Origin of the sequence: Streptomyces sp. NPDC048417, from assembly GCF_040651615.1 — a bacterium.
GTDB lineage: Bacteria > Actinomycetota > Actinomycetes > Streptomycetales > Streptomycetaceae > Streptomyces.
This window is the reverse complement of the sequence record NZ_JBEZKI010000006.1, coordinates 1-57671: the sequence shown is the minus strand read 5'-3', so window position 1 is coordinate 57671 and position 57671 is coordinate 1. Positions and strand designations below refer to the sequence as shown.

The window sequence follows — 57671 nt, the reverse complement described above, 5'->3', positions numbered from 1 at the left end:
CACCGAGGTGCTGACGGTGCCCGCCATGCTGACGCCCGCCGAGGACGGCTCAGCAGTGCTGGACGCCCCGCTGCCGGTGCGCTCGCTTCAGAAGGGCGCCTGGCGGCTCGCCCTGTGCCTGATCGCGGACGCCACGGAGCCGCGCTTCTTCGCGCCGCCGCTCGTCGTCCGCGGCTCCGCCAGCGGCCTGAAGGTGGTCAGGAGGGCCCCGAACAAACCCCCGTTCGCGGCGCCCGGGACCGTTTACGAGCCGGAGCCGAGCGTCGGCCGTCAGCTGGCCCGCAGGCTTCCGGTGCCGGTGCGCCGGGCACTGAGCAGGGCTCTGGGCAGGGCGACGAGGCCCACACGACAGGAAGGCAAGTAGGAACCGTGCGACCGTTGGACATCGAAGGCGCCTGGGTCCAGGAGCCCAAGGTCTTCCCCGACGACCGGGGCAGCTTCCACGAGTGGTTCAGGGCCGCGGAGTTCCGCGAGGCCCTGGGCTACGACCTCGACCTCGCCCAGGCAAACTGCTCGGTCTCCCGGCGGGGCGTGCTGCGCGGCATCCACTTCGCCGACGTGCCGCCGAGCCAGTCCAAGTACGTCAAATGCGTGCGCGGGGCCGTGCTGGACGTCGTCGTGGACATCCGGGTCGGCTCCCCCACGTTCGGCCGCTGGGAGGCCGTGCGGCTGGACGAGGAGAACCGGCACGCGGTGTTCCTCGCGGAGGGCCTCGGCCACGCGTTCATGGCGCTGACCGACGACGCCACCGTGGTGTACCTGTGCTCGGCCGGGTACGCGCCGGGCCGCGAGCACGGCATCAACCCGCTCGATGCCGCGCTGGGCATCGGGTGGCCGGAGGGCCTCGAGCCGGTGCTGTCGGAGAAGGACGCCGATGCGCCGTCCCTGGCGGAGGCGGAGGCGTCCGGGCTGCTGCCGACGTACGCGGACTGCCAGGCGTACTACGAGCAGTTGCGGGCCTGAACACGCCACGAGGGGGACCGAGCCGTGACTCGGTCCCCCTCTGGTGAGCGGCGTCAGGACTTGGCGTAGCGCTGCTTCAGCGCGCTGCGCTTGTTGCTGCCCTCGGCATTCCTGCCTTTTTCGATGATCACCAGGTTGTGGTAGAAGTGCACGCCCACCACATTGAGGTCCGTGTACGTCGGCTGATAGTTCTCGACGACGAATTCCTCGTAATTCAGCCCGTCCACCAGCCGCTTCAGCATCCCCATACTGGTGTGCGCCGCGTCGAGATCCTCACTGCCCTGCCATTCGGGCCAGTACGACGACTGCGTGTCCTCGACGATGTAGATGCCACCGTCCTTGAGCCGGGGGAAGAGGGTGGCGAACGTCGTGAGTACATGCGGACTACGGTGACTGCCGTCGTCGATGATGACGTCCAGCTCACCGATCTTGTCGGCGACCGCGTTGAGGGACGACGGATCGGACTGGTCTCCGATGAACGTCGTGATGCGGTCCTCGTCGACAAATGACTTGTCCTGGATGTCCATTCCGAAAATCCGCGCCTTCGGGAAGAACTGCTTCCACATGCGCAGGGAGGCACCGCCCTGACCTGGCCTGTTGTAGCCACCGATGCCGATTTCCAGCAGGTTGAACGATTCGTTCTTCAGGTGCCCGAGATGGCGCTGGTAGTGCTGGGTGTAGCGGTGTATTCCCCACTTGTCCGTCTTGAAGTGCTGGGCGAGTTTGTTGAGATCCCCGGAGATCGCGTCCAGCCCCGTCGGCTTGGCCGGTTTGGCCGGCTGGGCGGACAAGCGCCGCTTCAGTCGTCGCAGGACCCGCACATTCTTCTCACCCAGTACGGACTTTACGGTCGCTCGCATCGACATCGCGGGACAAATCCTTTCCCTACCCGACCCACAAGACATTCAAAGCATCATCGTAGTGAACCGGGGCCATCCACAAGGGGCTAACGCGACGACCTGTGAAAAGGGCCCGGCGAAGCTCCGGCATTTCCGTACACCGCAGGGTGGCCGACAAGCTCGGTGAGCCGTCGGCCGCCCTGCGGCAGACAGGCGCGAAGTACCTTATGCGGACATCTCCTGGCGGATGTGCGGCAGCCCCTCCGCCAGGGCCCGACGCCAGTCCCGTGGCGGTTCCAGACCGACCTCGGCCCACCGGTCGTGCCCGAGGGCGCTGTACGCGGGGCGGGGTGCCGGGCGGACGAACGCCGCACTGGTGGTGGGGCGCACCCGTTCCGGGTCGGCGTCGAGGAGGCGGAACACCTCACGGGCCAGCTCGCACCAGGTGGCCGTGCCGGAGTTGGTGCCGTGGAAGACGCCGTGCGCGCGGTCGTCCCGCCCGAGGCGGGGGCCGAGGTCGGCGATCCGGGCCGCCAGGTCTGCGCTCCAGGTGGGCTGGCCGCGCTGGTCGTCGACGACGTCGAGGGTGTCCCGGCGGGACTCCAGCTCGATCATCGTGCGCACGAAGCTCTTTCCGTGCGCGCCGTACAGCCAGGCGGTGCGGACCACCGCGCTCGCGCCCGGGAGCTCCGCCAGGACGGCCCGCTCGCCGGCCAGCTTGGTGCGGCCGTAGGCGGTGCGCGGGTGCGCGGGGTGGTCCTCGGGGTACGGGCCGGCGCGGGCGTCACCGTCGAAGACGTAGTCCGTGGAGAGATGGACGAGGCGGGCGCCGTGCCGGGCGGCGGCGCGGGCCAGCAGCCGCGGGCCCTCGCCGTTGATCAGCAGGGCCCGCTCCTCGTCGGTCTCGGCGTCGTCGACGGCCGTGTACGCGGCGCAGTTCACCACCAGGTCGGGCCGGTGTCCGGCGACTGCCGACTCCACCGAGTCGGCGCTGGTGACGTCGAGGTCCGCGCGGCCCAGGGCCACCACCTCCGCACCCCGGCGGGTGAGTTCCCCGACCATGTCGTGGCCGAGCATCCCGCCCGCGCCGGCGACGAGCCACTTCATCGGTGCGTCTCCTGCTCCTTGCGGGATTCCAGGGCGGCGCGTTCCTTCAGCGGCTCCCACCAGTCGCGGTTGTCGCGGTACCAGGCGACGGTGGCGGCCAGGCCGGAGGTGAAGTCGTGCTTGGGGGTGTAGCCCAGCTCGTCGTGGATCTTGCTCCAGTCGACGGAGTAGCGCTGGTCGTGGCCCTTGCGGTCGGCGACGCGGTCGACGCGGTCCCAGTCGGCCCCGCAGGCTTCCAGGAGCAGGCCGGTGAGTTCCTTGTTGCTGAGCTCGGTGCCGCCGCCGATGTTGTAGACCTCGCCGGCCCGGCCGCCGGTGCGGACCAGCTCGATGCCCTGGCAGTGGTCCTCGACGTGCAGCCAGTCGCGGACGTTGCTGCCGTCGCCGTAGAGCGGCACGTTCCTGCCGTCGAGGAGGTTGCTCACGAAGAGCGGGATGACCTTCTCGGGGAACTGGTGCGGCCCGTAGTTGTTGGAGCAGCGGGTGACGCGGACGTCCAGGCCGTGGGTGCGGTGGAAGGCCAGCGCGAGCAGGTCCGAGGAGGCCTTGGAGGCGGAGTACGGCGAGTTCGGCTGGAGCGGGTGGGTCTCGGGCCAGGAGCCGGTCTCGATGGAGCCGTAGACCTCGTCGGTGGAGACGTGCACGAACGGGCCGACCCCGTGCCGCAGGGCCGCGTCGAGCAGGGTCTGGGTGCCGACCACGTTGGTGCGGACGAACGCGCCGGCCCCGTCGATGGAGCGGTCGACGTGCGACTCGGCCGCGAAGTGCACGACCTGATCGGCCTCGGCCATGAGCCTGTCGACCAGTGCGGCGTCGCCTATGTCGCCCTGGACGAAGGTCAGGCCGGGATGCGACTCGGGCAGGTTGGTGAGGGTGCCCGCGTAGGTGAGCTTGTCCAGCACGGTGATGTGCGGCGCGTCGGGGCCGCTGTCGGCGAGCAGGCCGCGCACGTACGTGGAGCCGATGAAGCCGGCGGCGCCGGTGACGAGGAGGTTCATGAACGGATCTGCACCTTGCTGTGGTCTCCGAGGACGAGGCGGTGGGCACTGGGGGTGCCGGCTGCGGGGGTCACCTCGACATGCCGGCCGATCAGCGAGGACTCGATCCGGCCCACCCCGTCGATGGAGGAGTCCCGCAGCACTATGGAGAACTCCAGCTCGCTCTCCGTGATCCGGCAGTTCTCGGCGATCGACGTGAAGGGGCCCACGTAGGAGTCGCCGACGACGGTCCCGGCGCCGATCACGGCCGGGCCGACGATCCGCGAGTTGGTGACGCGGGCGCCCGCCTCGACGACGACCCGGCCGACGATCTGGCTGGCGTCGTCGACCTCGCCGTCGATCCGCGGCTCCATGCCCTCCAGGACGGTCCGGTTGACCTCCAGCATGTCGACGACGTTGCCGGTGTCCTTCCAGTAGCCCTTGATCACCGTGGAGCGCACGTCGGCACGCTGGTCGATGAGGTGCTGGATGGCGTGGGTGATCTCCAGCTCGCCGCGCCAGGACGGCTCGATGGCGCGCACGGCGTCATGGATGACCGGCGTGAACAGATAGACACCGACCAGGGCGAGGTCGCTCTTGGGCTCCTGCGGCTTCTCCTCCAGGCCGACCACCTGGCCGTCGGCGTCGAGTTCGGCGACACCGAAGGCCCGCGGGTTGGGCACATGGGTGAGGAGGATCTGGGCGTCGGGGCGGGTCTCGCGGAACTCGTCGACCAGCGTGGTGATGCCGCCGACGATGAAGTTGTCGCCGAGGTACATGACGAAGTCGTCGTCGCCGAGGAACTCCCGGGCGATGAGCACCGCGTGGGCCAGGCCCAGCGGGCGCTCCTGGGGGATGTAGGTGACGTCGAGACCGAACTTGGACCCGTCGCCGACCGCTTCCTCGATCTCGGCGGCGGTGTCACCGACGATCATCCCGACCTGGGTGACGCCGGCGGCGGCAAGTGATTCGAGCCCGTAGAACAGCACGGGTTTGTTCGCCACCGGCACGAGCTGTTTCGCCGATGTGTGGGTGATGGGCCGCAGCCGCGTGCCGGCACCGCCGGAGAGCACCAGAGCCTTCATTCACTACACCTTATAGGTGAACATCTGATTGAGACGTTCTTCTGTTTTCCTGACGGGTTACGACAGTACGGCCTTGGTGCTGATGCCATGTGACCACGAGGTTCCTCGAAGCGGCATCTCATCTGTTTTTGCCATATTTTGGGCGCACGTTCCGGCGCGGCTCAGGAGTCCTCCGGCCAGGCAGCCGCGCGTTCCACCTCCGCCTCGACCTCGGACCGCACCCGGCCCTCGTCGCGGGCGTACTCGCTCACCGCGGTCAGTTCGTCGCGGGCGAGGTCACGCCAGGCGCGCAGAGCGGTCTCGTAGGTCTCGGACTGGGCGCCGCCCGGCTGCTGCAGGGCCGGCGGTCCGTAGGTGTCCCGCAGTTCCAGGACCTTGTCGTGCGCCGCGTCGGCCGCGCGGTGCTTCGCCACGAGTTCTTCGAAGGTGTGTGCCACATCAAGGACATTAAGGACGGTCGGTTCGCCCCGCCTCCCGAGACGGCCGGGTGCCCGCCCCCGTGGTCCTCAGCTCTCCAGTACGAGATCCGCCCACACCTGTTTGCCGCCGCTGACCGGCACGGTCCCCCAGACGGCCGACACCGCCTCGACGAGCAGGATCCCGCGCCCGCCGGTGGCCTCCCAGCCGATGTTCGCGGGCTTCACCGGGCTGCGCGGCGAGGCGTCGACGACGGCGATCCGCAGCCGGTGGTCGACCAGGGTCAGATCCAGCCGGACCGGGCCGTCGGTGTGGATCAGGGCGTTGGTGACCAGCTCGGAGACGACCAGCAGGCCCGTGTCCATGGCATCGTCGGTGACGCCCCAGGAGCGCAGGGTGCGGCGGCTGAAGCGGCGGGCGTGCCGGGCCGCCTCCGGGACCCGCCACACCGTCCAGGTCTCCCGCAGCGGGCGCACCGCCATGCCGTCGTAGCGCATCAGCAGCAGGGCGACGTCGTCGGTGCGGTGGGCGTTGCCGAGCAGGCCGTCGGCGACCAGCCCGAGGTGGCTGGGGTCGGAGACGCCGAGGTCGCGGGCGAAGCGCTCCATGCCGTCGTCGATGTCGGCGTCGGGGGACTCGACCAGGCCGTCGGTGGTGAGCGCGAGCAGGGTGCCGGGACGCAGGCTGAGCTGGGTCATGGGGAAGTCGGCCTGGTCCACCACGCCGAGCGGGGGACCGCCCTCGGTCCGGGCGATCTCGGTGGTGCCGTCCGGGTGACGCAGGACCGGCTGCAGATGCCCGGCGCGCACGCACCAGGCGGTGCCGGCCTCCATGTCGACGTCGACGTAGCAGCAGGTGGCGAAGAGGTCGCTCTCCATGTCCATGAGGAGCCGGTTGGTGTGCGAGACGACCACGTCGGGAGAGTGCCCCTCGGCCGCGTAGGCGCGCAGGGCGGTGCGCATCTGGCCCATCAGGGTGGCGGCCGCGGCGCTGTGGCCCTGGACGTCGCCGATGACGAGGGCGACGTGGTTGTCGGTCAGCGGGATCACGTCGTACCAGTCGCCGCCCACCTCCAGGCCCTCGGTGGTGGGCAGATAGCGGGCGACGGCGATCCCGCCGGGCAGCCGGGGCAGTCGGCGGGGCAGCAGGGCACGCTGGAGCATGCCGACCAGTTCGTGCTCGGCGTCGAAGGCGTGGGCGCGCATCAGGGCCTGCCCGGCGAGGCCGGCGGCGGCGGTGAGCAGGGCGCGTTCGTCGGGGCCGAACTCGTGCGGGCTGTCCCAGCCGATCAGACAGGCGCCGGCCATCCGGCCGCCGGCGGGCAGCGGGAGGACGGCGAGGCCGCCGGGGCCGACCTCGGCGAGGGCGGGTTCCAGGGCGATCGTGACGGGCCAGATCCGGGGGCGGCCCGCGCGCAGGGCGGCGGCCAGGGTGGGCATGGCGCGCACCGGCGCGTCCGGCCATTCGGTGCGCCATTCGCTGCGCCACAGCTCGGGCCAGGACTCGGCGTCGGGCGGGTCCAGGACGGTCACGACCAGGCGCTCGTTCTCCAGTTCGGCCAGGGCGATGCGGTCGGCCTTGAGCGGTCCGCGCAGGGCGGTGACGACGGCCCGGCTGACGTCCTTGACCGTGACGGCGGTGGCCAGTGCGGCGGCGAGCCGCTGCACCCGGGCCACGTCGGTGACGTCGGAGCGGAGCGTGGAGGCGTCGGCGACGGTGCCGGCCAGCCGGGCGGGGCGCCCCTCGGCGGCCGGCACCATACGGCCGCGCAGCCGCAGCCATTTGGGCGAGCCGGAGGGCTCCAGGATCCGGAACTCCAGCTCGCGGTCGCCGATGGACATGTGGTCGGCCTCGACCACGGACATCAGGGCGGGCACGTCCTCGGGCAGGGTACGGCCCAGCAGGGTCTCGACCTTGCCGTCGAACTCGTCCGGGCTCATGTCGAAGAGGCCGAGGATGCCGTCGCCGACCTCGATCCGGCCGGTGTCCATGGCGAGGCTGAACGCGTCGGCGGGCAGTTCGCCGGTGTCGGAGACGGTGGGGAGTGGGGCGGGCAGGGCGATCGCGTCGGCGATCAGTTCCAGGCAGGCGCGGTCCTCGGGGCCGAACCCGCCGTCCCGTTCGCCGACCGCGACCAGGAGTCCGGCGCGGCCGGGCACCGGCAGGACCGCCAGTGAGAACTCCTGGGACGGGGTCCGCCGGGCCTCCGGGAAGTCGGCCAGTTCCTGGGGTCCCAGCCAGACGGGCCGCCCGGTGCCGTGGGCCTCGGCGACCGGGGACCGCCCCACGGCCGGATAGGCGTCACGCAGTCCGAAGAAGGTGCGGGGCAGTCCGGCCGACTCGGCCAGCCGCAGCACGGTTCCGTCGTCGCCGGGCGCGTACACCCCGGCGAACGCCGCTCCGGCGAACACCAGCGCCTGTTCGAGGACACGCCGGAGCCGGTCGGGTGCGCCGGGATCGCCCGTGAGCGTTTCGAGGGCTATTTCGGCGCGCTCCGTTCTGATTCCGCGTACCGCAGCGCCCTCACTGACCACGCCGCCATTACAGCGCTTATGAGGCGTCTGCGCAGCCCCTGTGACCGTTACATGGAGGCCGGGGGTCCGTCGCGCTCGAAAGGCACCGAACAAGTCTTGACCCGTGCGTTCCGCACGGGGACCTCGTGACAGGCATGACTGTCCGCGACCGTGCCGCCCCTCCTTGTCGACGTAGCCGAGCGCCCCCGCTTCGGCGGCCCGTTTCAGCAATCCGGGTCTGTTCGCACCGGCAAGCACCACCAGTCGCGGCGGAGTGGTGCCGGGCTCCACCGGGCGCAGGTCGCCCAGCGGTGGCACGCCATGGGTGCCGGAGCTGTCGACGTCCGCAGCGCACACGTCCGGCCGTACAACCGGACCCGCCCCCGTGCGCTGTGCCACGGCGTGTCGTCCACGCGGAGCCCCGGTTCCCGGCGTAACCACTCCGCCAGGCCCGACCTCACCGGACACGCGTCGTGCACCAGAAGTACCCGGATCACCGCCGCCCCCTCAGCCGTACCTCGGCTCTTCGGTTCATGGCGTTGAACGCGTGCCCCATTCTTGGCGTCCGCGACCGTTCATGGGCGCGAAGATCCGGCCATCAAGGCGCGCGGGGGCGCACGCCCGGCGCCTGTACGCCGCCGCGCGCTTCGGCTGCGTGGGGAATGTGCCGGGACGAACGGGGTACGCGGAGGCCGCTCGGTGCGAGGGCCGGTGCCGCTCTCGCCGTGCGCCCGGCGCCGCCACGAGGGAGTCTTGACCCCGAGGACGCGACGCGCGGCCGGACGAGGAGGTGGTCGGGCGTGTCCGACAGGATGGGGGCCCCTCCCGCGTCGGCCACACCCGGCCTGGAGGAGACGGCGGCCGACGCGACCCGGTCCGGCCTGCCGCCGCTGCTGTCGTTCGCGCTGGCCTCGTTGATGGAGGAGGTCCAGGCGCATTCCGGCGCGATCTATCTGCTCGCCGCCGACGAGCCGGTCCTGGAGATGGCGGTGACGGCGGGGCTGCCCCGGGCCTTCGTGGCGCCCTGGGAGCGGGTCGGGCTGAGCACGCCGATCCCGGTGGCGGAGGCGGTGCGCGAGCGGCGCCTGGTGTGGGTCGGCGGCGAGGAGGACATGGCACGCCGGTATCCGCGGATCGCGGTGGTGCTGCCCTATCCGTTCGCGATCGCCGCGGCGCCCGTGGCGACGTCGGACACCGTGTACGGGGCGCTGTACGTGACCTGGCCCGGTTCGCATCCGACGGTGCTGTCCGACCGGGAACGGGCGAAGCTGACCTCGGCGGCCGGCCGGCTGGCGAAGCAGCTGGAGCGGGCCGGCCGGGAGCACCGTGCGCTGCGGGCCGAGCCGGATCTGCTGGCGGCGCCGGCGTCCGGGGTGGCGGGCACGCTGGGCACGGTGGAGGCGGCGCGGATGGTGGCGCGGCTGCCGTACGGGCTGCTCTCGCTCGATCTGCACGGGCGGGTCGCCTTCGCCAACGAGGCGGCGGCCGAGTTGCTCGGCGTCCAGGTCGGTGACCTGCTCGACGCCCAGCCGTGGGTGTCGGTGCCCTGGCTGAACGACCCGATGTACGAGGACCGCTACCGGGCGGCGCTGATCAGCCAGCATGTGACGTCGTTCGTGGCGCTGAAGCCGCCGGGCGACTGGCTGTCGTTCCGGATGTATCCGAGCACGACCGGGCTGACCACCCGGATCAGCCGGGCACGGGCGGTCGCGGAGATGGTGGGCGCGCTGCCGCGCGCCAACGCGGCGCCCGGTTCCCGGCTGGTCACCATCTCGCAGGTGCTGAGCCTGGCCGGGGCGCTGACGGAGGCCGTCGGTGTGCAGGACGTGGTGCAGCTGGTGGCCGACGAGGTGGCCCCGGCCGTCGGCAGCCAGGCGCTGGTCATCCTCGGGTCCCGGGGCGGACGCCTGCACGTCCTCGGGCAGCGCGGGTACGACGATCCACGGACCGTGGAGCGCTTCGACGGCCTGCCCCTGGCCCAGCGGACGCCCGGCACCCATGTCCTGAACACCGGTGTGCCCGCGTTCTTCGAGTCGAAGCAGCAGCTGGGGCGGTTGTATCCGGGCCGGAACGAGGCTCCGGACGGGTTCGCCGCCTGGGCGTATCTGCCGCTGATCGCGTCGGGCCGGCCGGTGGGCACCTGTGTCCTCGCCTACGCCGAGCCGCATGCCTTCCCCGCGGACGAGCGCGCGGTGCTGACCAGTCTCGGCGGGCTCGTCGCGCAGGCGCTGGAGCGGGCCATGCTCTACGACGCGAAGAACCAGCTGGCGCACGGTCTGCAGGCGGCCCTGCTGCCACACTCGCTGACCCCTCCGCCCGGCATCGAGGCGGCCGCGCGCTATCTGCCCGCCATGCACGGCATGGAGATCGGCGGCGACTTCTACGACCTGGTGCCGACCCGGCCGCTGGCGGCGGCGGTGATCGGGGACGTCCAGGGGCACAACGTGACGGCGGCCGGGCTGATGGGCCAGATCCGTACCGGGGTACGGGCCTTCACCACCGTCGGGCAGGCGCCGGAGGAGGTGATGCGGAGCACCAATCGGCTCCTCATCGACTTCGGGGCGGATCTGTTCGCGAGCTGTCTGTATCTGCGGCTGGATCCGGAGCGGGGGCGGGCGGTGATGGCCCGGGCCGGGCATCCGCCGCCGTTGCTGAGACGCCCGGACGGGCGGGTACGGGTACTCGACCTGGCCGGCGGCCCGCTGCTCGGCATCGACGCGGAGGCGACGTACCCGACCACCGAGGTGTCGCTGGCGCCGGGCTCGGTGCTCGCCCTCTACACCGACGGGCTGGTCGAGTCACCCGGTGTGGACATCGAGGACGCGCTGGTCGATCTGGGCGAACTGCTCGCGGAGAACGGGGACCAGCCGCTGGACAAGCTCGCCGACACGCTCGTGCGGCACAGTGCGGCGGCGCAGGAGCGTGTCGACGACGTTGCGGTGCTCTTGCTCAGAGCATGTCCCGTCAGCTGACGGCCGCGGGCTGCGATGCGGTCCGGCCCTCCCGCCGGAGGGCCGGACCGTCCACCACCGGCCAAAACCGCTGGCAGGGCGGGCGGTGGGTCAGTGGGACGACGAACCGTCGTTGGCCGAGGAGCCGTCGTTCACACCGGTGCCGGTGCCGGACTGCTCACCGGTGCCGGTCTCGTCGCCCGTCGCGTCGCCGGTGCCGGTCTCGTCGCCGGTGCCGCTCTGGTCGCCGGCCGTCGCGGACGGGTCGGCGGCGCCGCCGATCTGGTCGCCGCCGGCCTGGTCACCGGCACCGTTCTCGTCACCGGCCGTCGCGGACGGGTCGGCCGTGGCCCCGGCGTCACCGGCGCCCGCGCCCGCGCCCGCGTCGCCGAGGGTCGCGCCGGTCGCCTGGAGGGCGGCGGTCACCGGCTGGAAGAAGGTCTCGCCGCCGGAGGTGCAGTCGCCGCTGCCGCCGGAGGTCATACCGACCGCGCCGCCGTCCTGGGTGAACAGCGAGCCGCCGCTGTCGCCGGCCTCGGCACAGACGTTGGTCTGGATGAGGCCGGTGACGGTGTCGACGCCGTTGGGGTCGGTCTCGCTCTGGAAGTTGACGGTGGCGTCGAGGCCGGTGACCTGGCCGTCGTGCAGCCCGGTGGTGGAGCCCATCCGGAACACGGTCTCGCCGACGGTGGCGTCGACGGCCTGGTTGATGGCGACGGTCTGGCCGTTGCCGACGTTGACCTCGCTCGGCGCCTGGGTGGTGGCGTCGTTGTACTTGACGAGCGAGAAGTCGCCGTCGCCGGGGAAGGTGGCCTGGTCCACGGTGGCGATCGGCTCGCCGGTCTCGGAGTCGGACCAGTCCTTGGCGGCGACCCCGCAGTGCCCGGCCGTCAGGAAGGCGGGGCTGCCGTCCGAGGCGGTGACGTTGAAGCCGAGGGAGCAGCGGACGGTGCCGTCGGCGACCTGGGAGAAGATCGCGTCGCCGCCGGAGACCAGGGGCTTGAAGGTGCCCGCCGACTTCTTGAGGGTCGCCATGTTCGAGCCGAGGCCCTGCACCGTCGACTCCAGCGTGTCCCATTTGGTGCCGGTGACGGTGCTGTCGGCGGTGACCACGACCTTGTTGGTCTTCGGGTCGACGGCCCAGGCGGTGCCCGGGATGGTCGCCTTGGTCTTCAGGGTGCTGGCGACCGCCGCCAGCTCGGAGTTGCTGTTCTGCACCTGGCGGACGACCGCGCCGGCCTTCTCCGCCTGGACGACTGTGTTGCTGTCGCCGTTGATGACGTTGACGACGAGCTGCTGCTTGCCGCTGTCGTAGTACGACCCGGCGAAGGCCTGGCCGAGCAGGTTCTGAAGCTGCGCGGCCAGATCCGAGGCGTCGGTCGCCGACTTGAGCGTCTTGGGAGCGGTGGCAGTGGCGCCGGAGGCGTTGTCCTGAGACGCGTTGGCCATCGGCAGCAGAAAAGCCGCAGCTCCGAGCGCGGCGACACCACCCACCGCGATAGCGGCCTTGCGCTTCGGAATTCGCTTGTGACTCAAACTTCTCGACCTCCAAGGGACGGAGTGTCTGCCGTGTTCGGGCAGTCGTTCGTGAGCGGCGCCTGGATGGCCATAGGTACGGGCGGGTCACGTGGTGCGTTCAACTCCGGTTCTTAACTTCCTTTGGCCAAGGGCGAATCGGCCACGCCACACGGATCTCGGGACGGTGCTGGGTGCCGTGCCGCCGGTCCGGGAACAATCCCCCATATGCCGATGACCGCCGCCGAAGCCGACAAGATCGTCTCCGCCGACTTCGCCCTCCGGGTGCTCGATCCCGGGCTGTCCGTCAAGTCAGTGGGCGAGAACCGGGCGTTGCCGCGTCCACCCTGGTCAGACCGGTTGTCCCGGGAGGGCGGCGGGCTGTCGGGGCAGGCGCTGACGGCGGTGGCCGACACGGCGGCCTCGGCCGCGGTCTCGGCGGCCCGGGGTGGCTTCGTGCCGACGACGACGGTGCGGCGGTCGACGTCGTCCAGGCGCGCGGTGCGCGGTTCGGATGTCCTGATCGAAGCGGTACTGAGCGGACTCGGCCGCCGGACGGCGTTCGCCGACATCACGATGAGCGACGAGCGGTCGGGGGCGCTCGCGGCCCGGGCGGGCACGGTCCACGCATTCCTGGGATGAAAGTCCGCACCCCCGGACGGACACGGTCAGCAATCGTTCATCGACGGTCCGTCGCGATCACGTACCGGAATCCTTGCTTCAGGGAATCTGCACATCCACTACCCAAGCAGGTCACGCGGAGCGGCGGATCTGCACAACCGCACGCCCCCGGCCGTGGCTTTGGCGCGGAGTGCCGGATTCGCCACCGGAGGGCAAGCCGTGCGGCTGCGGCAAAGTCGTGCGGTGTGTGAAGGAGTCGCCGACAAGACGTGCCCACGCCTGCACGGATAAGCCCTCCTGAGGCTCAAGTTCCCAGGTGAGACGCTTGGTTGATTGGATGCCCGGACCGCGGGCGTGCTTTGATCCATCGCACCGCGGGGTCGTCAACGGCTCCCGGAGACGGGCGCCCGGCGCCTGCGGTCGCGGCCATCCGTACTGTCCCCAAAGGGCCGTTGGGGGGCCGCTCTCCCCCTTGTGAATATCCATATGAAGGGAAGTTCCACCATGAACTCCACCCCCCAGGTTGAGACCGTCGAGATCTCCGACGCCGAGCTCGACAACGTCTCCGGCGGCCTGTCCCTGAACGCCGTCGGCACCGTCACCGGCCTGGTGGACAGCGTTGCCCCGGTTTCCGGCCTGGTCAACACGGTTGTCGGCACCGTCGAGGGTGTCACCGGCCTGAACACCCAGCCGGTCACCAACCTGGTCGCCGGTCTCTGATCGCACCTCGTTGCCGCTGAGTCCCGGAGCCGTACCCCGGCCCCGGGGCTCTCGGGTGTTTTGGGCACCCCTCCGAGACACCCCTTTCACCAGCGTCTCTCCCACAGGTGAGGGAAAGTTCCGTGCAGTTCCGCCAACAGGCCCTCGCCAAGCTCCAGTCGCCGGAGGAGCTCGATCTTCCGGTGCGTTTCGCCCGCCCGCAGGGCTGGCTCGCGCTGTCCGTCTCGGTCGTCGTGATGGCGGCGGCCTCGGTGTGGGCGGTGACCGGTTCGGTCGCCTCCACCGTGAGCGCGCAGGCCATCCTCACCCACGGGCAGGGCAGTTACATCCTGCAGAGCCCGGTCGCGGGGCAGGTCACGGCCGTCCTCGCCGAGCAGGGCGAACGGCTGCCGGCCAACGCCCCCGTCCTGAAGGTGCGCACCAACCAGGGCGACTCGGTGGTGCGCACGGTCGCCGCGGGCCGGATCAGCGCGCTCGCCGCCACCATCGGGCAGATCATCCAGACCGGTGCGAACGTCGCCGCCGTGGAGAAGATCGCCCATGCCTCGGACCCGCTCTACGCCACGGTCTACGTCCCCGCCGAGAACGCCTCCGCCATCCCCGCCGACACCCCGGTCGACCTGACCGTGTCCTCGGTGTCGACACAGGAGTACGGAGTGCTGCGCGGCCATGTGAAGTCGGTGGACCGCGCCGCCCAGTCGGCCCAGTCGATCTCCGCGTTCCTCGGGGACAGCCAGCTCGGCGAGCAGTTCACCAGGAAGGGCCGCCCGGTGGCGGTCCTCGTCCGGCTGGACCCGTCGAGGAAGACGAAGAGCGGCTACAAGTGGTCCTCGGCGGACGGACCGCCGTTCAGCCTCGACTCCATGACCCTGGCCTCGGGCGCGATCCGGCTGGCCGACCAGCACCCCGTCGATTGGCTGCTCCCGTGACCACCGCCCAGGAGACCCGCGGCCGCCGTCGTGCCGCCCCGCCCAAGCGACCGGTGCCCAAGGGCCGCGGCGGCACGGTCCGCACCCCCAGCGTGCTCCAGATGGAGGCCGTCGAGTGCGGCGCCGCCTCCCTCGCCATGGTCCTCGGCCACTACGGCCGCCATGTCCCGCTGGAGGAGTTGCGCATCGCCTGCGGTGTCTCCCGCGACGGCTCGCGCGCCAGCAACCTGCTGAAAGCGGCCCGCAGTTACGGCCTCACCGCCAAGGGCATGCAGATGGACCTGGCCGCCCTCGCCGACGTGCAGGCCCCGGCAATCCTGTTCTGGGAGTTCAACCACTACGTCGTCTACGACGGCATGGGCCGTCGCTTCGGCCGCCGCGGCGTCTTCGTCAACGACCCCGCCAAGGGCCGCCGGTTCGTGCCCATGGAGGAGTTCGACGGCAGCTTCACCGGCGTCGTACTGATCCTCGAGCCGGGCGACGGCTTCGAGAGGGGCGGCCGCAAGCCCGGCGTCCTCGGCGCGATGCCGGCCCGGCTGCGCGGCACCGCGGGCACCATGCCGGCGGCGGTGCTGGCCAGCCTGCTGCTGGTGGTCGTGGGCGCGGCGGTACCCGCGCTCAGCCGCCAGTACATCGACATGTTCCTCATCGGCGGCCAGACCTCGCTGCTCACCGTGCTGTTCGCCGCGATGGGCACCTGCGTGCTGCTCACCCTCGCCCTGACCTGGCTGCAACAGGCGAACCTGCTGCACGGCCGGATCGTCTCCTCCACCCTGTCCAGCGCCCGCTTCCTGCGCCATCTGCTGCGACTGCCGGTGACCTTCTTCTCCCAGCGCAGCCCGGCCGACCTGGTCCAGCGCCTGCAGTCCAACGACCAGGTCGCCGAGACCCTGGCCCGCGACCTCGCGGCGGCCGGCGTGGACGCGGTGGTCGTGGTCCTCTACGCGGTGCTCCTCTACACCTACGACTCGCAGCTCACCTTCCTCGGCATCGGCGTGGCGCTGCTGAACATCGTGGCGATGCGGTTCGTCGTACGGCTGCGCGCGACCCGGACCGCCAAGCTGCGCGCGGACACCGCCCGGCTCACCAACACCTCCTACACCGGCCTCCAGCTGATCGAGACGATGAAGGCGACCGGCGGCGAGGACGGTTACTTCCGCAAGTGGGCCGGGCAGCACGCGAGCACGCTGGAGGAGCAGCAGCGGCTCGGGGTGCCCAGCGCCTGGCTCGGGGTGGTGGCACCGACGCTCGCCACCCTCAACAGCGCGCTGATCCTGTGGATCGGCGGGATGCGGGCGGTCGAGGGCGGTATCTCGGTCGGCCTCCTGGTCGCCTTCCAGTCCCTGGTCACCCGCTTCACCGCCCCGCTCACCCGGCTGAACGGCGTCGCGGGCCGGATCCAGGACTTCGCGGCCGACGTGGCCCGCCTCAAGGACGTGGAGAACTTCCAGGCCGACCCGATCTACGCCCGCCCCGGCTCCGGCGACTCCACCCGGCGACTGCACGGCCATGTCGAGCTGGAGAACATCACCTTCGGCTACAGCCCGCTCGACAAACCCCTGCTCACCGGCTTCGACCTGACCGTCGGCCCCGGCCGGCAGGTGGCCCTGGTGGGCGGCTCGGGCAGCGGCAAGTCGACGGTCTCCCGGCTGATCTCGGGCCTGTACGCCCCCTGGGAGGGCGTGATCCGCATCGACGGGCAGCGCCTGGAGGACATCCCGCGCGGCGCCCTGGCCGCCTCCGTCTCCTTCGTCGACCAGGACGTCTTCCTCTTCGAGGGCTCGGTACGCGACAACGTGGCGCTGTGGGACCCGTCGATCCCGGACGAGGCGGTGGTGGAGGCGCTGCGGGACGCGGCCCTGTACGACGTGGTGGCGCGCAGGCCCGGCGGCATCCACAGCAAGGTCGAGCAGGACGGCCGCAACTTCTCCGGCGGCCAGCGCCAACGTCTGGAGATCGCGCGGGCGCTGGTGCGCAGGCCGAGCATCCTCGTGCTCGACGAGGTGACCAGCGCGCTGGACGCCGAGACCGAGCTGACCGTCATGGACAACCTGCGCCGGCGCGGCTGCGCCTGCGTGGTGATCGCGCACCGGCTGAGCACGGTCCGCGACAGCGACGAGATCGTCGTGCTCCAGCACGGCACGATCGTGGAGCGCGGGCGGCACGACGCGTTGGTGGCACACGGCGGGGCGTACGCCGCGCTGGTCAGGGAGCGATGAGATGACGACCGCAGACGACGGCGACCTCGTTCTCGGCGCGCTCGGCTCACTGGGCGCCCGGATCGACTGCACCGGTTTCAACCGCCTGGACCTCGAAGGGCCGCAGGTGCTGTGGCTGGTGGTGTCCGGTGCCCTGGACCTGTTCGCGGTGGACGCCGAACAGCAGGGTCACTGGCACCACCTGGGCCGGCTGGAGGCCGGTGCTCTCCTGCTCGGCCCGGTCGCCGGACCCCAGCACACCCTGGTGGCCCGCCCGTTGCGGGACTGCGTGGTCCACCGCATCGGCCTGCGCGAGCTGTACCAGCCCGCCTCCACCCAGACCTGGTCCTACGACGAGTACGGCAACCCCCAGTACGTGCCGCCGACCACCAGCCCCCTGGAGTACGCGCTCGCACTCGGCGTCGGCCGTGGCCTGTCGGTCCTCTTCCAGGCCCCGATGGCCGCCAGTGAGCGGGCCGCGGCCCCCACCGACGACGACGTCTTCTGGATGCAGGTGCCGCCGGGCAGCGCGCAGTACGGCTCGCTGTACGGCGCCGAGGCGGCCGCCGACCTGCTGATGGACCCGGCGCTGTGGCAGAGCATGGTCGACCAGCAGTACCGGCTGCTCACCACGCTGGACCGGTGGATCGAGCAGCTGGAGCACACCCACGAGACCCGCACCGCGGCCGGTATCAAGGCCGGCGAGGCGGTCCGCGCCCAGGCCGACCGCACCCTGCTCGCCTCCATCGGCAAGGCGGCCAAGCGCACCACGGCCGCCGACGCCGACGCCTCCTACGCGGCCTGCCAACTGGTCGCCCAGGCGGCCGGCATCACCCTCGCCGACCCCGCGCAGAGCGGCACCGAGAGCGACCGCATCGATCCGGTCGAACGGGTGGCCCTGGCGTCCCGGGTGCGTATCCGGGCGGTACGCCTGGACGGCCGGTGGTGGCGGGACAACGTGGGACCGCTCGTCGGACACCGGGCCCTGTCCGGCGCTCCGGTCGCGCTGCTGTGGCGGCGCGGCGGATATGTCGCCGTCCATCCGGCGACCGGCCGGGAGACGCCGATCGAGAAGGCGAACGCCGAGGAGTTCGAGCCGCGCGCGGTGATGTTCTACCGCCCGCTGCCCGACAAGGCGCTCACCCCGCTCGGCCTGCTCCGGTTCAGTCTGCGCGGCACCCGCGGCGACCTCGGCAGTCTGCTCCTCGCCGGGCTGGTGACCGTCGCGATCGGCTCACTGGTGCCGATCGCGACCGGCAAGGTGCTGGGCGAGTACGTGCCGAAGGCCCAGACGAACCTGATCGTGCAGGTCTGCCTGGCGGTGATGATCAGCGCGGTGGTGTCGGCTGCGTTCACGCTCCTGGAGAACCTCACCATCCTCCGGCTGGAGGGCCGGATCGAGGCGACCCTCCAGCCGGCCGTCTGGGACCGGCTGCTGCGGCTGCCCACGAAGTTCTTCACCCAGCGCTCGACCGGTGAGCTGGCGAGCGCGGCCATGGGCATCAGCGCGATCCGCCGGCTGCTGGCGGGCGTCGGCCCGGTGGTCGCCCAGTCGGTGACCGTCGGGGCGATGAACCTGGGCCTGCTGTTCTGGTTCAGCGTCCCGATGGCGCTGGCCGCGCTGGGGATGCTCGTCGTCATCGGCGCTCTGTTCCTGGGGCTCGGGCTGTGGCAGGTGCGCTGGCAGCGCAAGCTCGTGGTGCTCGGCAACAAGCTGAACAACCAGGCCTTCCAGACCCTGCGGGGTCTGCCCAAGCTGCGGGTGGCGGCGGCCGAGAACTACGCGTACGCGGCCTGGGCGGGCGAGTTCGCGCGCAGCCGTGAACTCCAGCAGAAGGTGGGCCGGATCAAGAACCTCACCACCGTGCTGGGCTCGGTCTATCTCCCGGTCTGCACCCTGCTGATGTTCATGCTGCTGGCGGGCCCGGCGAAGGGCGCCATGGACGCGGCGGCCTTCCTCACCTTCAACACGTCGGTGACGATGCTGCTCACCTCGGTCACCCAGCTGACCGGTTCCTTCGTGTCGGCGGTGGCCGCGCTGCCGCTGTTCGAGGAGATCAGGCCGGTCCTGGAGGCCGCCCCTGAGGTGCGCACCGCCAGCACCCGGCCAGGCCCGCTGTCCGGCGGCATCGAGGCCCGCCGTCTCTCCTTCCGGTACGCGGACGACGGTCCCCTCGTCCTCGACGACGTCTCCTTCGAGGTGCGGCCGGGCGAGTTCGTGGCGATCGTCGGTCCCAGCGGCTGTGGCAAGTCGACGCTGCTGCGACTGCTGATCGGCTTCGACAAGCCGGTCTCGGGGAGCGTGCTGTACGACGGCCAGGACCTGGGCGCGCTCGACCAGTCCGCGGTGCGCCGGCAGTGCGGGGTGGTGCTCCAGCACGCGCAGCCGTTCACCGGCTCGATCCTGGACGTCATCTGCGGCACCGAGCCGTACACGCCCGAGGAGGCGATGGCGGCGGCCGAGATGGCGGGCCTCGCCGAGGACATCAAGCGGATGCCGATGGGACTGCACACGATCGTCGCCGGGAGCGGCGCCGTCTCGGGCGGCCAGCGGCAGCGGCTGATGATCGCCCAGGCGCTGATCCGGCGGCCCCGCATCCTGTTCTTCGACGAGGCCACCAGCGCCCTGGACAACGACACCCAGCGCACGGTCATCGAGAGCACCCGCAAGCTGAACGCCACCCGGATCGTCATCGCCCACCGGCTGTCGACGGTCATGGACGCCGACCGGGTGGTCGTGATGGAGGACGGCAAGGTCGCCCAGCAGGGCCCGCCGGCCCAGCTGCTCGCCGACACCGGCGGGCGCCTGCACGAGCTGGTGCGACGGCAGCTGGCGTGACCGGTCAGGCGTCCAGGCCGGGGACGGGGGCGCCGGAGGGGAACCCGGCGGCCAGACAGGCGTCGTAGAACTCACGCCAGTCGGCGGCGTCCTCGGAGTGCGGACCCGCGTGACCCTCGCCGCGGGCCAGGGCGTCCAGGGCGAGCAGGCAGACCTCCCAGCCGGCGGCGTTGCGGGCGGCCGCGTTCTCCTCGGCCAGCGCCTGGGTCAGGGTGAACCGGGTGCGCTTCGCGTCCAGCGCTTCGAGGCCGAAGTCCAGTTCGTCGCCGCCCCAGGTGAAGGACAGGTGCCGCGGTTCGTCGACGGCGAGCACCGTGCCGGTGGCGTTCGCCTGGCGGGGGTCGCCGCTGAACCGGACGGTGCCGCCGTCGCGCGGCTCGATGTCGAGACGCGACGGGAACCAGTGGGCCGACTCGTCCGGATCGGTCACGAACCGCCAGACGCGCTCGGCGGGGTGGTCGTAGGTACGGGTGAATCGGACGGCGGAGCGGCCGTCGTCGAGAGTGACATAGGTGCCGGTGAGTTCGGCGGCCATGGGGATCAGTCCTTCGAGGAGTGTGCGGTCGCTTCCCTATTCCCGCTCTGACCTGCGGGTAACATCCCCAGCCCGGACCGTGTACGGGCCCACGCCGCCCTGGCGTGGTGCGCCCTGCCTTGCCCGTGCCACGCGCCCGGCGCAGTCTGGTCCCATGGGCGCTCACGACGGCCCCACTCTCATCGCGTCCGTACAGCGGGCCCTGCGCCTGCTGGAGGCGGTGAGTGCGCACGAGAACGGCGCGCCGGCGAAACAGCTGGCACGCGAGACCGAGCTGCCCCTGGCCACCGCCTACCACCTGCTGCGCACGCTGGTGCACGACGGGTACGTGCGGAAACTGGGTGACGGCGGTTTCATCCTGGGCGACAAGGTGGAGTCGCTGTATTCGGCGGGCCACACACAGACGCTGCTGAGCCGTGTCCGTCCGGCGCTCGCCGCCCTGCGTGACGAGCTGTCCGCTGCCGCCTACCTCACGTTCTACGAGGACGGTGAGATCCGGGTCGCCGAGATCGTGGACGGCCCCCGTACTCCGCGGGTGGATCTGTGGGTGGGGTTCGAGGACGCCGGACATGCCACCGCCCTGGGCAAGTCCGTGCTGCGCGAGCTGGACACGGATGCCCGCCGGGACTATCTGTCCCGGCACCACCTCCCCGATCTCACACCGCGCACGATCACCAGTGTTCCGGAGCTGCTGCGCAGGATCGAGACGTCCCCTTCGGCGCCCGCCGTCACGGACCTCGAGGAGTACGCGCTGGGCACGGTCTGCGTCGCCGTGCCCGTCTACAGCGGGGACATACTGGGCTCGCTCGGAGTCTCGCTGCCGGTGGAACGGCTGGCCCAGTTGCAGGGGATCCCGGCGCGCCTGCTCCCGGTCGCGAGCCGTGTGACCAGAAGTCTCTCGCTCACTATCTGAAATTCCGCTCCTTGTGGCTGCCCACGCCCAAGCCGTTTGCTTGATGAAACGGACATTCCGGGTGTACATCTCCGTACAGGCGAGGACTGCGACACAAACATGAGCCAGGCCCCCCATCACAACGGCGACCACGCGTCGATGCGGCTGTTCGGCAACCGTACCGCCGGTGCCCGGGGAGCTGGCTGCAGGCGTGCCACCGGGCAGCCGACTCCGGGACTGTCCCTGCTGCCGGTTCTGGTCGTCGCCGTCGTCGTGCTCGTCGACAACACCGGTGGGGCGGGGACGATCTGGCTGCCCCTGCTGGCGGCGGGACCCGCGCTGGCCGCCGCCACCAGCGGGCCGCGTGGTGTGCTCTGCGTCGGATTCCTCGCCGCGACACTGGGCGCGACGCTGGGCACCGGCCAGGATGTTCCGGCAGGTGAGCTGGCGGCCGTACTGTCCGGTCTGCCGGCCGTCACCGCGGCGAGCACCCTGGCCAGCGGGCTGCGTCACCGTCGGGAGCGCGTACTCGCCGCCGTTCGCTCGGTCGCCGAAGCCGCCCAGCACGCAGTGCTCCAGCCCGTCCCGGAGACCGTCGGCCCGTTCCAGGTGGCCGTCCGTTACAGCGCCGCGGCGGCGGAGGCCCGGATCGGCGGGGACCTCTACGCCCTGGTGCCCACCCCGCACGGCATCAGGCTGATCGTCGGCGACGTCCGCGGCAAGGGGCTGCCCGCCGTGGGAACCGTCGCACTCGTGCTCGGGGTGTTCCGCGAGGCCGCTTACGACGAGCCCGACCTGCTGGCCGTCGTCAACAGGATCGAGCGCAGCCTGGCCCGCAATCTCGGCCCGGACGACTTCGTCACCGCCGTGGTCGCCGGATGCCCCCGGTCGGGCCCCTTGGAGGTCGTCAACTGCGGGCACGCCCCTCCGCTGCTGATATCCGCCTCGGGAGACGTCACGGCGGTGGAAGCCGCTCATCCCGCGCCGCCGCTCGGGCTGCGCGCCCTGTCGGGCCAGGCGCCCCGCCTCCAGCACCTGTCCTTCGCGGTGGGAGACCAGCTGCTGCTCTACACCGACGGGGTCACCGAGGCCCGCGATCACGATCGCGAGTTCTATCCGCTGGCCGAAGGCGTGGCCCGTCATGTGTCGGACGACCCGGCACACACGCTCACCGCGCTCCATGACGAGTTGCTGACCCACGTGGGCGGCCGGCTGCACGACGACGCCGCCCTGCTCCTGCTCCGCAAGCAGACAGCGGACGGGCAGGTATCCGTGCCGGCCCCGGCGGAGGCCGCGCTCTAGAGCTGCTGTCCCGGGACCAGATCGGCCCACCGGGTGACCCCGCCGAGGTGGACATGTATCCCATGACGGGTCGCCAGGGCGTGGACGATCGTCTCGCCGCGGCCGTGCTCGTCCGGGTCGATCCCGGCGGGGCACCACCCGGAAGAGAGCTCGGCCCCCGCGTCGGAGACCTCGATACGCAGGGTGGGAGCACCGTCACCGGGCACCCAGGACAGTCGCAGCACGGCCGGGGGACGGGCGTGGATGATCGCGTTGGTCACCAGCTCCGACACCACGAGCAGCGCGTCCTCGACGATCTCGGCAGACACGTTCCAGTCCCCGAGTACGGCCGCCGCACGTCGGCGCACGGCCGAGACGGCCCCGGCGACGGGCGGTACTGGACACACATGTTCGTATACCGGCCGAAGGAGCGTCTTGAGGTGTACCGCCATGGTCTCTCCCGGTGATCTGTGCTACCGGTACGGCGCCACGTGTCCACGCATTCCGGCCTCATTGCAAGTTATGGACTCAAATCAGGACGGTCAATGAACGTGGGTCGGCATTACCGAACGTGGATCTTCCCGATGCCTGCGCGGCGGCCTTCCGCACGTGAAGCGAAGCGTCCGTGGCGGTAATAGGCTCGCTTCATGACCGGCCCAGTCCAGTCGATCGAACGGGCGGCGGCGATTCTGCGCCTGCTCGCCGGTGGGCCCCGCCGACTGGGGCTCGGCGAGGTGGCGGCCTCGCTCGGACTGGCCAAGGGAACAGCGCACGGCATCCTGCGTACGCTCCAGCACGTGGACTTCGTCGAGCAGGACGCGGCGACCGGAAAATACCAGCTCGGAGCCGCCCTGCTGCACCTCGGCACCAGTTACCTGGACATCAACGAGCTGCGCTCCCGCTCCCTCAACTGGGCCGACGCCCTCGCCGCCCGCAGCGGGGAATCGGTTCGCCTGGGGACACCCCTGGAAGGCAGCGTGCTCGTCGTCCACCACGTGTTCCGGCCGGACGACACCTTCCAGACCCTGGATGTGGGCTCGCTGCTGCCCCTGCACGCCTCCTCGCTCGGCAAGGTACTGCTGGCCTACGGGACCGCGACGATCGACCCCGACCGGCAGCCGGGGCTGGAGACCTACACCCGGCACACCCTGGCCGACCGCGAGCAGCTCGCCCGCGCTCTCGCCGAGGTCCGGGAACTCGGCTGGGCCGCCGAGATCCAGGAGATGACCATGGGCGAGGCCGGGCTCGCCGCGCCGATCCGAGGGCACGGCGGCCTCGTGGTCGGCGCCATCGGGCTGTCCGGGCCGGTCGAGCGGATCTGCGACAGCCAGGGCCGGCCCCGGCAGAGTCTGATCACCCTGACCCGTGAGGCCGCGCGGGCGATCTCCAAAGATCTGGGAGCCGCCCGCTGGTAGGCCTGGCCGGCCGCCACATCGCCCCGTCGGAAGGCAGACCCGATCATGGCTGAACGGTATGTAATGTCCATCGATCAGGGCACCAACTCGACCCGATGCATCCTGTTCGACCACCGCGGCCGACTGGTCTCGGTCGCGCAGAAGGAGCATCAGCAGCACTTCCCCAGGCCCGGCTGGGTCGAGCACGACGCCGTCGAGATCTGGCAGAACCTGCGGCGCATCGGGCCCGAGGCGCTGCGCGGCGCGGGTGTCGACACGGGTCAGATCGCCGCCATCGGCCTGGCCAACCAGCGCGAGACGACCGTGCTCTGGGACCCGCGGACCGGGGCTCCGCTCGGCCGGGCGATCGTCTGGCAGGACACCCGCACGGCGCCCCTGGTCGAGGAGCTGAGGCAGCGCCCCGGCGAGGAGTTCTTCCTGGAACGGTGCGGTCTGCCGCCGTCGACCTACTTCTCCGCGCTGCGCATCCGCTGGCTGTTCGACCACGTCAAGGGTCTCCGGCAGCGCGCCACGGACGGCGAGGTGCTGTTCGGAACGATGGAGAGCTGGCTGATCTGGAACCTCACCGGAGGGGCCGACGGCGGCCTGCACATCACCGACGTCACCAATGCCAGCCGCACGATGCTGATGAACATCCGCACGCTCACCTGGGACGACGAGCTGCTGGCCTTCTTCGGGGTGCCCCGCTCGATGCTGCCCGAGATCAGGTCATCCGCCGAGACCTACGGCGACGCCCGCTCGCTCTTCCCGGGCGTCGCCATCACGGCCACGCTCGGCGACCAGCAGGCCGCGCTCTTCGGCCAGACCTGCTTCTCCCCGGGCGAGGCGAAGTGCACGTACGGCACGGGCAGCTTCCTGCTGCTCAACACCGGCGACGACATCGTGCGGTCCCGGCACGGACTCCTCACCACCGTCGCCTACAAGATCGACGGCCAGCGGCCGGCCTACGCCCTGGAAGGGTCGATCGCCGTCACCGGAGCCCTCGTCCAGTGGTTCCGTGACCGCCTGGGTCTGATCAGCAGCGCTCCGGAGATCGAGACTCTGGCACGGACGGTCGAGGACAACGGCGGCTGCTACATCGTCCCCGCCTTCTCAGGCCTGTTCGCACCGCACTGGCGCAGCGACGCACGCGGGGTCATCGTCGGACTCACCTCGTACATCACCAAGGGACACCTGGCGCGTGCCGTCCTGGAGGCCACCGGATGGCAGACCCGTGAGGTCGTCGACGCCATGAACGCCGACTTCCCGGTCGCCCTCCGGCAGCTCAAGGTGGACGGAGGCATGACCGCGGACAACCTGCTCATGCAGTTCGTGGCGGACGTGCTCGACGTGCCCGTGGTCAGGCCCATGGTCGCCGAGACGGTCTCCCTCGGCGCGGCCTACGCGGCGGGCCTCGCCGCGGGCTACTGGCCGGACCTGGAAGTGCTGCGCCACAACTGGCACCGGGCCGCGCAGTGGCTGCCCGACATGGACCCCGCACGGCGGGAGGCCGAGTACGCCGACTGGCTGCGGGCCGTCGAACGGTCCCTGGGCTGGGCCCACCCGCCGCGACCTGCCGACTCGGGTCCGCCGTGACCGCCGGCCCTGGGACTCTGCAGCGCCGCCGACGGTGACGTACGGGGCCACGGTGAGCGCGTCCGCGAGATTCTCGGCGGTCGCCGAGCAGTAGCCCGCGTCCCCGCCCGCGCTGATCATCAGCAGCGCCGGATCGGCGCCCCGTACCTCGCGGGAGAGCTCCGCGCCGTCCACCGCGAGCCTGTCGTCGCCCATGATCAATCCCCGCCCCCAGCGAAACGTTGCCGTTTCGCTGGAAGTGCTCTACCCTCCATGTGTACGAAACCGTTTCGTTCGCAGCCGGGCAAGGCCGTCGTACCGACGCGGTTTCTCGGTAAATCCCGAACGACTTCCCTGGAGTGGTTCCCCCATGTCTGAGAAGACCCTGACCGACGACGTCCGCGTCGGTGCCACGGAGGCACCGCCGGCCGCCGCCTCCTCCAAGCGGTGGTGGATCCTCGCGGTCATCGCCGTCGCCCAGCTGATGGTGGTGCTCGATGCCACCATCGTGAACATCGCCCTGCCGTCCGCCCAGGCGGACCTCGGATTCTCCGACGGCAACCGGCAGTGGATCGTCACCGCGTACGCCCTCTCCTTCGCCTCCCTGCTGCTGCTCGGCGGCCGGATCGCCGACCTGTTCGGCCGCAAGACCGCCTTCCTCATAGGAGTCGTCGGCTTCGCCGCCGTGTCGGCCCTCGGCGGTGCCGCGAACGGCTTCGGGATGCTGGTGACCGCGCGCGCCCTGCAGGGTGCCTTCGGCGCGCTGCTCGCCCCGACCGCGCTCTCGCTGCTCAACACCACGTTCACCGACGCCCGTGAGCGCGCCAGGGCGTTCAGCGTCTACGGCGCCATCGCCGGCGCCGGCGGCGCGGTGGGTCTGCTGCTCGGTGGTGTCCTGACCGACACGTTCGACTGGCGCTCGACGCTGTACGTGAACGTCGCGATCGCCGTCGTCGCCTTCGCGGGCGGCATGGCACTGCTGCACAACCACCGCGACGCCGGGAACGCGAAGCTGGACGTGCCGGGCACGGTCCTGGTCGCAGCCGGTCTGTTCTCGCTGGTCTACGGCTTCTCCAACGCCGAGACGCACGACTGGGGCTCGCCGCTGACCTGGGGCTTCCTGCTCGCCGGCGTCGTGCTCCTCGCGGCCTTCGCCTGGTGGCAGACCAAGGCCAAGTTCCCGCTGCTGCCGCTGGGCATCCTGCTGGAACGCAACCGGGCGGCCTCGTTCCTCGCCGTGCTGATCTCCGCGGGCGGCATGTTCGGCGTCTTCCTCTTCCTCACCTACTACCTCCAGCTCAACCTCGGCTTCAGCCCGACGAAGACCGGTCTGGCGTTCCTGCCGATGATCGGCGCCCTGATGGTGACCGCACAGGTCGGCACCCAGGTCCTGGTGCCGCGGATCGGCCCGAAGGCGGTCGTCCCGCTGGGCTTCGCGGTCTCCGCGGTCGGCATGGCCTGGCTGACCGGGATCGGCGTCGGCTCCAGCTACGTCAGCGCGGTGCTCCCGCAGCTGATCATCACCGGCCTCGGCCTCGGCCTGGTCATGCCGGCGTCCATGCAGCTGGCCACGGGCGGGGTGACGGCCGACGAGGCAGGCGTCGCCTCCGCGACGGTCAACGCCATGCAGCAGGTGGGCGGTTCGATCGGCACGGCGCTGCTCAACACGCTCGCGGCGAGCGCGGCGACGGACTACCTGGCCGGGCGGGACGCGACCAGCAAGCTGGTGCAGGCCCAGGCGACGATCGAGAGCTACACGACCGCGTTCTGGTGGTCGGCCGGCATGTTCGCGGCGGGTGCGGTGATCGCCTTCCTGCTGTTCCGCAAGGGAGTTCCGCAGCAGGACGCGGACGCGGCGCCGGTCGTTCACATGTGAGGTGAGCTTCGGAGAGCCGCCGAAGACCGAGGGGTCGCCGTCAGCAGGGAGACGGCGGCCCTTCGCCTTTCACGAAGCGCTTCAAGTCAAGCCACTTGAGAGAAATTCACTGAGTCGAGTGAACATGATCTTGCGCCGCCCACTTCAGGGATGGCAGGCGCTCCCGACGGGTACCAACCGGTCCCGTACGCGCCCTGCGCCGGGGGGAGCAGAGATGACACCGGAAGCGGACGAACCCGGGCTGCCCGCCGCCAACTCCTGCGCGCGGACGCACCGGTGCGGGGCCTATCTCGTCGTCGAGGTCATCGGCGAGGTGGACATCGCCACCGGGGAGCTGGTCGCCGAGCATCTGCTCGCGGCCACCGCCGGGGCCGAGCCGGATGTGCTCGTCGATCTGCGGCGGCTGGACTTTCTCGACTGCTCGGGGCTGCGCGTGCTGTGCCGGGCCGAGGCCCGGGCCAGGGAGCGGGGCGGGCGGCTGCGGCTGGTGTGCGCGGGACCCCGCGTTCCGCGACTGCTCAGGGCCGCGGGCCTGCTGGGGCGATTTCCGCCGCTCCCCGGGTTTCCCCGGGACGGGAGCTCCGGGGAGCGGCGTTGATGCCGAGGGCCGGCGGGCAGCCCCACACCGCCCGCCGACCCTCGGTGCGAGATCGCAGGTTCCCCGTTCCAGGGGCCGCACTCCCCAGTTGCGGACCTGTTCCGGCAGTCACGAGGACCGTGCGATCCCGGGCTCAGAAGGAGAAGACGCTCACCCCGTAGGCGTCCCTCATGCACTGGTTGCCGAAGGTGCGCTCGTAGGAGACGCGCTTGCCCTGCCAGACGCCCTCGACCGTGACCACGACGGGGTCGTAGAGCTTCGTGCACCACACGTCGGTTCTGGGCGCCAGGGCGTCGAAGTCGCCGCCGGCGCCGCTGAGTTCGGCACAGGCCTGGGCGGCCGCCGGGTGGGTTCCGGACGCGGCCGGGGCGCAGTTCAGGGTGACGGCGCGTTCGGGCGTGGCGCTGGCTGCGTCGGTGCCGTGGCCGGTGATGAGCACCAGGGCCGAGGGCGCGTACAGCGAGCTCGGGGCGGCGACGGCGGCCCCGGTCAGGGGTCCGCAGACGGCGGCGGCCGTGAGGCCGAGGGTCGCTGCCCAGCGCGCGGTGGTTCGCATTGTGTGCATCCTTCCGCTTGATTCGACGGGTGCCGTCCACGGCCCGGTGGGTGCCGGGGCGGCGGGCGCCACTCTGCCGAGTCCGCCGTCGAAACACACATCGAACCCACAGGTTTCAGTAACCTTGCGTATTGAATCAGTGGCGTGAAGTCACGGAGTTCACGCGCGTCGACCGCGCAACGGAGCGGTTCTTGATCGCTCGAAACGGCCGGATGGCCGGATCTCATCACCTCGTTAATCGTCCTGAAACATTCCGCTTCCGCTGTCGGCGGAGTTCACCGCAAGCCCTTGCCTTTGGGATGCAACGGAGTAATCGTCATTACATGATTTCTCAAGAGCAACGAGAGAAGCTGCGCGGCTGGTTCGCCGGCCGACTGCCCGACGACCTGTTCGAGGAACTGGTCGAGGTGACGGTGGACCGCGAGGAGATCACCGTCGTGGGGCGCATCCCCGGGCCCAAGCTGGCGGAGGGCGTCTCGGACGCCGAGCGGGAGGCCGCCGTGGAGGGCCGGATCCAGGAGTTCCGGGAGCGCACCCGGGAGACCCGGGTCGGGGTGGCCCGGGAGGCGGAGCACCAGTTCCGGCGCAAGGTGGCCTGGGGTGTGGAGTGCGCCGGGCAGCGGGCGCTGTTCACACATGTGGCCGCGCCGGTGATGACCCGGCTCCGTCAGCCCGAGCGCCAGGTGCTGGACACGCTGATCGCCGCGGGTGTGGCACGCAGCCGCAGCGAGGCGCTGGCCTGGTGCGTGCGGCTGGTCCAGAAGCACACCGACGACTGGCTGGCCGAACTGCGCGACTCGCTGGAGCACGTCGAGCGGGTCCGGGCCCAGGGGCCGGACGCCGAGCAGGACTGAGACCGTCCGGGTGATGGCCGAATCATCCACTGTCGCTGCGAAAGCTGGATGAAAAGTCCTCTGGTCGCCGGCCTGACCCGGGCTCTGGCGTCGGCAGAACCCCCTCGGGGACGGCCACCGGTCCGTCGCACAACCCCGCGACACCGACGGCCGTCCGCTCGTCGCCGCGCCACCCCGCGCTCCACCGCCGTCCCCCGCTGGAGCCCCCTTGTCCTCGCAGCACTCGCAGCACTCGCAGCCTGCTCCCGTGCCCGCCGCGCCGTCCCTCACCGAAGTCGAGGCCCACGGTGTGGAGCGGATCCCCGACGCGGACCGCACCGCGAGCCCGCTCGACCTGTTCCGGCTCGCCTTCGGCGGTGCCAACACCTTCTCGACCTGTGTGCTCGGCGCGTTCCCGATCCTGTTCGGCCTGTCCTTCTGGCAGGGCCTGGCCGCCACCCTGCTCGGGGTGGTGGCGGGCGCGCTGATCCTGTGCCCGATGGCGGTGTTCGGCCCGGTCAACGGCACCAACAACGCCGTCTCGTCCTCCGCCCACCTCGGCGTGCACGGCCGCGTGGTCGGCTCGTTCCTGTCCCTCCTGACGGCGATCGCGTTCTTCTCCATCTCGGTGTGGAGTTCCGGCGACGCCCTGGTCGGCGGCGCACACCGGCTGTTCGGCCTGGAACGCTCCACACTCTCGTACGTCGTCGCGTACACGCTCTTCGCGGTACTGGTCCTCGCGGTGTGCGTGTACGGCTTCCGGTTCATGCTGTTCGTCAACAAGGTCGCGGTGGCCTCGGCGAGCGTGCTGTTCGTGCTCGGCGCGATCGCGTTCGCCGGGGACTTCGACCCGTCCTACGCCGGTGTGTTCACGGACGCGGCGGACGCGGCGACGAAGGCGTCCCAGCCGGCGTTCTGGCCGTCGTTCATCGGCGCGGCGCTGATCGTGCTGTCCAACCCGGTGTCCTTCGGGGCGTTCCTCGGTGACTGGTCGCGCTACATCCCGGCCGACGCGCCGCGCCGCCGGGTGGTCGGGGCCGCGCTCCTCTCCCAGATCGCGACCCTGCTGCCGTTCGTCTTCGGCCTGGCCACCGCGAGCATCATCGCCACGAAGGCGCCGAAGTACGTCGACCCGGCGGCCCCGGACTTCGTCGGCGGTCTGCTGGCCATCTCCCCCGGCTGGTTCTTCCTGCCCGTGTGTCTGCTCGCCCTGATCGGCGGCATGTCGACGGGCACGACCTCGCTGTACGGCACCGGCCTGGACTTCTCCTCGGTCTTCCCGAGGCTGTCGCGGGTCCAGGCGACCGTGCTCGTCGGCGTGCTGTCCATCGCGTTCATCTTCATCGGCCGGTTCGGCCTGGACCTGGTGCAGTCGATCTCGACCTTCGCCACGATGATCATCACCTGCACCACGCCGTGGATGGTGGTGATGATGCTGGACTTCTGGACGCGGCGCGGCTGGTACGACCCGGACGCCCTGCAGGTCTTCAACCGCCGCCAGCGCGGCGGCCGTTACTGGTTCTCGCACGGCTGGAACTGGCGCGGGATGACGGCCTGGTGGGTCTCGGCGGTGGTCGGCGTGCTGTTCACCAACATCCCGGGCCAGTTCGTCGGCCCGCTGGGCGACCTCGCGGGCGGGGTCGACATCAGCCTGCCGCTGTCCCTCGCGGTGGCCGCCGTACTCTTCCTGACGCTGCTGCGGCTGTTCCCCGAGCCGCGCGCGGCCTACGGTCCCCAGGGACCCCGGCTGGTCCCGACCGTCGAGGTCCCGGTGCCCCCGATCACCGGCCCCGGCAGCGAACCGGACGTCACCCGGCCCACGGCGACCGCCGCGAGCTGACGCCGGCTCCTCGACCGCGCCCCGTCGGGGCGCGGTGCGGTACCGATGTGCGCCGGGCCGGGGGCACGGCCGCCCGGAGCGACCGCCGGCCCGGCCCGGCGCCTTGAGCGAAGCGTCCAGTGCCGCGGCAGGCCTGGTGCGGCACTAGTGCCGTGGCAGGCAACGTTTGCCCGTGAAGGAGCGGCGCCCGGTGCGTGCTCTCGGCGTGCCGGACGGAGGCCCTCGTACTGGACGTACTTGGGTCTTCGGCTGGTGCGGCGAGAGTGCGTGCCGGGCGTCGCGACGGGGCGAACGTTGCCTGTCACGGCACTAGTTGCCGGACAGCTCCGCCGGCTGGGCCGAAGGAGCGCCGGTTCCGGCGATGGAGAGGGAGCTGGAGCTCTGGGACGGGGCCGGCGGGTCGGTCAGCCAGTGCTGGGTGCTGGAGCGGTCGCGGACCTTCACGACGACGTCGGCGCCCGCGTCCACGCCGGCCGTGGCGAGGGCGAGGGTCTGGTCCCAGCGGGGCAGCAACTCGCCCTGGACGGTGAGGTCGTAGCGCACGTCCTCACCGCGCTCGGTACCGGCGTCCGCGCAGGTGCCGAGGATGACCACCCCGCCGTCCGCGTGCGAGTCCAGGCACAGCCCGCGGTCGGCCACGCTGCGCAGCTCGCCGTCGCTCTCGTACGTCCACTCCTGGGTCGAGGACGAGGAGCACACCGCCAGGACGACACCCGCCCCGGCCTTCGGCGCACCGTTGATGTCAAGGCACAGCTGGGCGGCGACGTTGCGCAGCCGGGTCTCGTGGTCGGCGGCGGGCAGCCCGGCGGCCGTGCCGGAGGTGGGCGTGGCCTCGGGGTCGGAATCGCCGGGCACCAGGCCGGCGGAGGCCACGGCGTCGCTGCCGTCGCCGCCGCCCGACAGCGCGCTGACGGCGAGGACGGAGGCCAGCAGCCCCGCCCCGGCGACGCCGACGCTGGTCAGCAGTGTCTTCGACGACCAGGACCCCGGCGGGCGGCGCACCGGCACGGTGATGCGGGCCAGGATCCGGTTCCGCGCCGTCGCGCGGCGGCGGCCGCCTCCGGAACGCCGGGAGGCGGAACGGGTACGGGGCTCCGACTCACCGCCCTTGCGTCCCGGGCGCGAGTCGAGGTACCGGCGGGCTCCCCAGCCGAGCACCGCTTCGACGAGCAGCGCCCCCAGGCCGCCCTCGACCTGGCCGAGTTGTTCGGCGGCGGCCCGGCAGTACGGGCACTGTGCGAGATGTTCCTGGACATCCGGCAGCAGAGCGCCGCCACGGCGCAGCGGAACGTCCAGCAGCCGGTTGTAGTAGCGGCACTCCTGGGACGGCGCGAGTTCCCGGTGGGCGCGGACACACCCCTCCCGGAATTTCTCCCGGGCGTCTTCGAGAGCGGCGCCCGCGGTTGCCGTGTCCATGCCCAACAGACCGGCCGGTACGGTTATCGGTTCCGCCTCGACCTCGATGTGCCACAGCAGACTCTGGGCGAGCACCGGAAGCCCCAGGAATGAACGCTCCGCGAGGGTGCGGTTTTCCGGAGTCATGGACTTCGTGGCGCGCATGCCGCGGCCGCCGGCCGGTTTCCCGAGGTCCGGAAGAACCTCCGCTATTCGGTCCTCGGCCGACCAGTTGGCGACCGTGTCACGGACGGAGACCAGCAGCCGGGGCCGGAGCGCGTCGGCGGTCTCCCCCAGGGCCACCCGGTCGAGGACCTGGTGGAAGGCGGCGGCCGCGACCATGTGGGCGACGGGCCCGGAGGCGGCCAGGCAGATGACCGCGTATTCCTGTACCGGACGCCAGTGCCGGGCCATGAGCAGCGCGGCGGATCGGGAGGCCTCGATGTCGGATCCGGCGCGCAGCGGAGCGGCGAGGGACTCGTCGGACTCCCCTGAACCACCGCCCGGCGGCGGATAGGGAGGTCGAGGCGGGTGGGGGGTGGGCACTGAGCGGATTCCTTTGGTGCGGTGGTGCGTACCTCTTCGGTGCGCGTACGGGGAGCGGGAATCGACCGGTATGGCGTCGGTCGCGTTCCCCAACTGCGGAATAGTTCCTGGCCATTACCCCCCGCGGGGATGATTCACCCTCGCACAAGTCTCACACAAGCAACAGGGCACCTGTACAACATCGACAGCATTGACAGAATGTCAGAAAGACGGCCGTGGCCATTGTCCTGTCACGGCCGTATTCACCTTTACGCACACCCCGTGTGAACGGTGCGCCCACTCCGGTCCCGCGCGCACGCTCCCGGCCCACCCGTGTGGGTAGTCCACTGGTGACCGGCCCTCCTCGTACGGCCCCGCGCAGAACGGCGGCTCTTCTGCGCGAAACAGGTCGCCGGCCCCGTTCCTCCCGCCCGTGGCCGGCGGCCTCCAAGGCGCCGAGGCAGCTTTACCCGCAGGTCCGGGCGGGTCAGAGCTGCCAGGAACGGAGCCGGTCCGCCGCCCCGTAGACGTCGCTCTTGCCGTCCATCAGGTCGCGGGCAAGGTCGACGAGGGCGCCGTAGGGCGGGTTGACGCCCACACCGCTGACGAACATGTAGGCCACGGCGGTCGCGCAGGCGAACCGGGCGTTGGCCGCGGGCAGCGGCTTGAGCAGGGCGAGGGTGTGCAGCAGGGCGGCGGCCCGCCAGGCCGGGTCGGAGTCCACACCGAGCCGGGGCGGGTCGACCCGGTGCCGGGCGACGGCGGCGACCAGTGCGGAGAAATCGTCGACGGTGGGCTGGTCCGGCAGCACTTCCTCATGGCGCTGCAGGAGCCAGGGCACGTCGATGTGGATGACCGGCGGCATGGCTCAGGCGGCCTCGCCCTTCGCGGACGGCTCGTCGTCGGGGAACGCGGCCGCGAACTCGGCGGCGTGCGCGGTGAAGAACCGGCGGAACTCCTCCGCCCCCTCCTCCAACGCCCGGTGCCGGGCGATGTCGGCGGCGGCCGCCTCACGGACGAGGGCCTTCATGGACGTACCGCGCTCCTTGGCCATCCGCCTCAGGTCCTCTAGCTCGCGGTCGCTGAACTCCACGTTGAGAGCTGGCATGCCGTTCACGGTACCGCGCGGGTACTCACCCGTAAATACCCGCAGGTCAGAGCAGAATCCAGCGGTACCTCGGGGCGCGGCTCGGTGGCCGGGTGTCCGAACCGCGCCCGTCGGGTCAGATGTCGAGCCGGCTGATCCGCACCGCCCCCGAGGTCTCCCCCGGATGGGCGCTGGTCAGGGTCAGTCGGAGCCGGGAGCCGCGTACCCGGGTGAAGGTGATGACGGTCGGGGTGTCCGAGGCGCCGGCCCAGTCCACCGTCGCACCCTCCACCGCCCGGTATGCCGTGCCGTCCCAGACCGTCACCTCGACGGACGCGGGCAGCGCGTGGGTCGTGTCCACGGTGAAGGAGACGTCCACCCGGTCGAACGTGCGGGTGCGTCCGAAGTCGACCGACACCCAGTCCTCGGTCCGGGCGCCGCTGAACGCGGGCAGCAGGGCGGTGGCCGACTTGGCGAAGGCGTTGGACCAGCCGGTGGCCGCGTCGCCGTCGAGCACGGCGGCCGGGAGGGTGTCCGGACGGCCCGAGTAACTGGCGTCCGCGTAAGGGTAGTTCGGCGGGACCGGATGGTCCGGGCCAAAGTCGGGGGCGGGGGTGCGCGCCGCCGCGCGGGCGGGGGCGGTACGGACGGTGACGGTGTCCCTGCGCAGGCCGTCCGCTCGTCCGGTCACCCTGAGGGCGCCCGGCTCCGTGCCGGCACGGACGATGGCGAGCGCCTTGCCGTGGAAGGCGGTTCGGGTGCTGGCCTGGTAGCGCTCGGCACTCTCCTCCCGGCCGTTGTCGAGCCCGGCGAGCGAGCCGCCGGAAACGGCGAAGGAGACGAGGTGCTCGGCGTCGGGCACCACCACACCGTGCGCGTCGACGATCTCGGCGGTCACGAAGACCAGTGACCGCCCGTCGGCGGCCAGGGACGTGCGGTCGGCGGTGAGGCGAACGGCGTGCGGGGCGCCGGCGGTGCGCAGGACGTCGGTCGCGACCACCTTGCCCTCCCGTCGGGCCACGGCTTTCAACTCGCCTGGCCGGTACGGCACTTTCCAGGTCAGGTGCAGTTTGCCCGCGCTGCCGTTCGGGCTGGTGTAACTGCCGGGGTAGGCGCCGGTGGTGAAGGTCTTGTCGTCGCCGGTGGCCTCGGTGGTCTCCAGGTAGGTGCGGCCGTCCGTCGTCGTCTTGGTGTCGAACTCCCGCACTCCCAGGGACTTTCCGTTCAGGAACAGCTCGACGGAGGGCACATTGGCGTACGCCCACACCTCGACCGTGTCCCCCGCCTCGTGGTTCCAGCTCATCGGCACCAGATGCACCATGGGCTCGCTCACCCACTGGCTGCGGAAGAGGTGGTACATGTCCTTCGGGAAGCCGGCCGTGTCGACCGCGCCGAAGAAGGACGCCTTGACCGGGAACACGTTGTACGGCGTCGGCTCGCCGATGTAGTCGATGCCCGACCACAGGAACTGGCCCGCGAACCACTTCCGGTCCCGGTCCTTCTTGTGACCGTACTCGCCGCTCATCGTCCAGGAGGCCAGGTTGTTGTCGTACGACGAGGTCGCACGGCGGCCGGGCGTGTGGTTCTCCCCCGTGTTCAGGTGTTCCGGCTCCTGGTACGCGCCTCGGGTCGAGGTCTCCGAGGAGGACTCGGACTCGAAGAGGAAGAGGTGCGGGTAGGCCGCGTGCAGGGCGTCCACGGACTTGGCGGTGTTGTAGTTGAGGCCGAGTCCGTCGAGCTTGGCCAGCATCAGGTCGGCGGCGGAGCCCTGCTTCGGCACACCGCGGTACTTGTCGGAGCCGATGACCAGGGGGCGGGTGTCGTCGGCGGCCTTGACGGCGGCGATGATCCGGTCGGCCATGGCCAGGCCGGCGGTGGAGGTGGAGTCGGGGATCTCGTTGCCGATGGACCACAGTACGACGGCGGGCGAGTTGCGGGCCGCGAGAACCATCTCGGTGGCGTCGCTCTCGCACCACTCGTCGAAGAACCGGCCGTAGTCGTACGTGGTCTTGCCGGTCCGCCAGCAGTCGAAGGCCTCCACCATCATCACGATGCCCAGTTCCTCGCAGACCTCGATCATCTGCGGTGAGGGCGGGTTGTGCGAGGTGCGGAAGGCGTTGACGCCCATCGACTTCATGATGGCCATCTGCCGGCGCACCGCGTCGGCGCTGATCGCCGCGCCGAGGGCGCCCTGGTCGTGGTGGAGGTCGACGCCCTTGATCTTGGTGTGCACGCCGTTGAGGGAGAAGCCCTCGTCGGGGTCGAAGCGGTAACCGCGGATGCCGAAGACCGTCCGGTAGGTGTCGGTGGTGGTGCCGCCGACCCGGAGTTCGGTGTGCAGGGTATAGCGGTGCGGGGCCTCGATGGACCACAACTTCGGTCTTTCGACGGTCAGTTCATGGGTCTCGGCGGCCTCACCGGAGCCGGAGCCGAAGCCGCCGACGGTGACCGTGGAGGACGTACGGGCGACCGTACGGCCGTCGGGGCCGGCGATCCGGGAGACGACCGTGACGTCCGCGCCCTCCCCGAACTCGTCGACGACCGCCGTCCGCACCCGTACCACGGCCCGCTCGGCGGTGATGTCCGGTGTGGTGACATACGTCCCCCAGCGCGCCACGTGCACGGGGTCGGTCACCACCAGGCGGGCCTCGCGGTAGATGCCGCTGCCCGAGTACCAGCGGCTGCTGGGCAGCTGGTTCTGCACCTTGACCGCGAGGACGTTCTCGGTGCTGCCGTCGGTGTGCAGCAGCCCGGTGAGGTCGAAGGCGAAGCCGGTGTACCCGTAGGGGTGGCGGCCGACCTCGGTGCCGTTGCAGTAGACGTACGAGTCCATGTAGACGCCGTCGAACTCCACCGAGACCCGTTTGCCGGCGTAGCCGGGCGGCAGGGTGAAGGCGAGCCGGTACCAGCCGAGGCCGCCCGGGAAGAAGCCGGTGCCGCTGGTGGTGCCGTGGTCGGTGGTGGGGGTCTGCTCGATGCTCCAGTCGTGCGGTACGGCGACCTGGCGCCAGGCCGAGTCGTCGTACCCGGGGTCGGCGGCGCCCGCGTAGGCGCCGGTCGGGTCGGTGATCCCGCCGGGGTCGACCAGCGCGAACCGCCAGCCGTCCCGCAGGGCGACCGTGCGGCGCCCGGTGACCTGCGTGGCCGTATCCGCCTCCGGGGCCGCCCAGGCGCCCGGGGCGCCCAGCAGGGCACCGGCCGTCGGGGCTGTCGTGGCGGCTGCAAGAACCGATCTGCGAGTGACCGTCATGGTGCGGCTCTCCCTCATCAGGGCCCAGAACTACTCACAACTGATCGCGAACAAACAGATTCTGACGGCGTGCCACTTACCGTCGTCAAGGGTCCGGAGGCAGTGAGCCATGACTTTCGTCCCGTCGGCCGGTCCCCGTTCGGTTCCCCGGACGGGACCGGTCCCGTCCGAGCGGGCCGCCGGTGGCCGGCGGTCGCGGGCGGGTCCGACGCACTAGGCTGAACACCTGTGGTGCACCTGTTGACTGTGAGTGTGCGCTTGGGAGTGGCGAGATGAGCCGGGTCTATCCGTTCGACGATGCGGCGACGGCCCGGGCTGTCATCGACGAGGACGGCACACTGGCCGAGTGGAACGAGGGCGCACGACGGCTCCTCGGCCACCCTGCCGAGGAGGTCGTGGGCCGGCCCGCGGCGCTGCTGCTCGCCGGGGACCCACCGCCCGTGCCCGCCGGCGCCCGCTGGGACGGCACCCTCGCACTCCGCCACCGGGACGGCCGTACGCTCCCGGTCTGGCTGGTCGCCCACCACCGCACGGCACACGACGAGCGTGACGGGCGCTGGCTCGTCTTCTCCCCGGTGCCGGACGGCGGCCCGGCCGCCCCGGACGATCCGCTGGCCGCGGCCGCGCTGATCCAGTCGCCGTGCGCGATCGCGGTCTACGACGAGCACTTGCGGCTGCACCGGGTGAACGACGCGATGGCTCGGTTCATCGGGCTGCCCACGGAGCGGATCCAGGGGCTCAGGATCACCGAGATCGACGGCGAGCCGCAGAGCGAGGAGCTGGAGCGGAACATGCTCCAGGTGCTGGCCACGGGCCGCCCGCTGGACGTCGAGACCTATATGCGTTCCGGCGGCGAGGCCCGGCCGCATGCGTGGCTGGTTCGGATGGCGCCGGTCACCGACGCCGCGGGACGCGTGCTGGGGGTGAGCCTGGCCGCGCACGACATCACCGAGAACTACCTGGCCAGGGAGCGGCTCCAGCTGGTCAACGAGGCGAGCGTGCGCATCGGCACCACCCTGGACGTCACCCGTACGGCCCAGGAGCTGGCGGACGTCTGTGTGCCGGCGCTCGCCGACTTCGTCACCGTCGAGCTGCTGGACCCGCCGGAGAACGGCGGGGACCTCCCGACCCGGCTGACGGCGCCGGTCACACTGCGCCGCATCGCGCACCGGTCCGTGCTGCCCGGCGTCCCCGAGGCGGTGCTCAAGCCCGGCCACAGCGAGTCCTACCCGGCCACCTCCCCGCAGGCCGACTCGCTGACTGCGGGGCACAGCATCGTGGCCCAGGTGGCGTCCGGCGAGATGTCGCAGTGGCTGACCTGGCACAAGCTCCGCGAGGAGCGGGTGCGCGAGTTCGGCATGCACTCCTCGATGGCCGTGCCGATCCAGGCGCGCGGGACGACCCTGGGGGTCGCGGTGCTGACCCGGCACCGACGGCCCGACCCGTTCGGCCCGGACGACGTGCTGCTGGCCGAGGAGATCACGGCCCGGGCCGCCGTCTGCATCGACAACGCCCGCCGCTACTCCCGGGAGCGCGAGACCGCCCTGGCCCTGCAGCGCAGCCTGCTGCCCCGGACGCTGCCGCCCACCGCCGCCCTGCAGGCCGCCTCCCGCTATCTGCCGGCCGCCCGGGCCGGGGTGGGCGGCGACTGGTTCGACGTGATCCCGCTGTCCGGGCTGCGGGTCGCCATGGTCGTCGGGGACGTCGTCGGCCACGGTGTGCAGGCCTCGGCGACCATGGGCCGGCTGCGCACCGCCGTACGCACCCTGGCCGACATCGACCTGGCCCCGGACGAGCTGCTCACCCACCTCGACGACCTGGTGGTCCGGCTCTCGGAGGAGCAGGGCGGCGAGAACAGCCCGGGCGAGGTCGGCGCCACCTGCCTGTACGCGGTCTACGACCCGGTGTCCCGGCACTGCACGCTGGCCCGCGCCGGTCATCCGCTCCCCGTCGTGCTGCGCCCGGGCCACCGCCTGCACGAGGTGGACCTGCCCGCCGGTCCCCCGCTGGGCCTGGGCGGGCTGCCGTTCGAGTCCACCGAGATCGAGCTGCCCGAGGGCACCGTGCTGGCCATGTTCACGGACGGGCTGATCACCTCCCGGCACCAGGACCCGGACACCGGTCGCCGGCTCCTCCACGAGGCGCTGGCGGCGTACAGCGACTCGCTGGACGAGACCTGCGACCGGATCCTGCACGCCCTGCTGCCGCCGGGCGGCGCGGCCGACGACATCGCCCTGCTGCTGGCCCGTACCCAGGGCCTGCCGCCGTCCCGGGTGGCGACCTGGGACATCCCCGCCGACCCCGCCCTGGTCGCGCCGATCCGCAAGCAGGTCGTGCAGCAGCTGGACGTGTGGGACCTCACCATGGCCGCCTTCACGGCGGAGCTGGTCGTCAGCGAACTGGTCACCAACGCCATCCGCTACGGCTCCCACCCCATCCGGCTCCGCCTGATCCACGACACGGCCAGGCTGATCTGCGAGGTCTCCGACACCAGTCACACCGCCCCGCACCTGCGCCGGGCCAAGACCTTGGACGAGGGCGGCCGGGGCCTGCTGCTGGTGGCACAGCTGACCCAGCGCTGGGGCACCCGGCACACCGGCGAGGGCAAGACGATCTGGGCCGAGCTGTCCCTGTTCCCGGAGGACGTCCCCTAGGGGGTGCTGGTCAGGACGACCAGCTGGCGGGTCGCCCGGGTCATGGCGACATAGCGGTCGACGGCACCCTCGACGCCCGTGCCGAAGTCCTCCGGGTCGACGAGGACGACCAGGTCGAATTCGAGCCCCTTCGACAGCTCCGGGGTCAGCGACCGGACCCGGGGCGTCGCGGTGAAGGCGGGATCGCCGATCACGCAGGCGACGCCCTCGGCGTGGGCGGCGAGCCAGCCGTCCAGGATCGGGGCCAGTCGGTCGACGGATGCGTGGACGACGGGCAGGCCGCTGCCGCGGATCGAGGTCGGCACGTTGGCGTCCGGGAGCGCGGCCCGGATGACTGGCTCGGCCTCCGCCATGATCTCCTCGGGTGTGCGGTAGTTGATGCCGAGCGAGGCCAGGGTGATCCGGTCGAATCCGACCCGCTCCAGGCGCTCCCGCCACGACTCCGCGAACCCGTGCCTGGCCTGGGCGCGGTCCCCGACGATGGTGAAGCTCCGGGACGGGCAGCGCAGCAGCAGCATCTGCCATTCGGCGTCGGTCAGTTCCTGCGCCTCGTCGACGACGATGTGCGCGAACGGGCCGGCCAGCAGGTCCGGGGTGAGGGTGGGCAGTTCGGCCTCGTCGACCAGGCTGACCTTGGCGTCCTCGCCGCGCAGCATCCGCACCAGACCCTCGCCGTCGTCACCGTCGGCGCCGGAGTCGACGGCGGCCCCGATCAGGTTGTCGACGACCTGGGCCATGCGCTCGCGCTGGGCGGCGAGCGCGACCTCCTGCCGCTGCCTGCGCCGGGCCGCCTCCGGGTCGCCGAGCCGCTGCCTGGCCGCGTCCAGGAGCGGCAGGTCGGACACCGTCCAGGCCTGGGTGTCGGCACGCTGGAGCAGCGTTACGTCGTCGCGGTCGAGCCAGGGGGCGCACATCCGCAGATAGGCCGGTACCGACCACAGGTCGCCGACCAGGTCGGTGGCCTCCAGCAGCGGCCAGGCCCCGTTCAGGGTGTCGACCAGCTCCCTGTCCTGCTGGAGCGACCTGCGGAACCGCTCCGGTGGGATGTCGTCGCCGGTGTGCCTGTCCAGCAGGATGGTCGCCAGTTCCTCCCAGATCTGCTCACGGCCCTCGTTGTGCGGTGTGCCCGGCCCCGGTGCCCGGAACGCGTCGGCCCAGTCGTCGGCGCTCAGCCACAGGTCGCCCCAGTCGGTGGCGACCGTCATGCCGGCGGCGGGCGGCTCCTCGTAGAAGCGGACGGCCGTCTCGATCGCCCGCACCATGTCCGCGGACGACTTCAGGCGGGCCACCTCCGGATCGGCCTCGGGCGTCGCCGCGGCTCCCTCGTCCACGAGGTCGGCCGGCACACAGGTCTGCACGCCCTCCTCGCCGAGGCTGGGCAGCACGTCGGAGACGTAGTTCAGGTAGGGCCGGTGCGGGCCCACGAACAGCACACCGCCCCGCCGGTGTCCAAGGCGCGGGTCGGAGTACAGCAGGTGCGCGGTGCGGTGCAGGGCGACGACCGTCTTGCCGGTGCCCGGACCGCCGTCGACGACGAGGGCGCCCCGGGATCCCGCGCGGATGATGGCGTCCTGGTCGGCCTGGATGGTGGCGAGCACGTCCCGCATCCGCTCCGACCGGTCGGCGCCGAGGCTCGCGATGAAGGCGGACTGGTCGTCGAGCGCGGCGTGCCCTTCGAGCCCGTCGGCGGTGAACACCTCGTCCCAGTAGTCGCTGATCCGGCCGTCCGTCCAGCGGTATCGGCGGCGGCTGCGCAGCCCTGTCGGGTCGGCGTGGGTCGCCGCGAAGAACGGCTCGGCCGCGGGTGACCGCCAGTCGAGCAGCAGCCGGCGGCCCTCGCTGTCGGTGAGGCCGAGCCGGCCGATGTACACGGGCTCGGGGTCGTCCGCGGCGACCATGTGCCCCAGGCACAGGTCCAGGCCGAAGCGGCGCAGGGTGCGCAGCCGTGCGGTCAGCCGGTGGACCTCGATGTCCCGGTCCATCGCGGCCCGGCCGGTGCCGCCCGGGGCCTTGAGTTCGGTGTCGAGGCGGTCGGACAGCTCGGCGATCGTCTCGTCGAGGCAGCGCGCGATGGCCGCGAAGTGCCGCTCGTCGTCGGCGATCAGGGCCGGGGCGGCCTTGGCGGAAAGCCGTTCGGGAAGGTCGAAGGCACGGGTGGTCAGGGGGTTCACTGCATCAGCTCCGTTGGGGTGCCGGACACGGCGGCGGTTACGGCTGGCTCCGCTTCCGCGCGGGGTACCGGGCTCGGCGACAGGTGGGACGGTTCTGGTTCTGCCAGGGACGGGGGCGCGCCCGCTGGTGCGGGCGGCTCCGCTTCCCTTCGAGGTGCCGGGCCCGGCGGCAGCCACAGGCGGCTCCGCTTCCGCGCGGGGTGCCGGGCTCGGCGAGAAATGGAGCGGTTCTGGTTTCCCGCCGTTCGTGCGGAGACGGGCGGTGCCTCGCGGCCGGCCTCGTCGGGTGGTGCCGGGCGTGGGTGCGGGCGGCTCTGCTTCCGCGCGGTTCGTGCGGAGACGGCCGGTGCCTCGCGGCCGGCCTCGTCGGGTGGTGCCGGGCGTGGGTGCGGGCGGCTCTGCTTCCGCACGGTTCACGCGGAGAGAGGCCGCGACTCCCCGTCCGCTCGCTCGGCCCCGTCGAGCAGGAGCCTCGCGGCGACCGTCGCGCCGTCGGTGCGGATGTCGTCGGCCACGGCGGCCGCCCGGGCTCGGGTTCCGGGGTTCAGGGCGGTCGCGAGCGCGGCGGAGAGAGAGTCGGTGGTCGGGGTCGGGCCGTCGTGGGCCGCGCCGATGCCCAGCTCGGCCACCCGGTCTGCCCAGTGCGGCTGGTCCACGATCTGGGGGACGACCACCTGGGGCACGCCGGCCAGGGCGGCGGTCGTCGTGGTGCCCGCGCCGCCGTGGTGCACGACGGCGGCCACCCGCCGGAACAGCGCCTGGTGGTTGACCTCGCCGATCGCGAGGCAGTCGGCCCGGTCGTCGATCGGGGCGAGGCCGGCCCAGCCGCTCCCGACGAGCAGCCGGCGGCCCTGGGCACGCACCGCCTCGACGGCCGCCCGGGCGGCGTCCGGCGCGCCCCGCATCGCCATGCTGCCGAAGCCGACGTACACCGGCGGCTCACCGGCCGCCAGGAAGGCCGCCAGCTCGTCCGGAAGCGGGCGTTCGTCCGGGAGCAGCCACGCACCGGTCTGCACCAGGTCGAGGTCCGTCAGGTCCTGCCACGGTCCCAGAACCGGGTCCGCCGCCAGCCACGGCCGGCCGGTGAGGACGTGGGCGCGGACGTCGTCCACCGGTGGCAGCCCGATCGCCGCCCGATGGGTGTTCAGGGCCTCTCCGTACAGCGCGTCCACCCGCTCGGCGTCCACCTTCCACAGCGTCCGCAGGTCGGCGTCGGGCGGTGCCGGGCGGCCCGGGCGGCCGGCCGGCGGGAAGTGCGAGGACGGCATCCCGAACGGGTGGGGGCACGCGAACACGTACCGGATGCCCAGCTTCTCGGTCACAGACCGCACCCCGGCCGGCATCAGGCCGGTCGCCACCACCGCGTCGCACCCCTCGGCCGCCGCGGCGACCGCGTCGAAGTGCGCGGCGACCAGGTCGGCCGCGAGCCGGAACGCGTCCGACGGCTGCGGATTCGGCCTGGTCACCACCGAGCGCACCGACGGCCCGAACGGCACATGCGCCACGCCCGCCCGGGCCAGCAGCTCCGCGAACTCCTGGTCCGGCGGCGCGCACACCCGCACCTCGGCGCCGAGTGCCCGCAGCGCCAGCCCGAGTCCCGCCAACGGTTCGACGTCCCCGCGCGACCCGTATCCCATCAACAACACACACACGTGACGAATCCCCCAAATACCGCTGGTTCTGGCTTCGGCCTGCGATTTTGCGGGACGAGGGGGGCCTTGCCGCAAGCCCCCCTGTGCGCTATAAGTTGAGAGTGGCGAGGAGCGGCTGAACTCCTTGCCCTATTTTTTTGCCGTTCCCGTCACGGCACGCCTGCCGTTCCCGTCACGGCACGCCTGCCGTTCCCGTCACGGCGCGCTCAGCCAGGGCCGGACCTGCCTGCGTGCCTCGTGCAGCCGCGACTTCAGCGTCCCCAGTGGGATCCCCACCCGTTCGGCGACCTCGGCGTAGTCCAGCTGGCAGATGTCCCGGTAGACCAGCGGCGCGACCAGCTGCGGATGCTCCCGCTCCAGCCGGTCCAGCGCCTCCAGCAGATCGATCCGGGAGCCGGCGATCACGCTGGTGGTGCGCGGGTCGACATGCTCGGCCGGTTCGATGGTCGCCGGCTGCTCCGCCGACCGCCGCTTCAGGTCCCGGTACTTCTGCCGGGAGCAGTTGGCGACGACCGTGTACAGCCAGGTGCTGAAGCGGCTGCGGCCCTCGAAGGTGGTGATCTTCCGGGAGATCTGGAGCAGCACGTCCTGGGCCGCCTCCTCGGCGTCCTCCCGGCACGGAAGAAACCGTCCGCAGCGTCGTACGACGTCGGGCCAGACCTCGGTCAGCAGCTGGTTCAGGGCCAGCTGGTCGCCGGCGGCGGCCCGCCGGGCGAGGTCTTCGGTCAGCGCGGCGTCCGGCACGGGAGGTCCCCCTCGAAGTCGATCTCAGGCCAGGCATGATAGTCGTATGCAACCCCTGGAGCGGATCGGCCGCTATCGCCTCGAACGGCGCCTGGGCACCGGTGCCTTCGGGACGGTCTGGCTCGCCCACGACGACCAGTTGGACGCCTCGGTCGCGGTGAAGGTGCTCGCCGACAACTGGTCCCACCGTCTCGACATCCACGACCGCTTCCTGTCCGAGGCACGGCTGCTGCGCCGGGCCGACTCGAAGCGGGTGGTGCAGGTCTACGACATCGGCGAACTCCCGGACGGGCGGCCGTACTTCGTGATGGAGTACGCCGACGCGGGCACCCTCGCCGATCTGCTCGCGGCGGGCCCGCTGCCGATCCCCGACGCGCTGCTGCTGACCGCGCTGGCGGCACGCGGCGCGGCGGACCTGCACGGGGCCGGGATCGTGCACCGGGACATCAAGCCGACCAATGTGCTGCTGCGCACCGCGCAGGACGGCACCCGGCGGGTGCTGCTGGCCGACCTGGGGCTGGCGAAGAGTCTGGCGCAGGCGTCGGGGCTGACGCTCGCCGCCGGTTCGGCGGGGTACCAGCCGCCGGAGCAGGCCCAGCCCGGCGAGGGCATCGACGCCCGGGCCGACGTGTACGCGCTGGGTGCGGTGGGCTACGAGCTGGTCACCGGCACGGTGCCGGCGGCGCCCGGGCAGGTCGTCCGGCCGGACCGGTTGCGGCCGGACCTCGGGGACGACGTCCAGCGGGCGCTGATGCGGGCCCTGGAGCCGGACCGGCAGCGGCGCTGGCCGTCCGCGCAGGCCTTCGCGGACGAGCTGGACCGGCTGGCGGCGGCCGCGGCGGCGCGCCGGCCGCGGCATCTGGACGGCGTCCGCAGACGGCTCAACGCCATCACGCTGACGGTCGCCGCGGTCCTCGCGGCCGGGGGGACGGCCCTCGCGGTCACGCTGGTCGACCGGGGCGGTTCGGTGGGCGACGAGACGAAGGTCGCCGATTCCACCGGGCGGGTGGTGGCGCAGGTGCCGTCGGGGTGGGCGGGCGAGCTGCGGAACTCCGGCTGGAATCCCAAGGCGCTCGGGCTGGCCTCCGGGCACGAGCCGGGGCTGCAGGTCGCCGACGACGTGTCGCGGTGGCCGGACCTGACGACCGCGGTGAACGGCGTGTTCATCGGCCTGAGCGAGCACGGCGACGTCACCGCGAAGGTGAACGCGCTGTCCCACTCGGGGTGCCACTACGACGGCAGCCGCGCCTTCACGAGCAGCACCTGGAAGGGCCGGGTCCGCACCTGGAGCGACTGTTCCGGCGCCGGCGGCTCGGTCCAGGAGGCGGCCCTCGCCCCTGCCGACGGGGACGACCAGCCCCAGGTGTACGTGCAGGTACGGCAGAAGGGATCCGTCGCAAACACCGACAACGCCGCCACGGAGGGCATACTCCGGTCGATCCGGGTCACCTGACTCGATGAATCACGGCGTGCCCTCGAACTTTTCCGCCGTTTCTCGCATCGGATGGGAGTGACGGCGCACGGAGCGCCTCGGGCACGCCTCGCAGCGTGCCGCGAACATCCAGGAGTGTGGAGAGACATGGCGCACACGTCCCAGTCCTTGCGGCGCGGGGCGGCCCTGCTCGCGAGCACGGTCGCCGCCCTGGGCCTCCTGACCGCCTGCGGCAACGACAGCCCGGGCAAGTCGCCGGAGTCGGTGTCGGGCACGGCCGCACCCGCGACCGGCGACTCGGCGGGTTCGAGCGCGTCGGACACCGGCGCCGCACCGTCCGGCACGGCGTCCTCGTCGGCGTCCCGGAGCACCGGCTCGACGACGGGGGGCGGCTCCTCGACCGGCGGCGGCACGACGACCGCCGGCACCGCGTCCAGCAACCGCTGTCACACCTCGGAGCTGACCGCCTCGGTGGGCGGCAACGACCCGGGGGCCGGTCAGGAGAACTTCCCGATCGTGTTCACCAACAAGTCGGGCCGCACCTGCACCGTCCGCGGCTTCCCCGGCGCCGCCTTCGTGAACGCCGCCGGCACCCAGCTCGGCCCCGACCCGAAGCGGGAGTCCGGCAGCACCCCCGCGACGGTCACCCTCAAGCCCGGCCAGAGCGCCTGGGCGGGGCTGACCTTCTCCAACCCGGAGGTCAGCGGTGCCAAGACGGCGACCCCGGCCGCACTGGAGGTCACTCCGCCGGACGAGCGTGACTCGCTGAAGGTCACCTGGAAGGGCGGCACGGTCCCGGTGTCCGGGAACTCCTCCTCGGTACGGCTGACCGTGCTCAACGCCGGCACCGGCGTCTGACCGGCCGAAACGCCGGCCGCCTGGGCCTGATCACCCCGCACCCGGACCCCGCTGCCCCCTCCCCCGGGCAGCGGGGTTCGTCATGTCCGGGCCACGACTGTCACAGGCGTGCAACACGCGCCCCCGGCTCCGATCTTTTTCGCCTGCCCGCCCATCGAACCCGTCGACCACACAGGAAGAAGGCCCCGCGAGGGGCCGGGACGACGGAATCGGGGACGGACATGAGCGGCATCTCCCGCAGGCGGATCCTGACGGCGGGCGCGACGGCGGGCGCCCTGGGTGCACTGGGCGCGGTGTCGGGGTGCTCGAACGGCGAGTGGACGGTGGGCGGCGGCAGCCCTGCCGACAACGGCAGGAGCAGCGGCGTACCGACCAAGCCGCTGAAGCTCATCGGGGACGGTTCCACCGCCGACACCGGCGCCCAGCCGCACCAGCCGAAGGCGACGCGGCTGGCGGCCGGCGCCAAGCCGCCGCAGTTCGTGGTGTTCTCCTGGGACGGCGCGGGCGAGCTCAGCAACCAGCTGTTCTCCCGCTTCCGCAAGGTCGCCGCGGACCACGGCGCGAAGATGACGTTCTTCCTGTCCGGGATCTACACGCTGCCGGAGTCCAAGAAGGACCTCTACCGGCCGCCGCAGCACGAGGTCGGCGCCTCCGCGATCGGCTACCTCTCCGACCGGCACATCCACAACACGCTCCAGCAGGTGCGCGCCGCCTGGCTGGAGGGCCACGAGATCGGCACCCACTTCAACGGGCACTTCTGCGGCAGCGACGGCGTGCGCAACTGGTCCCCGGCCGAGTGGCGCAGCGAGATCGACCAGGCGATCGACTTCGTCACCAAGTGGAAGACCAACACCGGCTTCACCGACCTGGACCCGCTGCCGTTCGACTACCGCAAGGAGCTGATCGGCGGCCGTACCCCGTGCCTGGAGGGCCAGAGCAACCTGCTGCCCACGGCGGCCGCGCTCGGCTGGAAGTACGACGCCAGCTCCCCCGGGGGCCTGCAGATCTGGCCGGGCAAGGTGCAGGGCAACCGCATCTGGGACTTCCCCCTGCAGTCCATACCGTTCTCCGGGCACTCCTTCCAGGTCCTGTCGATGGACTACAACATGATGTTCAACCAGTCGGCGGGCAACCCGCTGGGCGACAAGTCCCAGTACGACGCCTGGCGCACCCAGGCCCGCGACACCTACCTGGCCGGCTTCGAGCGGGCGTACTCCACCAACCGGGCGCCGTTCTTCATCGGCAACCACTTCGAGCGCTGGAACGGCGGCATCTACATGGACGCCGTCGAGGAGGCCATCGGCAAGATGGCCGAGTACGACGATGTCCGGTTCGTGTCCTTCAAGCAGCTGGTGGCGTGGCTGGAGGCGCAGGACCCGGCGGTGCTGCGCACCCTGCGCACGCTGAACCCGGGGCAGGAGCCGACGGGCGGCTGGGCGGAGTTCCTGGGCGCGGCGGGTACCCCGGCCTCGTAACGGCGGTCTGCTTTCATGGGCGGGCCGCACTTGATCACGCCCTGAGCCGAGGAACGCGCCCTGAACACCCCGCTCGCCGAGACCCTGTCCGTCCTGCTGCTCGCCGCCGTCCTCGCCTGGGCCGTGATCCGGCCCCGCGGCTGGCCGGAGGCGGTGCTCGCCGTACCCGCGGCGGGGGTGTTGATCGCCACCGGGGCGATCTCGCTGGAGCACGCCCGGGAGGAGGCCGAACGGCTCGGGCCCGTCGTCGGTTTCCTCGCCGCCGTCCTGGTGCTGGCCCACTTCTGCGATGTGGAGGGGCTGTTCCAGGCCTGCGGGGCGTGGATGGCCCGCTGGGCGGACGGGCGGCCGGTGCGGCTGCTGACCGCGGTCTTCGCGCTGGCCTCGGTGATCACCGCCGTACTGAGTCTGGACGCGACGGTGGTGCTGCTGACGCCGGTGGTGTTCGCGACGGCGGCCCGGTCCGGGGTGCGGGCCAAGCCGCACGTCTACGCGTGCACGCATCTGTCGAACACCGCCTCGCTGCTGCTGCCGGTGTCGAATCTGACGAACCTGCTGGCGTTCGCGGCGAGCGGGCTGAGCTTCACCCGGTTCGCGGCGCTGATGGTGCTGCCCTGGCTGGTGGCGATCGGCGCCGAGTACCTGGTCTTCCGGCGGTTCTTCGCCCGGGACCTGTCCTCGGCGGCCCCGGGCGCGAAGGACACCGGCGAGCCACCCCGGCTGCCGCTGTTCGCGGTGGTGACGGTGGCCTGCACGCTCGCCGGGTTCGTGGTCACCTCCGCGTTCGGGATCGACCCCGCGTGGGCCGCGTTCGCCGGCGCGCTGGTGCTCGCCGGGCGGGCGCTGGTACGGCGGCAGGCAACCCCGCTGTCGGTCGTGAAGGCGGCGGCTCCGACGTTCCTGGCGTTCGTGCTCGCGCTCGGGATCGTGGTGCGGGCGGTCGTCGACAACGGGCTGTCCGACGCGCTCGGGCATGTCCTGCCGGGCGGGACGGGGTTGCCGGCCCTGTTCGGGATCGCCGCGCTGGCCGCCGTACTGGCCAATGTCGTCAACAACCTGCCGGCGGTGCTGGTGCTGCTGCCGCTGGCCGCGCAGACCGGGCCGGGCGCGGTGCTGGCGGTACTGCTCGGGGTGAACATCGGCCCGAACCTCACCTACGCCGGTTCACTCGCCACGCTGCTGTGGCGCAGGATCGTGCACCAGCACGACCACGGGGTGGACCTCGGGGAGTTCACCCGGCTCGGGCTGCTCGCCGTGCCGACCGCACTGGCCGGTGCGGTGGTGGCACTGTGGGGAGCGCTCCAGGTGGTCGGGATCTAGACGGGAGGCCATGGACATGCGGGTGATCGTCTGGCTGGTCGAGGGGATCTGGCCCGCCTGTGTGGACGCGGCGCGCGGCTACGCGCGGGACGCGTCCGAGGTGGTGCTGCTGCACGTGACCGAGCCCGGGGTGGCCGGTCTGGCGCACGGCGCCTTCGCGGGGCTGCTGGGCCGGGCGGGTTCGGAACCGGACCCGGAGCGGCGGCTGGTCGAGCTCGGCGGCACGTCGGCGGCGGAACTGCTGGACGCGGCCGAGGCACGGCTGGGGCGGCCGTGCACCCGGCTGGAGCGGACCGGGCGCGTGGAGCGGGAGGTGGTGGCCGCCGCCGAGGGCGCCGGTCTGCTGATCGTGGCCCGGGACGGCGACCGGTCCCGGCTGGGCCCGCACAGCCTGGGCAAGGCGGTGCGGTTCGCCGTCGACCACGCGCCCTGCCCGGTGCTGCTGGTGTGGCCGGAGGGGGCGCCGGACCTGACGACGATGCCGCCCCCGCCGCCGCACCACCCCTGAGCCGGTAGCGGCTCAGTGGCCGTGGTGACCACCGCCGTAGCCACCACCGCCGCCGTAGCCCCCGCCGTCGCCGTACTGGCCGCCGCCGTAGCAGTAGCCCGGGTACTCCTCGCACGGGTTGTAGCTCGGGGCGCTGCTCGACGGCGTGGGCTGTGCTGTCGTCCGCGACTCCGAAGGGGTGGGCGTCGGCGTGGGGGTCTTCGCGGCCTTGGGCGCGGGGGTGGCCGACGGGGTGGGCGTCGGCGTCGGGGTGGTGTCGGCGTCCCAGTTGACGATCTGCATCTGCAGGTCGGGCTGGGAGGTGTCCATCACCCAGCGCTGGGCGGCGACGTTCGCCCGGGTCTTGACCACCAGGGAGCCGCCGCCGTCGGTGGCGGCCGGGGCGAGCGCCAGGTCCTGGTCCCAGCGGGGCACCAGGGCGCCCTGGAGGGTGAAGTCGTAGCGGATGCTCCGGCCGCCGGATCCGGAGGCGGCCGAGCACGGGGCGAGCTGGACGGAGTAGCCGAGGTGCGAGTCGAGGCACAGGCCGGGGTCGGCGCCGTTGCGCAGCAGCCCGTCGTTCTCGTACGTCCACTGCTGGGCGGCGACCGAGGAGCACTCGGCGAGTTCGGTCTCCGCACCCTTGGCGGGCTTGTTGCCGACCACGCCGATGCACAGGCCGGAGGCGATGTTGTGCAGGCGTCCGCGCAGGGTGCCCTGGGTGGTCTGGCTGGTGCCGATCCAGGACGGACCCGAGCTGGCGGTGCCCTTGCCGGGCGTGGCGGAGGGCTTGCCCGCGGCCGTCGAGCCGGCGTCGTCGCCCGAGCCGAGCACCGCCCACAGCACCAGCGGCAGCACGACCAGCCCGCTCACCGTGCCCACGGCCACGGCGAGGTTGCGGCGGCGCACCCGCCGGGCGGCCCGCTGCTTGGCGCGGCGGGAGACGGCGGGGTGCACCACCAGGTCCTTGCCCGGCCCGGCCGCCGGGGCGAAGGCCTCGCCTGCCGCCGGGGCGAAGGCCTCACCGACCGCGGGGCGGCCGCCGGGCGTGGTGTCCTGCTCGGCGGGCTCCCCGGTGCGGCCGGCCCGCGACTCCAGATAGGCGCGGGCGCCCCAGCCGAGCACGGCCTCGGCCAGGGCGAGGCCGAGGCTGCGGCCGCCGTTGAACTGGTGGAGCTGGTCGGCGGTGTACCGGCAGTGGCTGCAGCCGTTGAGGTGCTGCTCGAGGTCCCGGTCGATGTCGACGCCGCCGCGCCGGAAGGTCACGTCGATCATCCGGACGTACCGCTGGCACTCGTCCTCGTGGGCGAGTTCGCGGTGCACCTGGAGGCACTCCTCGCGCAGCCGCTCGCGGGCCCGGCGCAGTTCGACCCGCGTGTCCTGCTCGTCGAGGCCCAGCAGTCCGCCGGGGGTCGACAGCGGCTCCGACTCGACCTCGGTGTGCCACAGCACGGCCCGCGAGGACTGGGTCAGACGCTGGAAGGCGCGGGAGAGCAGCCGCCGGTTCGTGGGCGGGAGCAACCGGGAGGCGGCCCGCTCCCCCTTGCCGACGCGCAGTTCGGGGTGCAGGAGTTCGCCGCGGCCGTCGTTGTCCCATTCGGCGGCGATACGGCGGACGGTGACAAGGAGTTGGGGGCGCCAAGCAGCAGTGGGCCCGGCCTGGCGGAGGGATTCACCGAAAAGCCGGGTGAATGCGGCGGTGGTGAGCATTCCCGCACCGCGGGACCCGTCGGTGCACAGTCGGGCGTAGGCGAAGGCCGCTTCCCAGTGCCGGTCGAGGAGTTCACCGACGGGATGCAGCGCGGGCGCGGCGCCCGTCCATTGCTTGAGCTCGGCGCTGAGCTGCTCGTCGGTGACGTCGAACGGCCGGGCTGGGGTAGGGGAATTCCCCAGGCCTGCGTCATTCACGGCGGCATTCCTTCCAGACGCAACGCGGAATTTAGTCCATACCGTCGGGTATGTGACCGGTACGCGACCCGGCCGATGCCATGATCGGATGGGCCTGTAGGGGTTCGGCGCTCGAACGTCCGCCGTCGGCAGCTCTTTTGAAGCGTGGGGAGCGTACGGGAGCGGCCTCGCGCATGCGGGGTGAAAATAATTGTCCGCATGCCGACACGGCACACCTTTGCACAGGCCAGCAGGGCAGAACAAGGGATACCAGGGTTTTCCGCATTGCCCGGAGCCTGCGCTAATTTGACGAATCGTCAATGAGTACGTTCGCGCTTTGTCGTTGTATCGACATCGTAATTGGCGCGAGGATTCGGGGTCGACCGCCCCGGCATCCGCACCAACCATTGAACCACGGCCCGACCTGCGCAAGCCGTCCGGCCGACGGCGTCCGCGAACCAATGGCCGCGGGCATTAGGGGCGTTCACCGGAACGGTAGGCGCCGGGCGGGACACCGTATCTTTCGCGGAAAACCCGGTTGAAATGGAACGGGCTGGGAAATCCGGACGCGGCGGCGACCCGCTCGACCGTGAGGTCGGTGCTCTCCAGCAGCCGGGCGGCGTGTCGCAGCCGCGCCGCGCGCAACGCGCGCATCGGGGGCACACCGGTCTCCCGGGCGAAGAGGTGGGCGAACCGGGACGGCGACAGCGCGACACGCGCGGCGAGCGAGTCGACGGTGTGCGGGGCGCCCGGGTCCGCGGCGATCAGTTCCTCGGCGCGGCGCACGCGCCCGTCCCCGGCGTCCGGGCCGGGTGGCGCCCGGTGCGCGCCGGCCGTCGCGAGCAGGACCACCTCCTCCAGCGCGCACAGGGCGAGTTCGCGTGCCGCGCTGCCGTACGCGACGGCGACGGGCGCGTCGCCGGGCACGGCCGCGGGCGGCGCGCCGCTGCCGGTCCAGCGGGAGTCGGCCAGCAGACGGTGGAAAGCGGCCTCGATCCGGGCGTGTGTGTCGTCCGGCGCGCCGACGGCGTACACACCGTCGCCCACCGCGCACGGGCCCAGCCACTGCGCCCAGCCGGGGCGGGCCTGGCAGTGGATCCACCAGAACCGCCATCGGCTCGCGTCGGGCGCCACCGCGTAGTCGTGCGGCACGCCGGGGGCGAGGACGACCAGCTCGCCGGGGCGCGCCCAGGCCTGTGCGGTGCCCTGCCGGAGCAGGCCGCGGCCGTCCGTGGTCCAGGTGAACAGCCAACTGCCCGACCCCTCGGGGCGGTTGATCCGGTAGCCGGGACCCTGGTCGTAGCGGCCGGTGACGACCATGCCCGGCGGCGGTGCCGGGACAGCGGTCCCGGGCAGTCCCTCAGCGGTCATGGGCATCCTCTCCGCGAACACGTCGGCCTAGCGTGACAGGCCCAGGGCACCGGACCGAGGAGCGCGGGTATGACAGTCACGGGCATCGGCACCACCATGGTGCGGCAGTTCGAGGAGGACGGGTTCACCGTCGTGCGCGGGTTGTTCGGGTACGACGAGATCGACCGGTTGTGCGCCGAGTTCGCGGCGCTGCACGCGGCGGGGCGGCCTGTTCCGGGCCACTTCCAGCCGGGGCCGACGGCGGATCCGCTGCACCGGTATCCCCGCGTCATGCAGCCGCACGAGATCAGCGCGCTCGCCCGGCGGTTCCTGCTGGACGCACGGCTGCGGGTGATCCTGGAGGGACTGTTCGGGGAGGAGGTGCTGGCCGCGCAGAGCATGTTCTACTTCAAGCCGCCGGGGGCCCGGGGGCAGGCGCTGCACCAGGACAACTTCTATCTGCGGGTGGAGCCGGGAACGTGCGTCGCCGCGTGGGTCGCCTGCGAGGAGATCGACCGGGAGAACGGCGGACTCGAGGTGGTGCCGGGGACGCATCGGATGGAGCTGTTCTGCCCGGAGGAGTCCGATGCGGAGCTGTCGTTCGCGCGGGAGTACGTGGCACCGCCGAAGGGGCTGGTGGCGGTGCCGGTCGATATGGGGCCGGGGGATGTGCTGTTCTTCAACGGGAGTCTGGTGCACGGGGCACAGCCGAACCGGTCCGGGGACCGGTTCCGGCGGTCGTTCATCGGGCACTATGTGGGGCGGTCGGCGGTGCGGATCGGTGAGTACTACCGGACGTTGAGCATGGGTGGGGACAGGGTTCCTCTGCTGGAGAGTGAGGGGGGCGGTCCGTGCGGGACCGAACGGTCGTGATTCCGCGGGTGGATTGTGGTTGCTCGCGCCCACGCGGCGGAGCCGCGTATTGACGCAGCCCCGCGCCCCTGAGCGGGGCGCGTCTCAGTGGCCCGCGATGGCGTGGGGAACGTAGGGCTGCTCCAGCTCCTCGAGTTCCTTTTCGCTCAGTTGCAACTCCACTGCCGCCACGGCGTCCTCGATGTGCTGGGGCTTGGACGCGCCGATGATCGGGGCCGTCACCGTGTTCTGGTGGAGGAGCCAGGACAGGGCCACCTGGGCTCGGGGGACGCCCCGGTCGCCGGCGATGCGGGTGACCGCCTCGACGATCGCGCGGTCGCCGTCCTGGTAGAGGCGGTCGCCGAAGTTGTCGGTGGTGCTGCGCTCGGTGACCGTGCCCCAGTCGCGGGTGAGGCGGCCCCGGGCCAGCGGGCTCCACGGCAGCACGCCCACGCCCTGGTCGGCGCAGAGCGGCAGCATCTCGCGCTCCTCCTCGCGGTAGAGGAGGTTGTAGTGGTTCTGCATGGAGACGAACTTGCTCCAGCCGTTCCGTTCGGCCGTGTACTGGGCCTTGGAGAACTCCCAGGCGTACATCGAACTGGCCCCGATGTAGCGCGCCTTGCCCGCCTTGACGACGTCGTGCAGCGCCTCCATCGTCTCCTCGATCGGCGTGTCGTGGTCGAAGCGGTGGATCTGGTAGAGGTCGACGTAGTCGGTGCCGAGGCGGCTGAGGCTGTGGTCGATCTCGGTGAGGATCGCCTTGCGGGACAGGCCGCCGCCGTTGGGGCCGGGGCGCATCCGGCCGTGCACCTTGGTGGCGAGGACGATCTCGTCGCGCTGGGCGTAGTCGCGCAGCGCCTTGCCGACGATCTCCTCGCTGGTGCCGTCCGAGTAGACGTTGGCGGTGTCGAAGAAGTTGATGCCCGCCTCCAGCGCCTGCCGGATCAGCGGGCGGGACGCCTCCTCGTCGAGGGTCCACTCGTGGGTGCCGCGGTCGGGCAGGCCGTAGGTCATGCAGCCGAGGCAGATCCGGGACACGTCCAGACCGGTGCGGCCGAGCTTCACGTACTCCATCGTTGTCTCCCACATTCGAGATCACGTCGTACAGAGCCGAGCGTACGTCGGCCCGCCGCCCGGGCTCGCGTGACGAGGGCGGTAATCGGACGCGTCAGCCCTGCTCCAGCAGGTCCAGCGCCCGTTCCCAGGCGAACTCGGGGCGCCGGCCGTCCGCTTCGGCTCCGCCGGTGTGCGGGTCGCCGAAGCGGACACCCAGCCCGCGCAGCCGGGTCAGGCTCTCCCGGTAGGCGGGGTGGGCGGCCAGTGCGTCGGCGACGCAGGGCAGGACGGCTATCGGGACGCCCAGGCCCAGCGCCTCGCAGAGGGTGCCGACGGCGAGGGTGTCGGCGAGCCCGGCGGCCCATTTGTTGACGGTGTTGAAGGTGGCGGGGGCGACGATCACCGCGTCCGGCGCCGGAAAGGGGCGCGGGTCACAGGGGCGGCGCCAGGCCGACCGGACGGGGCGGCCGGTGCGGGCCTCGGCCTCGGCGGTGTCGAAGAAGCCGTTCATCGCGACCGGTGTGGCGATGACCCCGACCTCCCAACCGCGCTCCTGGGCGTCGGTGATCAGCCCGCCGACGCCTGCGGCGATGCCGGCCCCGCAGACGACGAGGTAGAGAAAGGGCTTCGAGGGCGCATCGGTCATCCGGGAACCCTATGCGGGTGCTAGTGCCGCAGCAGGCAACGTTCGCCCCGTCCCGACGCCCGGCACGCACTCTCGCCGCACCGGCCGAAAGCCCAAGTACATCCAGTACGACGACTTCCGGCCGGCACACCGAGAGCACGCACCGGACGCCGCTCCTTGACGGGCAAACGTTGCCTGCCGCGGCACTAGCGGAGCGGGAACGACAGGCCCCGCTCGGACTCCGGGCGCGGCCCGTGGAGACGGCGTTCGCGCTCCTCGATCGGGACGTCGTTGATGCTGGCCTCGCGCCGGGTCATCAGGCCGTGCTCGTCGAACTCCCAGAGCTCGTTGCCGTACGACCGCCACCACTGGCCGGCCGCGTCGTGGCACTCGTACTGGAAGCGGACCGCGATGCGGTTGCCGTCGAAGGCCCACAGGTCCTTGCGGAGCGCGTAGTCGAGTTCCCGGTCCCATTTGGCGGTGAGGAACCCGACGATCTCGGCGCGGCCGGTGACGAAGGTGTCGCGGTTGCGCCACACCGAGTCCTCCGAGTAGGCGAGCGCCACGCGCTGCGGGTCGCGGGTGTTCCAGGCGTCCTCGGCGGCCTGGACCTTCTGGGCGGCGGTCTCGCGGGTGAAGGGCGGCAGGGGCGGACGGTCGGCCATGATCTCCTCCTCAAGGGAGAACGTGCGTTCTCCCGGACGCTGCTAACGTAGGAGAACGCACGTTCTCTCGTCAAGGAGCATCGGGAGTGGTCATGGACAGCGCGGTCGCACGGGAGCAGGCCCTGGACGCCGCCGAGCGGCTGTTCTACGGGCGGGGGGTGCAGTCCGTGGGCATGGACGACATACGCGGCGCCTCCGGGGTCTCCCTCAAACGGCTCTACCAGCTCTTCCCCGCAAAGGAACAGCTCGTGGTGGCCTATCTGGAGCGCCGGGACGTGCGCTGGAGGCAGCGGCTGGCCGCGTATGCCGAGCGGCAGCCGGACCCCCGGGAGCGGCTTCTCGCCGTCTTCGACTGGCTGGCGGGGTGGTTCGGCGAGGAGGACTTCCGAGGGTGCGCGTGGATCAACGCGTACGGGGAGCTGGGTGCCACCTCCGAGCGGGTGGTGGCCCAGGTGCGGGGCCACAAGCAGGCCTTCCGGGACTACCTCGCGGGCCTGGTGGCGGGCGCCGGGCTGGACGCCGCGCTCACCGGGCCGCTGTTCCTGCTGGCCGAGGGGGCGATGGTGACCGCGGGCATCACCGGGAGCACGGAGCCCGCGGCCGAGGCACGCGAGGCGGCCCGGGCGCTGCTGCGCGACCGGTGAGGTCAGGTCGCGGCCGGCGCCTCCCGGCCGGCCAGGGCGGCGCGTCGGCGCGGGTCAGCTCGGCGGGGACCGGGTGCAGGCAGGCTCTCCCCCGTCCCCGCCGGACATGGCCCGGTGCGTCGGCCCCGCGGCTCTGCCGCCCGGCGTGGCGGCGGAGCTGCGGGGTGCCCGGATTGGTCGCCGAGGACACGGTGCTGCTGCGCCGGCGCGCCCGGTTCGCCGTACCGGCGCTGGTGGACGGCCGGACCGGCCTCGTGGCGCCCCGCGCGGACGGCTCCTGTACGTCCCGCGGGGCACCGCCGAGTGCGGCCGGGTGGCGGCCTGCGCGGTGATCGCCGACCCGGCGCGGCCACGCGGGCTGGAACCGGCGGTGCTGGAGGCACCGTCGGTCGTCGCTAGTGCCGTGGCAGGCAACGTTTGCCCGTGAAGGAGCGGCGCCCGGTGCGTGCTCTCGGCGTGCCGGACGGAGGCCCTCGTACTGGACGTAC

At 71.8% G+C, this 57671-nt stretch carries 47 protein-coding genes (1 of these 47 running past the window's edge); 25 read left to right on the top strand and 22 right to left on the bottom strand.

The annotated features are described in order from the left end of the window. Positions 1-364 carry the 3' portion of a glycosyltransferase family A protein gene (locus AB0D59_RS11315; RefSeq protein ID WP_362563666.1) on the top strand. It extends 1661 nt beyond the left edge of the window, so the window shows 364 of its 2025 coding nt (coding positions 1662-2025); its start codon lies off the left edge, out of view; its stop codon occupies positions 362-364. Positions 365-369: 5 nt separating this feature from the next. After that, positions 370-963, top strand: a complete 594-nt coding sequence (gene rfbC, locus AB0D59_RS11310) for a dTDP-4-dehydrorhamnose 3,5-epimerase (protein ID WP_362563663.1) — start codon at positions 370-372, stop codon at positions 961-963. A 53-nt stretch (positions 964-1016) separates the two neighbouring features. Here rfbC and AB0D59_RS11305 read toward each other — a convergent pair whose 3' ends face one another. The 6 genes from AB0D59_RS11305 to AB0D59_RS11280 form a co-directional block, all read right to left on the bottom strand. Continuing rightward, positions 1017-1829, bottom strand: a complete 813-nt coding sequence (locus AB0D59_RS11305; protein ID WP_362563661.1) for a class I SAM-dependent methyltransferase — start codon at positions 1827-1829, stop codon at positions 1017-1019. A 198-nt stretch (positions 1830-2027) separates the two neighbouring features. Beyond that, positions 2028-2909, bottom strand: coding sequence for a dTDP-4-dehydrorhamnose reductase (rfbD, locus tag AB0D59_RS11300; RefSeq protein WP_362563658.1), 882 nt, complete (start codon positions 2907-2909; stop codon positions 2028-2030). Then, on the bottom strand, positions 2906-3907 hold the full coding sequence (gene rfbB / locus AB0D59_RS11295; RefSeq protein ID WP_362563656.1) for a dTDP-glucose 4,6-dehydratase: 1002 nt from the start codon (positions 3905-3907) through the stop codon (positions 2906-2908). The genes rfbD and rfbB overlap by 4 nt, the downstream gene beginning before the upstream one ends. Next, positions 3904-4971 carry a glucose-1-phosphate thymidylyltransferase gene (locus AB0D59_RS11290; RefSeq protein ID WP_362563653.1) on the bottom strand — a complete coding sequence of 356 codons (1068 nt, stop codon included), beginning with the start codon at positions 4969-4971 and terminating at the stop codon, positions 3904-3906. Before AB0D59_RS11290 ends, rfbB begins: the two co-directional genes overlap by 4 nt. Before the next feature lie 161 nt (positions 4972-5132). Next, entirely contained in the window at positions 5133-5408 is a 276-nt protein-coding gene (locus tag AB0D59_RS11285; protein ID WP_362563650.1) for a hypothetical protein, read from the bottom strand. Between the two features lie 69 nt (positions 5409-5477). After that, the gene (locus tag AB0D59_RS11280) at positions 5478-7922 is read right to left on the bottom strand and encodes a SpoIIE family protein phosphatase (protein ID WP_362563648.1); all 2445 of its coding nucleotides are present in this window, start codon (positions 7920-7922) and stop codon (positions 5478-5480) included. A 791-nt stretch (positions 7923-8713) separates the two neighbouring features. Here AB0D59_RS11280 and AB0D59_RS11275 point away from each other — a divergent pair. Beyond that, positions 8714-10873 carry a SpoIIE family protein phosphatase gene (locus tag AB0D59_RS11275; protein ID WP_362564166.1) on the top strand — a complete coding sequence of 720 codons (2160 nt, stop codon included), beginning with the start codon at positions 8714-8716 and terminating at the stop codon, positions 10871-10873. A gap of 90 nt (positions 10874-10963) precedes the next feature. Here the strand turns inward: AB0D59_RS11275 and AB0D59_RS11270 are convergent, their stop codons facing one another. Further along, a complete protein-coding gene (locus tag AB0D59_RS11270; RefSeq protein WP_362563646.1) occupies positions 10964-12388 on the bottom strand; it encodes a S1 family peptidase in 1425 nt (474 codons plus the stop codon). 207 nt (positions 12389-12595) lie between these two features. Between AB0D59_RS11270 and AB0D59_RS11265 the strand changes: the two genes are divergently transcribed. From AB0D59_RS11265 to AB0D59_RS11245, 5 genes are all read left to right on the top strand, one after another. Next, positions 12596-13009, top strand: coding sequence for a hotdog domain-containing protein (locus AB0D59_RS11265; RefSeq protein WP_362563643.1), 414 nt, complete (start codon positions 12596-12598; stop codon positions 13007-13009). Positions 13010-13492: 483 nt separating this feature from the next. Next, positions 13493-13708, top strand: a complete 216-nt coding sequence (locus AB0D59_RS11260; protein ID WP_293991413.1) for a type A2 lantipeptide — start codon at positions 13493-13495, stop codon at positions 13706-13708. A gap of 122 nt (positions 13709-13830) precedes the next feature. Beyond that, entirely contained in the window at positions 13831-14637 is an 807-nt protein-coding gene (locus tag AB0D59_RS11255; protein WP_362563640.1) for an HlyD family efflux transporter periplasmic adaptor subunit, read from the top strand. Next, complete coding sequence (locus AB0D59_RS11250) at positions 14634-16856, top strand: NHLP family bacteriocin export ABC transporter peptidase/permease/ATPase subunit (protein ID WP_362563638.1); 2223 nt, start codon at positions 14634-14636, stop codon at positions 16854-16856. Before AB0D59_RS11255 ends, AB0D59_RS11250 begins: the two co-directional genes overlap by 4 nt. Before the next feature lies 1 nt (position 16857). Beyond that, positions 16858-19674, top strand: a complete 2817-nt coding sequence (locus tag AB0D59_RS11245; protein WP_362563635.1) for an NHLP bacteriocin export ABC transporter permease/ATPase subunit — start codon at positions 16858-16860, stop codon at positions 19672-19674. A gap of 4 nt (positions 19675-19678) precedes the next feature. Here AB0D59_RS11245 and AB0D59_RS11240 read toward each other — a convergent pair whose 3' ends face one another. Then, positions 19679-20209, bottom strand: a complete 531-nt coding sequence (locus AB0D59_RS11240) for an SRPBCC family protein (RefSeq protein WP_362563633.1) — start codon at positions 20207-20209, stop codon at positions 19679-19681. Positions 20210-20363: 154 nt separating this feature from the next. On the opposite strand from AB0D59_RS11240, the gene AB0D59_RS11235 reads away from it, so the two are divergent. Then, a complete protein-coding gene (locus AB0D59_RS11235) occupies positions 20364-21122 on the top strand; it encodes an IclR family transcriptional regulator C-terminal domain-containing protein (protein ID WP_362563630.1) in 759 nt (252 codons plus the stop codon). Positions 21123-21221: 99 nt separating this feature from the next. After that, positions 21222-22403 carry a PP2C family protein-serine/threonine phosphatase gene (locus tag AB0D59_RS11230; RefSeq protein ID WP_362563627.1) on the top strand — a complete coding sequence of 394 codons (1182 nt, stop codon included), beginning with the start codon at positions 21222-21224 and terminating at the stop codon, positions 22401-22403. Here the strand turns inward: AB0D59_RS11230 and AB0D59_RS11225 are convergent. Then, entirely contained in the window at positions 22400-22834 is a 435-nt protein-coding gene (locus tag AB0D59_RS11225) for an ATP-binding protein (RefSeq protein WP_362563626.1), read from the bottom strand. The genes AB0D59_RS11230 and AB0D59_RS11225 overlap by 4 nt on opposite strands. A 195-nt stretch (positions 22835-23029) precedes the next feature. On the opposite strand from AB0D59_RS11225, the gene AB0D59_RS11220 reads away from it, so the two are divergent. The 4 genes from AB0D59_RS11220 (at position 23030) to AB0D59_RS11205 (ending at position 27825) form a co-directional block, all read left to right on the top strand. Further along, positions 23030-23797, top strand: a complete 768-nt coding sequence (locus AB0D59_RS11220; protein WP_362563623.1) for an IclR family transcriptional regulator — start codon at positions 23030-23032, stop codon at positions 23795-23797. Between the two features lie 45 nt (positions 23798-23842). After that, positions 23843-25372, top strand: a complete 1530-nt coding sequence (gene glpK / locus AB0D59_RS11215; protein ID WP_362563621.1) for a glycerol kinase GlpK — start codon at positions 23843-23845, stop codon at positions 25370-25372. 349 nt (positions 25373-25721) lie between these two features. Further along, positions 25722-27227, top strand: coding sequence for an MFS transporter (locus AB0D59_RS11210; RefSeq protein WP_362563619.1), 1506 nt, complete (start codon positions 25722-25724; stop codon positions 27225-27227). A gap of 214 nt (positions 27228-27441) precedes the next feature. Continuing rightward, on the top strand, positions 27442-27825 hold the full coding sequence (locus tag AB0D59_RS11205; protein WP_362563617.1) for an STAS domain-containing protein: 384 nt from the start codon (positions 27442-27444) through the stop codon (positions 27823-27825). A 133-nt stretch (positions 27826-27958) separates the two neighbouring features. Here the strand turns inward: AB0D59_RS11205 and AB0D59_RS11200 are convergent, their stop codons facing one another. Next, positions 27959-28381: a subtilase-type protease inhibitor gene (locus AB0D59_RS11200; RefSeq protein WP_362563614.1), complete on the bottom strand. Its 423-nt coding sequence runs from the start codon at positions 28379-28381 to the stop codon at positions 27959-27961. A gap of 323 nt (positions 28382-28704) precedes the next feature. Between AB0D59_RS11200 and AB0D59_RS11195 the strand changes: the two genes are divergently transcribed. Both AB0D59_RS11195 and AB0D59_RS11190 read left to right on the top strand, forming a co-directional pair. Next, positions 28705-29235, top strand: coding sequence for a hypothetical protein (locus AB0D59_RS11195; RefSeq protein WP_362563611.1), 531 nt, complete (start codon positions 28705-28707; stop codon positions 29233-29235). A 247-nt stretch (positions 29236-29482) separates the two neighbouring features. Then, positions 29483-31054, top strand: a complete 1572-nt coding sequence (locus tag AB0D59_RS11190) for a cytosine permease (protein WP_362563608.1) — start codon at positions 29483-29485, stop codon at positions 31052-31054. 309 nt (positions 31055-31363) lie between these two features. On the opposite strand, the gene AB0D59_RS11185 is transcribed toward AB0D59_RS11190, so the two are convergent. The 4 genes from AB0D59_RS11185 to AB0D59_RS11170 form a co-directional block, all read right to left on the bottom strand. After that, positions 31364-32995 (bottom strand): RICIN domain-containing protein, encoded by a 1632-nt coding sequence (locus tag AB0D59_RS11185; RefSeq protein WP_362563605.1) that lies wholly within the window; start codon positions 32993-32995, stop codon positions 31364-31366. Between the two features lie 466 nt (positions 32996-33461). After that, positions 33462-33839 carry a toxin Doc gene (locus tag AB0D59_RS11180; RefSeq protein WP_362563602.1) on the bottom strand — a complete coding sequence of 126 codons (378 nt, stop codon included), beginning with the start codon at positions 33837-33839 and terminating at the stop codon, positions 33462-33464. Positions 33840-33842: 3 nt separating this feature from the next. After that, on the bottom strand, positions 33843-34082 hold the full coding sequence (locus tag AB0D59_RS11175) for a hypothetical protein (RefSeq protein ID WP_362563599.1): 240 nt from the start codon (positions 34080-34082) through the stop codon (positions 33843-33845). A 115-nt stretch (positions 34083-34197) separates the two neighbouring features. Then, positions 34198-37311 carry a glycoside hydrolase family 2 TIM barrel-domain containing protein gene (locus AB0D59_RS11170; protein ID WP_362563596.1) on the bottom strand — a complete coding sequence of 1038 codons (3114 nt, stop codon included), beginning with the start codon at positions 37309-37311 and terminating at the stop codon, positions 34198-34200. A gap of 272 nt (positions 37312-37583) precedes the next feature. On the opposite strand from AB0D59_RS11170, the gene AB0D59_RS11165 reads away from it, so the two are divergent. Next, entirely contained in the window at positions 37584-39965 is a 2382-nt protein-coding gene (locus AB0D59_RS11165) for a SpoIIE family protein phosphatase (RefSeq protein WP_362563593.1), read from the top strand. Here AB0D59_RS11165 and helR read toward each other — a convergent pair. The 3 genes from helR to AB0D59_RS11150 all read right to left on the bottom strand — a co-directional run bounded on the left by helR (position 39962) and on the right by AB0D59_RS11150 (position 44532). After that, the gene (gene helR, locus AB0D59_RS11160; RefSeq protein ID WP_362563591.1) at positions 39962-42136 is read right to left on the bottom strand and encodes an RNA polymerase recycling motor ATPase HelR; all 2175 of its coding nucleotides are present in this window, start codon (positions 42134-42136) and stop codon (positions 39962-39964) included. The two genes, AB0D59_RS11165 and helR, sit on opposite strands and share 4 nt — an antisense overlap. A gap of 413 nt (positions 42137-42549) precedes the next feature. Beyond that, positions 42550-43788: a glycosyltransferase gene (locus AB0D59_RS11155; protein ID WP_362563588.1), complete on the bottom strand. Its 1239-nt coding sequence runs from the start codon at positions 43786-43788 to the stop codon at positions 42550-42552. Between the two features lie 195 nt (positions 43789-43983). Next, positions 43984-44532, bottom strand: coding sequence for a sigma-70 family RNA polymerase sigma factor (locus AB0D59_RS11150; RefSeq protein ID WP_362563586.1), 549 nt, complete (start codon positions 44530-44532; stop codon positions 43984-43986). Positions 44533-44578: 46 nt separating this feature from the next. On the opposite strand from AB0D59_RS11150, the gene AB0D59_RS11145 reads away from it, so the two are divergent. The 5 genes from AB0D59_RS11145 (at position 44579) to AB0D59_RS11125 (ending at position 50125) form a co-directional block, all read left to right on the top strand. Further along, on the top strand, positions 44579-45985 hold the full coding sequence (locus AB0D59_RS11145) for a serine/threonine-protein kinase (protein WP_362563583.1): 1407 nt from the start codon (positions 44579-44581) through the stop codon (positions 45983-45985). Positions 45986-46111: 126 nt separating this feature from the next. Continuing rightward, on the top strand, positions 46112-46822 hold the full coding sequence (locus AB0D59_RS11140) for a DUF4232 domain-containing protein (RefSeq protein ID WP_362563580.1): 711 nt from the start codon (positions 46112-46114) through the stop codon (positions 46820-46822). A gap of 221 nt (positions 46823-47043) precedes the next feature. Next, complete coding sequence (locus AB0D59_RS11135; protein ID WP_362563577.1) at positions 47044-48297, top strand: hypothetical protein; 1254 nt, start codon at positions 47044-47046, stop codon at positions 48295-48297. A gap of 60 nt (positions 48298-48357) precedes the next feature. Then, a complete protein-coding gene (locus AB0D59_RS11130; RefSeq protein ID WP_362564164.1) occupies positions 48358-49617 on the top strand; it encodes an arsenic transporter in 1260 nt (419 codons plus the stop codon). Positions 49618-49633: 16 nt separating this feature from the next. Then, positions 49634-50125: a universal stress protein gene (locus tag AB0D59_RS11125; RefSeq protein WP_362564162.1), complete on the top strand. Its 492-nt coding sequence runs from the start codon at positions 49634-49636 to the stop codon at positions 50123-50125. A gap of 12 nt (positions 50126-50137) precedes the next feature. Here the strand turns inward: AB0D59_RS11125 and AB0D59_RS11120 are convergent, their stop codons facing one another. Further along, positions 50138-52012: an RICIN domain-containing protein gene (locus tag AB0D59_RS11120; RefSeq protein ID WP_362563575.1), complete on the bottom strand. Its 1875-nt coding sequence runs from the start codon at positions 52010-52012 to the stop codon at positions 50138-50140. Positions 52013-52465: 453 nt separating this feature from the next. Continuing rightward, a complete protein-coding gene (locus AB0D59_RS11115) occupies positions 52466-53362 on the bottom strand; it encodes a helix-turn-helix domain-containing protein (RefSeq protein ID WP_362563572.1) in 897 nt (298 codons plus the stop codon). Between the two features lie 69 nt (positions 53363-53431). Between AB0D59_RS11115 and AB0D59_RS11110 the strand changes: the two genes are divergently transcribed. Then, positions 53432-54214: a phytanoyl-CoA dioxygenase family protein gene (locus AB0D59_RS11110; protein ID WP_362563570.1), complete on the top strand. Its 783-nt coding sequence runs from the start codon at positions 53432-53434 to the stop codon at positions 54212-54214. Positions 54215-54298: 84 nt separating this feature from the next. Here AB0D59_RS11110 and AB0D59_RS11105 read toward each other — a convergent pair whose 3' ends face one another. From AB0D59_RS11105 to AB0D59_RS11095, 3 genes are all read right to left on the bottom strand, one after another. Continuing rightward, positions 54299-55267: an aldo/keto reductase gene (locus AB0D59_RS11105; RefSeq protein ID WP_362563568.1), complete on the bottom strand. Its 969-nt coding sequence runs from the start codon at positions 55265-55267 to the stop codon at positions 54299-54301. A gap of 94 nt (positions 55268-55361) precedes the next feature. Then, the gene (locus AB0D59_RS11100) at positions 55362-55895 is read right to left on the bottom strand and encodes a flavoprotein (protein ID WP_362563566.1); all 534 of its coding nucleotides are present in this window, start codon (positions 55893-55895) and stop codon (positions 55362-55364) included. Between the two features lie 185 nt (positions 55896-56080). Next, entirely contained in the window at positions 56081-56539 is a 459-nt protein-coding gene (locus AB0D59_RS11095) for a nuclear transport factor 2 family protein (protein WP_362563563.1), read from the bottom strand. A 92-nt stretch (positions 56540-56631) separates the two neighbouring features. On the opposite strand from AB0D59_RS11095, the gene AB0D59_RS11090 reads away from it, so the two are divergent. Beyond that, a complete protein-coding gene (locus tag AB0D59_RS11090; protein WP_362563560.1) occupies positions 56632-57183 on the top strand; it encodes a TetR/AcrR family transcriptional regulator in 552 nt (183 codons plus the stop codon). 164 nt (positions 57184-57347) lie between these two features. Beyond that, positions 57348-57515, top strand: a complete 168-nt coding sequence (locus AB0D59_RS11085) for a hypothetical protein (RefSeq protein ID WP_362563558.1) — start codon at positions 57348-57350, stop codon at positions 57513-57515. Positions 57516-57671 lie beyond the last annotated feature (156 nt).

Coding starts and splice junctions, on each gene's coding strand:
- AB0D59_RS11265 (WP_362563643.1), top strand. CDS start 12,596: ATGCCGATGACCGCCGCCGAAGCCGACAAGATCGTCTCCGCCGACTTC.
- AB0D59_RS11260 (WP_293991413.1), top strand. CDS start 13,493: ATGAACTCCACCCCCCAGGTTGAGACCGTCGAGATCTCCGACGCCGAG.
- AB0D59_RS11135 (WP_362563577.1), top strand. CDS start 47,044: ATGAGCGGCATCTCCCGCAGGCGGATCCTGACGGCGGGCGCGACGGCG.
- AB0D59_RS11225 (WP_362563626.1), bottom strand. CDS start 22,834: ATGGCGGTACACCTCAAGACGCTCCTTCGGCCGGTATACGAACATGTG.
- AB0D59_RS11175 (WP_362563599.1), bottom strand. CDS start 34,082: ATGCCAGCTCTCAACGTGGAGTTCAGCGACCGCGAGCTAGAGGACCTG.
- AB0D59_RS11275 (WP_362564166.1), top strand. CDS start 8,714: ATGGGGGCCCCTCCCGCGTCGGCCACACCCGGCCTGGAGGAGACGGCG.
- AB0D59_RS11110 (WP_362563570.1), top strand. CDS start 53,432: ATGACAGTCACGGGCATCGGCACCACCATGGTGCGGCAGTTCGAGGAG.
- AB0D59_RS11145 (WP_362563583.1), top strand. CDS start 44,579: ATGCAACCCCTGGAGCGGATCGGCCGCTATCGCCTCGAACGGCGCCTG.
- AB0D59_RS11125 (WP_362564162.1), top strand. CDS start 49,634: ATGCGGGTGATCGTCTGGCTGGTCGAGGGGATCTGGCCCGCCTGTGTG.
- AB0D59_RS11090 (WP_362563560.1), top strand. CDS start 56,632: ATGGACAGCGCGGTCGCACGGGAGCAGGCCCTGGACGCCGCCGAGCGG.
- AB0D59_RS11305 (WP_362563661.1), bottom strand. CDS start 1,829: ATGTCGATGCGAGCGACCGTAAAGTCCGTACTGGGTGAGAAGAATGTG.
- AB0D59_RS11210 (WP_362563619.1), top strand. CDS start 25,722: ATGTCTGAGAAGACCCTGACCGACGACGTCCGCGTCGGTGCCACGGAG.
- AB0D59_RS11220 (WP_362563623.1), top strand. CDS start 23,030: ATGACCGGCCCAGTCCAGTCGATCGAACGGGCGGCGGCGATTCTGCGC.
- AB0D59_RS11195 (WP_362563611.1), top strand. CDS start 28,705: ATGATTTCTCAAGAGCAACGAGAGAAGCTGCGCGGCTGGTTCGCCGGC.
- AB0D59_RS11180 (WP_362563602.1), bottom strand. CDS start 33,839: ATGCCGCCGGTCATCCACATCGACGTGCCCTGGCTCCTGCAGCGCCAT.
- AB0D59_RS11165 (WP_362563593.1), top strand. CDS start 37,584: ATGAGCCGGGTCTATCCGTTCGACGATGCGGCGACGGCCCGGGCTGTC.
- AB0D59_RS11105 (WP_362563568.1), bottom strand. CDS start 55,267: ATGGAGTACGTGAAGCTCGGCCGCACCGGTCTGGACGTGTCCCGGATC.
- AB0D59_RS11245 (WP_362563635.1), top strand. CDS start 16,858: ATGACGACCGCAGACGACGGCGACCTCGTTCTCGGCGCGCTCGGCTCA.
- AB0D59_RS11095 (WP_362563563.1), bottom strand. CDS start 56,539: ATGGCCGACCGTCCGCCCCTGCCGCCCTTCACCCGCGAGACCGCCGCC.
- AB0D59_RS11100 (WP_362563566.1), bottom strand. CDS start 55,895: ATGACCGATGCGCCCTCGAAGCCCTTTCTCTACCTCGTCGTCTGCGGG.
- AB0D59_RS11230 (WP_362563627.1), top strand. CDS start 21,222: ATGAGCCAGGCCCCCCATCACAACGGCGACCACGCGTCGATGCGGCTG.
- AB0D59_RS11240 (WP_362563633.1), bottom strand. CDS start 20,209: ATGGCCGCCGAACTCACCGGCACCTATGTCACTCTCGACGACGGCCGC.
- AB0D59_RS11200 (WP_362563614.1), bottom strand. CDS start 28,381: ATGCGAACCACCGCGCGCTGGGCAGCGACCCTCGGCCTCACGGCCGCC.
- AB0D59_RS11205 (WP_362563617.1), top strand. CDS start 27,442: ATGACACCGGAAGCGGACGAACCCGGGCTGCCCGCCGCCAACTCCTGC.
- rfbD (WP_362563658.1), bottom strand. CDS start 2,909: ATGAAGTGGCTCGTCGCCGGCGCGGGCGGGATGCTCGGCCACGACATG.
- AB0D59_RS11115 (WP_362563572.1), bottom strand. CDS start 53,362: ATGACCGCTGAGGGACTGCCCGGGACCGCTGTCCCGGCACCGCCGCCG.
- AB0D59_RS11170 (WP_362563596.1), bottom strand. CDS start 37,311: ATGACGGTCACTCGCAGATCGGTTCTTGCAGCCGCCACGACAGCCCCG.
- AB0D59_RS11290 (WP_362563653.1), bottom strand. CDS start 4,971: ATGAAGGCTCTGGTGCTCTCCGGCGGTGCCGGCACGCGGCTGCGGCCC.
- glpK (WP_362563621.1), top strand. CDS start 23,843: ATGGCTGAACGGTATGTAATGTCCATCGATCAGGGCACCAACTCGACC.
- rfbB (WP_362563656.1), bottom strand. CDS start 3,907: ATGAACCTCCTCGTCACCGGCGCCGCCGGCTTCATCGGCTCCACGTAC.
- AB0D59_RS11140 (WP_362563580.1), top strand. CDS start 46,112: ATGGCGCACACGTCCCAGTCCTTGCGGCGCGGGGCGGCCCTGCTCGCG.
- AB0D59_RS11235 (WP_362563630.1), top strand. CDS start 20,364: ATGGGCGCTCACGACGGCCCCACTCTCATCGCGTCCGTACAGCGGGCC.